Below are 55,927 nucleotides of genomic sequence, written 5' to 3'. Positions count from 1 at the left end.
AGATCAAGAGCCAGACGGTGTTCATGGGCGACTTCCCGCTCATGACCTCGAAGGGCACCTTCATCATCAACGGCACCGAGCGCGTGGTGGTCTCGCAGCTCGTCCGGTCGCCGGGTGTCTACTTCGACCGCTCTGTCGACAAGACCTCCGACAAGGACCTGTTCGGCTGCCGGGTGATCCCGTCGCGCGGCGCGTGGCTCGAGTTCGAGATCGACAAGCGCGACAGCGTCGGCGTGCGCATCGACCGCAAGCGCAAGCAGCCGGTCACCGTGCTGCTGAAGGCGCTCGGCTGGACCAGTGACCAGATCCTGGAGCGTTTCGGCCAGTACGAGTCGATGCGGGCCACCCTGGAGAAGGACCACACGTCCGGCCAGGACGACGCGCTGCTCGACATCTACCGGAAGCTGCGGCCGGGCGAGCCCCCGACCAAGGAGTCGGCGCAGGCGCTGCTGGAGAACCTGTACTTCAACCACAAGCGCTACGACCTCGCCAAGGTCGGCCGCTACAAGATCAACAAGAAGCTGGGCGTCGGCTCCGACATCACCCAGGGCACGCTGACCGACGAGGACATCGTCGCGACCATCGAGTACCTCGTCCGGCTGCACGCCGGTGAGGAGTCGATGGGCGAGAACGGCTCGGTCGTCGTCGAGACCGACGACATCGACCACTTCGGCAACCGCCGTCTGCGCACGGTGGGCGAGCTCATCCAGAACCAGGTCCGGCTGGGCCTGGCCCGCATGGAGCGCGTCGTCCGCGAGCGCATGACCACGCAGGACGTCGAGGCGATCACGCCGCAGACCCTGATCAACATCCGCCCGGTCGTGGCGTCGATCAAGGAGTTCTTCGGCACCTCCCAGCTGTCGCAGTTCATGGACCAGACCAACCCGCTGGCCGGCCTGACGCACAAGCGGCGTCTGTCGGCCCTGGGTCCCGGTGGTCTGTCCCGTGAGCGGGCGGGCTTCGAGGTCCGCGACGTGCACCCCTCGCACTACGGCCGCATGTGCCCGATTGAGACGCCGGAAGGCCCGAACATCGGTCTGATCGGCTCGCTGTCGTCCTTCGGGCGGGTCAACTCGTTCGGCTTCGTCGAGACGCCGTACCGCCGCGTGGAGGACGGCCGGGTCACCTACGACATCGACTACCTGACCGCCGACGAGGAGGACCGGCACGTCGTCGCCCAGGCCAACACGGTCCTGAACGCCGACGGCAGCTTCGCCGAGTCCCGGGTGCTCGCCCGGCGCAAGGGCGGCGAGTTCGAGGCCGTCCACCCGTCCGAGGTGGACTACATGGACGTCTCGCCGCGCCAGATGGTGTCGGTCGCGACCGCCATGATCCCGTTCCTCGAGCACGACGACGCCAACCGCGCGCTCATGGGCTCGAACATGCAGCGCCAGTCGGTGCCCCTGCTGAAGAGCGAGGCCCCGCTGGTCGGCACCGGCATGGAGTACCGCGCCGCCACTGACGCCGGCGACGTCATCAGCGCCGAGAAGGCCGGTGTCGTCGAGGAGGTCTCCGCCGACTACGTCACCGTGATGAACGACGACGGCACGCGTACGACGTACCGGGTCGCGAAGTTCAAGCGGTCGAACCAGGGCACCTGCTTCAACCAGAAGCCGATCGTGGCCGAGGGCGACCGGGTCGAGCAGGGCCAGGTCATCGCCGACGGTCCGTGCACCGACAACGGCGAGATGGCGCTCGGCAAGAACCTGCTCGTGGCGTTCATGCCGTGGGAGGGTCACAACTACGAGGACGCGATCATCCTGTCCCAGCGCCTGGTGCAGGACGACGTGCTCTCCTCGATCCACATCGAGGAGCACGAGGTCGACGCCCGCGACACCAAGCTGGGCCCCGAGGAGATCACGCGGGACATCCCGAACGCCTCCGAGGACGCGCTGGCCGACCTCGACGAGCGGGGCATCATCCGCATCGGCGCCGAGGTGGTGACCGGCGACATCCTCGTCGGCAAGGTCACCCCCAAGGGTGAGACGGAGCTGACCCCCGAGGAGCGCCTGCTGCGCGCGATCTTCGGTGAGAAGGCGCGTGAGGTCCGTGACACCTCCCTGAAGGTGCCGCACGGCGAGTCCGGCAAGGTCATCGGCGTCCGGGTGTTCAGCCGCGAGGAGGGCGACGAGCTTCCTCCGGGTGTGAACGAGCTGGTCCGCGTGTACGTGGCGCAGAAGCGCAAGATCACGGACGGCGACAAGCTCGCCGGCCGCCACGGCAACAAGGGCGTCATCTCCAAGATCCTTCCGGTGGAGGACATGCCGTTCCTGGAGGACGGCACCCCGGTCGACATCGTGCTCAACCCGCTGGGCGTGCCCGGCCGGATGAACGTCGGCCAGGTGCTGGAGACCCACCTCGGGTGGATCGCCGCCCGCGGATGGGACGTCAGCGGCATCGAGGAGGCCTGGGCCGAGCGCCTGCGTGAGAAGGACATGGACAGGGTCGAGCCCTGGACCAAGGTCGCCACGCCGGTGTTCGACGGTGCCCACGAGCAGGAGATCGTCGGCCTGCTCGACAGCACCCTGCTCAACCGGGACGGCTCCCGCATGGTGGGGGAGAACGGCAAGGCCCGGCTCTTCGACGGCCGTTCCGGCGAGCCGTTCCCGCACCCGATCTCGGTCGGCTACATCTACATCCTCAAGCTGCTGCACCTGGTCGACGACAAGATCCACGCTCGCTCGACCGGTCCGTACTCGATGATCACCCAGCAGCCGCTGGGTGGTAAGGCGCAGTTCGGCGGCCAGCGCTTCGGCGAGATGGAGGTGTGGGCCCTCGAGGCCTACGGTGCGGCGTACGCCCTGCAGGAGCTGCTGACCATCAAGTCCGACGACGTCCTGGGCCGGGTGAAGGTCTACGAGGCCATCGTCAAGGGCGAGAACATCCCCGAGGCGGGCATTCCCGAGTCCTTCAAGGTCCTCATCAAGGAGATGCAGTCGCTCTGCCTGAACGTCGAGGTCCTTTCGAGCGACGGCATGTCGATCGAGATGCGGGACACCGACGAGGATGTCTTCCGCGCGGCAGAAGAGCTTGGCATCGACCTGTCCCGGCGTCCCCACGAGGGCGCGATGACCGTCGACGAGGTCTGATTCAAAAGGGGATTATCTAGTGCTCGACGTCAACTTCTTCGACGAGCTGCGCATCGGCCTCGCGACCGCCGACGACATCAGGCAGTGGTCGCACGGCGAGGTGAAGAAGCCGGAGACCATCAACTACCGAACCCTCAAGCCGGAGAAGGACGGGCTCTTCTGCGAGAAGATCTTCGGTCCGACCCGGGACTGGGAGTGCTACTGCGGTAAGTACAAGCGCGTCCGCTTCAAGGGCATCATCTGTGAGCGCTGTGGCGTCGAGGTCACGCGCGCCAAGGTGCGCCGAGAGCGGATGGGCCACATCGAGCTGGCCGCCCCGGTCACTCACATCTGGTACTTCAAGGGCGTCCCGTCGCGCCTCGGTTACCTGCTCGACCTGGCCCCAAAGGACCTGGAGAAGGTCATCTACTTCGCGGCCTACATGATCACGCATGTCGACAACGAGATGCGTGACCGCGACCTGCCGTCGCTGGAGGCGAAGATCTCCGTCGAGCGGCAGCACGTCGAGCAGCGCCGTGACGCCGACATCGAGGCCCGCCAGAAGAAGCTCGAGGCCGACCTGGCCGAGCTGGAGGCCTCCGGAGCCAAGGGCGACGCCCGCCGCAAGGTGCGTGAGGGCGCCGACCGTGAGATGCGCCAGCTCCGCGACCGGGCCCAGCGCGAGCTGGACCGGCTGGAGGAGGTCTGGAGCCGCTTCAAGAACCTCAAGGTCCAGGACCTGGAGGGCGACGAGCTGCTCTACCGTGAGATGCGCGACCGGTTCGGCCGCTACTTCCGCGGCGGCATGGGTGCCCAGGCCATCCAGGAGCGGCTCGGCGGCTTCGACCTGGAGGCCGAGGCGGAGAACCTGCGGGAGACCATCCGCAGCGGCAAGGGCCAGAAGAAGGCCCGCGCCCTCAAGCGGCTCAAGGTCGTCGCGGCGTTCCTCAACACCCGCAACTCGCCGAGCGGCATGGTCCTCGACTGCATCCCGGTGATCCCGCCGGACCTGCGGCCGATGGTCCAGCTCGACGGTGGCCGCTTCGCCACCTCGGACCTGAACGACCTGTACCGCCGGGTGATCAACCGGAACAACCGGCTCAAGCGTCTGCTCGACCTCGGCGCGCCCGAGATCATCGTGAACAACGAGAAGCGGATGCTCCAGGAGGCCGTCGACGCCCTGTTCGACAACGGCCGCCGCGGCCGTCCGGTCACCGGCCCCGGCAACCGCCCGCTGAAGTCCCTCAGCGACATGCTGAAGGGCAAGCAGGGTCGTTTCCGGCAGAACCTGCTCGGCAAGCGCGTCGACTACTCCGGCCGTTCGGTCATCGTCGTCGGCCCGCAGCTCAGGCTGCACCAGTGCGGCCTGCCCAAGCAGATGGCGCTGGAGCTGTTCAAGCCGTTCGTGATGAAGCGCCTGGTCGATCTCAACCACGCGCAGAACATCAAGTCCGCCAAGCGGATGGTCGAGCGGTCCAAGCCGGTCGTGTGGGACGTGCTGGAAGAGGTCATCACCGAGCACCCGGTGCTGCTCAACCGCGCGCCCACGCTGCACCGCCTGGGCATCCAGGCCTTCGAGCCGCAGCTGGTCGAGGGCAAGGCCATCCAGATCCACCCGCTCGTCTGCACCGCGTTCAACGCGGACTTCGACGGCGACCAGATGGCGGTGCACCTGCCGCTGTCGGCCGAGGCCCAGGCCGAGGCGCGGATCCTGATGCTGTCCACCAACAACATCCTCAAGCCGGCGGACGGCAAGCCGGTGACGATGCCCACCCAGGACATGGTCATCGGTCTGTACTGGCTGACCACCGAGAAGGAGGGCGGCCAGGGCGAGGGCCGGGTGTTCACCACCGTGTCGGAGGCCCTCATGGCCCACGACCGGCACGAGCTGGACATCCAGGCCAAGATCCAGGTGCGGCTCAAGGACGTCCCGCCGCCGCGCGGCTGGGAGGCCCCGGAGGGCTGGGAGGCCGGTGACGCGATCCGGCTGGAGACCACGCTGGGCCGGTGCCTGTTCAACCAGACGCTGCCCGCCAACTACCCCTTCGTGAACTACCAGGTCGGCAAGAAGCAGCTCTCGGCGATCGTCAACGAGCTGGCCGAGCGGTACCCGAAGGTGGAGGTGGCCAACGCGCTCGACGCGCTGAAGGACGCCGGCTTCCACTGGGCGACCCGCGCGGGTGTCACGATCTCCATCGAGGACGTCGTGGCGCCGCCGAACAAGGCCGCCATCATGGAGTCGTACGAGCGGCGCGCGGACAAGGTCCAGCGCGAGTACGACCGTGGTCTGATCACCGACGAGGAGCGCCGTCAGGAGCTCATCGAGATCTGGACCCACGCGACGGCGGACGTCGAGACCGACATGGTCAACGCGTTCCCGGCGACCAACCCGGTCTGGATGATGGTCAACTCCGGCGCCCGAGGCAACCGCATGCAGGTGCGGCAGATCGCGGGCATCCGCGGCCTGGTGTCCAACACCAAGGGTGAGACGATCCCGCGGCCGATCAAGTCCTCCTTCCGCGAGGGCCTGTCGGTGCTGGAGTACTTCATCTCGACCCACGGCCAGCGGAAGGGTCTGGCGGACACCGCTCTGCGGACCGCCGACTCCGGCTACCTGACGCGTCGTCTCGTCGACGTCGCCCAGGACGTCATCGTCCGCGAGATCGACTGTGGCACCGACCGCGCCGTCCCGCTGCACGTGGGCGAGCGCGACTCGTCGGGCGCCCTGGTCAAGGCCGAGAACGCCGAGAGCAACGTGCACGGCCGCATCCTCGCCGAGGACGTCGAGGTGGACGGCAAGCTCGTCGCCGCGGCGGGCGTCGACATCAACGACGACACCGTCACCGCTCTGGTGAACGCCGGCATCGAGACGGTCCGGACCCGCAGCACGCTGGTCTGCGAGGCCAAGATCGGTGTCTGCGCGACCTGCTACGGCCGCTCGCTGGCCACCGGCAAGCTCGTGGACGTCGGCGAGGCCGTCGGCATCATCGCGGCCCAGTCGATCGGTGAGCCCGGCACCCAGCTGACCATGCGTACCTTCCACACCGGTGGAGTGGCGGGCGCGGACATCACCCATGGTCTGCCGCGTGTCCAGGAGCTGTTCGAGGCGCGCATCCCCAAGGGTGTCGCCCCGATCAGCGAGGTCGCGGGCCGGGCGCGGATCGACGAGACCGACAAGACCCGCAAGATCGTCATCACTCCGGACGACGGCTCCGAGGAGATCGCGTACCCGGTGTCGATGCGGTCGCGGCTGCTGGTCTCCGAGGGACAGCGCGTGGACGTCGGTCAGCTGCTGATCGCCGGTGCGCGCAACCCGAACGAGGTCCTGCGGATCCTCGGCCCGCGGGCCGTCCAGCTCCACCTCGTGGACGAGGTGCAGCAGGTCTACCGCTCGCAGGGTGTGTCGATCCACGACAAGCACATCGAGGTCATCGTCCGGCAGATGCTCAAGCGCGTGAACGTGCTCGAGTCGGGCGACACCGAGCTGCTGCCCGGCGAGCTGGTCGAGCGGCCGCGCTTCGAGGCGATGAACCGGCAGACCGTGGCGGAGGGCGGCCAGCCGGCCTCCGGCCGTCCGGTCCTGATGGGCATCACCAAGGCCTCGCTGGCCACCGAGTCGTGGCTGTCGGCGGCGTCCTTCCAGGAGACGACGCGAGTCCTCACCGACGCGGCGATCCACGCCAAGTCCGACTCGCTGCTCGGCCTCAAGGAGAACGTCATCATCGGTAAGCTCATCCCGGCCGGTACGGGCATGCCCCAGTACCGCAACATCCGGGTGGAGCCCACCGAGGAGGCCAAGGCCGCGATGTACACGGTCGGCGGCTACGACGGCTCCGCGGCGGACTACACCTTCGGCTCCGGCAGCGGCGAGGCCGTCCCGCTGGAGGAGTACGACTTCGGCCAGTACGGCCGCTGAGTCACCGGCAGCTGAGTCCCGAACACCGAACCGCCCGGAGAGCACCCGCTCCCCGGGCGGTTTGGGTTTGTGGCCGAAAGCCGCGTGGGGTGGGTGGAAATGGCGAGAGGAGGGGTGGCGGGCGAGTACACTCTTCCCGAGCCCTCTGGCTGTCTGCCTGCAGGCAGGCGGCGGGAACCATGACACGGACCCGACGATCCGGCGGCGGTCGTTTTGACGACTTGCGAACCGCTGGGTAGTCTTTTCCTTCGTGCCCATGGGTTCGTGGGCTCGCATGCGTGCGCTTGACAGCCGTTCTCCCTTGTGGGAGGCGGGCGGGGGCGCCGTGTGAATCCTCCAGATCGACCGGGTCTGTCCGGGTGTGGCGTGCGCAGAGCGCGACACGCCCGAGCGCGTGGGTCGGCGGGGATGGAAAATCCGCAGGTCATGACACCGGCAGCACCTGCAAACCCGTGAGGGGCGGCATCGCCAGGATCGGGACGACGTATCACCGGCTAGGCACGAAACGGAGACGCGGTGCCCACCATTCAGCAGTTGGTCCGCAAGGGCCGGCAGGACAAGGTCAGCAAGACCAAGACTCCTGCCCTCAAGGGGAGCCCGCAGCGGCGCGGCGTTTGCACCCGCGTTTACACGACGACCCCGAAGAAGCCCAACTCGGCGCTGCGCAAGGTGGCCCGTGTTCGGCTCACCAACGGCATCGAGGTCACGGCTTACATCCCCGGGGTGGGTCACAACCTCCAGGAGCACTCGATGGTGCTCGTGCGCGGTGGTCGTGTGAAGGACCTGCCGGGTGTTCGCTACAAGATCATCCGTGGTTCGCTGGACACCCAGGCCGTCCGCAACCGCAAGCAGGCCCGCAGCCGTTACGGCGCGAAGAAGGAGAAGAGCTGACATGCCGCGCAAGGGTTCCCCTGGCCGCCGCCAGCTGGTCGCTGACCCGGTGCACAACTCGCCGCTGGTCACCGCGCTCATCAACAAGGTTCTCCTGGACGGCAAGCGCTCCCTCGCGCAGTCGATCGTCTACGGCGCCCTCGAGGGCTGCAAGGACAAGACCGGCAACGACCCGGTCGTCACCCTGAAGCGGGCCCTCGACAACGTCCGCCCGACGCTCGAGGTGAAGAGCCGCCGTGTCGGTGGCGCCACCTACCAGGTGCCCGTCGAGGTGAAGGCCTCGCGCAGCACCACGCTGGCCCTGCGCTGGCTCGTCCAGTACTCCCGGGCGCGCCGCGAGAAGACCATGACCGAGCGGCTCATGAACGAGCTCCTCGACGCGAGCAACGGCCTCGGCGCCAGCGTCAAGCGGCGCGAGGACACGCACAAGATGGCCGAGTCCAACAAGGCCTTCGCCCACTACCGCTGGTAGTGAGCACCGACGACGAGTTAAGGACGCGAAGAAGTGGCCACCACGACCGCTCTTGACCTGGCCAGGGTCCGCAACATCGGGATCATGGCCCATATCGACGCGGGCAAGACCACGACGACTGAGCGCATCCTGTTCTACACCGGTATCAACTACAAGATCGGTGAAGTCCATGAGGGCGCTGCCACCATGGACTGGATGGAGCAGGAGCAGGAGCGCGGCATCACCATCACCTCCGCCGCGACCACCTGCAGCTGGCTTGATCACACGATCAACATCATCGACACGCCCGGCCACGTGGACTTCACCATCGAGGTCGAGCGGTCGCTGCGTGTTCTGGACGGCGCGGTCGCGGTGTTCGACGGCGTCGCCGGCGTGGAGCCGCAGTCCGAGACGGTGTGGCGTCAGGCCGACCGCTACGGTGTGCCCCGGATCTGCTTCGTCAACAAGATGGACCGGGTCGGTGCGGAGTTCCACCGCTGCGTCGACATGATGATCAGCCGGCTGGGCTCCAGCCCGGCGGTCATCCAGCTTCCCTGGGGCGTCGAGGCCGACTTCAAGGGCGTCATCGACCTGGTGAAGATGAAGGGTCTGCTCTGGAGCGCCGAGGCGGCCAAGGGCGAGATGTACGACACCGTCGACATCCCGGCCGACCACGCCGACGCGGCCCGCGAGTGGCGCGACAAGCTGGTCGAGACGGTCGCTGAGAACGACGACGAGCTCATGGAGCTCTTCCTGGAGGGCGTCGAGCCCACCGAGGAGCAGCTTGTCGCAGCTCTCCGCCGGGCGACGGTCGCCGGCGCGATCAACCCGGTCCTGTGTGGCACCGCGTTCAAGAACAAGGGCGTGCAGCCCCTGCTCGACGCGATCGTCGCCTACCTTCCCGCCCCCACCGACATCCCGGCCTTCAAGGGCCACGCGGTGGGCAAGGAGGAGGAGATCGTCGAGCGCCACGCGGACCCGAACGAGCCGTTCGCGGCGCTGGCGTTCAAGATCATGAGCGACCCGCACCTGGGCAAGCTCACCTACATCCGCGTCTACTCCGGAACGCTCGAGACCGGCACCACCGTGGTGAACTCGGTCAAGGGCAAGAAGGAGCGGATCGGCAAGATCTACCAGATGCACGCGAACAAGCGCGAGGAGCGCCCGTCCGCGACCGCTGGTCAGATCGTGGCCGTCATGGGCCTGAAGGACACCACCACCGGCGACACTCTGTCGGACCCGGTCAAGCAGGTCGTCCTCGAGTCGATGACGTTCCCCGCGCCGGTCATCAACGTCGCGATCGAGCCCAAGACCAAGGGCGACCAGGAGAAGCTGGGCACCGCGATCCAGCGGCTGGCCGAGGAGGACCCGTCCTTCCAGGTCCGCCGGGACGAGGAGACCGGTCAGACGGTCATCTGGGGCATGGGTGAGCTTCACCTGGAGATCCTCGTCGACCGGATGCGCCGCGAGTTCAAGGTCGAGGCGAACGTCGGCCGCCCGCAGGTCGCCTACCGCGAGACCATCCGCCGCAAGGTGGAGAAGGTCGAGTACACGCACAAGAAGCAGACCGGTGGTTCCGGCCAGTTCGCTCGCGTGATCATCAACCTGGAGCCGCTGGGCGAGGGCAACGACGGCTACGAGTTCGAGAACAAGGTCACCGGTGGCCGCATCCCGCGGGAGTACATCCCGTCGGTGGACGCGGGCGCGCAGGAGGCGGCCGAGTTCGGCGTGCTCGCCGGCTACCCGATGGTCGGCGTGAAGGTCACGCTCCAGGACGGCGCCTTCCACGAGGTCGACTCGTCGGAAATGGCGTTCAAGATCGCTGGCTCGATGGCCTTCAAGGAGGCCGCGCGCAAGGCGGACGCTGTACTCCTCGAGCCGATGATGGCCGTCGAGGTCACCACGCCCGAGGACTACATGGGTGACGTCATCGGCGACCTGAACGGTCGCCGCGGGCAGATCCAGGCGATGGACGAACGGTCCGGCGCCCGTGTCATCAAGGCGCTCGTGCCGCTGTCCGAGATGTTCGGCTACGTGGGCGACCTGCGCAGCCGCACCCAGGGGCGCGCGAGCTACAGCATGCAGTTCGACTCCTACTCGGAGGTGCCCCCGGGCATCGCCAAGGAGATCGTCGCGAAGGCTCGGGGCGAATAGTTCCGCTCGGTGCACGGCGGAGGGAGTGATCCCTCCGCCGGGCACAGCCTGAGTTGCAAGACGCAAGTCAAGTCAGAATCTCTAAGGAGACAGACCAGTGGCCAAGGCCAAGTTCGAGCGGAACAAGCCGCACGTGAACATCGGCACCATTGGGCACATCGACCACGGCAAGACCACTCTGACCGCGGCGATCACCAAGGTGCTTCACGACCGTTTCCCGCAGCTCAACGAGGCGACCCCGTTCGACAAGATCGACAAGGCGCCCGAGGAGAAGGCTCGCGGAATCACCATCTCCATCGCGCACGTCGAGTACCAGACCGAGAAGCGCCACTACGCCCACGTGGACTGCCCCGGTCACGCCGACTACGTGAAGAACATGATCACCGGTGCCGCTCAGATGGACGGCGCGATCCTGGTGGTCGCGGCGACCGACGGCCCGATGCCGCAGACGAAGGAGCACGTCCTCCTGGCCCGCCAGGTCGGCGTTCCCTACATCGTCGTGGCCCTCAACAAGGCCGACATGGTCGACGACGAGGAGATCCTGGAGCTCGTCGAGCTCGAGGTCCGCGAGCTGCTGTCCGCCCAGGAGTTCCCGGGCGACGACCTGCCGGTCGTGCGCGTCTCGGCGCTCAAGGCGCTCGAGGGCGACGAGAAGTGGGGCGACTCGATCATCGAGCTCATGAACGCCGTGGACGAGAACGTCCCCGAGCCGGTTCGTGACACCGACAAGCCGTTCCTCATGCCGATCGAGGACGTGTTCTCGATCACCGGTCGCGGCACGGTCGTCACCGGCCGTATCGAGCGCGGTATCGTCAAGGTCAACGAGACCGTCGACATCATCGGCATCAAGGAGAAGAGCACCACGACCACCGTCACCGGTGTCGAGATGTTCCGCAAGCTCCTTGACGAGGGCCAGGCCGGTGACAACGTCGGTCTGCTCCTCCGCGGCATCAAGCGCGAGGACGTCGAGCGCGGTCAGTGTGTCATCAAGCCGGGCACCACGACCCCGCACACCGAGTTCGAGGCGCAGGTCTACATCCTGTCCAAGGACGAGGGCGGCCGCCACACGCCGTTCTTCAACAACTACCGGCCGCAGTTCTACTTCCGTACCACGGACGTGACCGGTGTCGTGAACCTGCCGGAGGGCACCGAGATGGTCATGCCCGGTGACAACACCGAGATGACCGTCCAGCTCATCCAGCCGATCGCGATGGAGGACGGCCTCAAGTTCGCGATCCGCGAGGGTGGCCGCACCGTCGGCGCCGGCCGCGTGACGAAGATCATCAAGTAGTAGCACCGCTGGGCGGCGGTCGGGTCCCTGAGGGCCTGGCCGCCGCACCACGGAGGGGCCGGAGACGACCCCCCACGGACGACGAGACCGTGATCTCGCAGTGCTTTCGGCCGCACTTCGACCGAAGCCACTGCCAGATCACGGAACACCGGACGGGCTCCGGAACGTCGGTCGCGTGGAAAACGACCTGCGGCACCAGGCCGCGTGAAGCTTTATAGGACGACAGCGAAGGACACCGAGGCCATTATGGCGGGACAGAAGATCCGCATCCGGCTCAAGGCGTATGACCACGAGGTCATCGACAGCTCGGCCAAGAAGATCGTCGAGACGGTGACGCGGACCGGCGCCAAGGTCGCTGGCCCGGTGCCGCTGCCGACCGAGAAGAACGTGTACTGCGTCATCCGGTCGCCGCACAAGTACAAGGACAGCCGCGAGCACTTTGAGATGCGTACGCACAAGCGGCTGATTGACATCATCGACCCGACGCCGAAGACGGTCGACTCGCTCATGCGTCTCGACCTTCCCGCCGGTGTCGACATCTCGATCAAGCTCTAAGGAACGCACTGACATGGCTAAGCAGATCAAGGGCGTCCTGGGCAAGAAGCTCGGCATGACCCAGGTCTTCGACGAGACGAACCGGGTGATCCCGGTCACCGTCGTCGAGGCCGGTCCGTGCGTGGTGACCCGGGTCCGCACTCCGGAGAAGGACGGCTACTCCGCCGTCCAGCTCGGCTACGGGCAGATCGACCCTCGTAAGGTCAACAAGCCCCTGGGCGACTACCTCCGCAAGCACGACATCACGCCGCGCCGCTACTTCGCCGAGGTCCGCACCGACGACGCCTCCGAGTACACCCTCGGCCAGGAGATCCTGGCCGACGCCTTCGAGGCCGGGCAGTACATCGACGTCACCGGCAAGAGCAAGGGCAAGGGCTTCGCGGGTGTCATGAAGCGCCACAACTTCCGTGGTCTCGGCGCCTCGCACGGTACGCAGCGCAAGCACCGCTCCCCGGGCTCCATCGGCGGGTGCGCCACCCCGGGCCGCGTCTTCAAGGGCCTGCGCATGGCCGGCCGGATGGGCAACGTCCGCACGACGGTCCAGAGCCTCAAGGTGCACGCCGTGGACGCCGAGAAGGGCCTCATCCTGATCAAGGGTGCGATCCCCGGCGCCAACGGCAGCCTGGTCCTCATCCGCACCGCCGCCAAGAAGGGGGTTGCTGCCAAGTGAGCACGACCATTGACGTCCTCGACGCCAGCGGCGCCAAGGCGGGGACCGTCGACCTCCCCGAGGAGGTCTTCGGCGCCAAGGTCAACGTCCCGCTGATCCACCAGGTGGTCGTCGCCCAGCTGGCCGCGCGCCGGCAGGGCACCCACGCCACCAAGACCCGCGGCAACGTCTCCGGCGGCGGCAAGAAGCCGTACCGGCAGAAGGGCACCGGCCGCGCCCGCCAGGGCTCGACCCGCGCGCCGCAGTTCGCCGGTGGTGGCGTCGTCCACGGCCCGCAGCCGCGCTCGTACGAGCAGCGGACGCCCAAGAAGATGAAGGCGGCGGCCCTGAAGGGCGCGCTGTCCGACCGCGCCGGCGGCGGCCGCGTCCACGTGGTGAGCGGCCTCGTCACGGGTGACACGCCCGGGACCCGCGCCGCCCTGGAGGCGCTGCGGAAGATTACGCAGGCCCGCAGCGTTCTCGTCGTGGTCGACGAGAACGACGAGCTCACCTGGCTCAGCCTGCGCAACGCCCCCGAGGTCCACCTGCTGGACGCGGGGCAGATCAACACCTACGACGTGCTCTGCCACGACGACGTGGTCTTCACCCGTGAGGCCTACGACCAGGTCGTGGCGCGGCTGGGGAACAGCGGGAAGGAAGAGGCCTGATGCAGAAGATCGCCGACCCGCGTGACATCATCCTCAAGCCGATCGTCTCCGAGAAGAGCTACGGCCTGATCGATGAGCACAACAAGTACACGTTCCTGGTGCGCAAGGGTGCCAACAAGACGCAGGTGAAGATCGCCGTCGAGCAGATCTTCGGCGTCAAGGTGACCGGCGTGAACACGATCAACCGCCAGGGCAAGCGCAAGCGGACCAAGCACGGCTACGGCCAGCGCCCGACCACCAAGCGCGCGATCGTGAGCCTGGCCGAGGGCGAGCGGATCGACATCTTCGGTCAGATCGGCTAGCACCTGCCGCAGCGGGGAGAGGGGCCCCTCGCCACCGTGCGAGGGACCGGCCCCGGGAAGAGAGCACCGGGGGGACCGCCGTGAGGCGGACCCCGACCGGTACGAACCGACGAAGGATGAACGAAAAAGATGGGCATCCGTAAGTACAAGCCGACGACTCCGGGTCGGCGCGGCGCGAGCGTCTCGGACTTCGCCGAGATCACGCGCAGCACGCCGGAGAAGTCGCTGCTTGCCCCACTGCACAGCAAGGGCGGCCGCAACGTCCACGGCCGGGTGACCGCCCGGCACCAGGGAGGCGGGCACAAGCGCGCCTACCGGATCATCGACTTCCGCCGCCACGACAAGGACGGGATCCCGGCCAAGGTCGCGCACATCGAGTACGACCCGAACCGCACCTCCCGCATCGCGCTGCTGCACTACGCCGACGGCGAGAAGCGCTACATCCTCGCTCCGGCCGGCCTCAAGCAGGGCGACCAGATCGAGAACGGCCCAACGGCCGACATCAAGCCGGGCAACTGCCTGCCGCTGCGCAACATCCCGACCGGTACCTTCATCCACGCGGTGGAGCTTCGCCCCGGTGGCGGCGCCAAGCTCGGCCGCAGCGCCGGCGCGCAGATCCAGCTGCTCGCCAAGGAGGGCATGTACGCCACGCTGCGTATGCCGTCCGGTGAAATGCGCCAGGTCGACGTGCGCTGCCGGGCCTCGGTGGGCCAGGTGGGCAACGCCGAGCAGTCCAACATCAACATCGGCAAGGCCGGCCGCAACCGCTGGAAGGGCAAGCGCCCCACGGTCCGCGGTGTCGCCATGAACCCGGTCGACCACCCGCACGGTGGTGGTGAGGGCAAGACCTCCGGTGGTCGCCACCCGGTGAACCCGAAGGGCAAGCCCGAGGGCCGTACGCGGCAGCCGAACAAGCCGAGCGACCGGCTGATCATCCGTCGTCGGAGCAAGAGGAAGAAGCGGTAGGAGCAGCCGATATGCCACGTAGCCTTAAGAAGGGTCCCTTCGTGGACGACCACCTGCAGAAGAAGGTGGACGCCCAGAACGAGAAGGGCACCAAGAACGTCATCAAGACGTGGTCGCGGCGCTCCATGATCGTGCCCGACATGATCGGCCACACGATCGCCGTGCACGACGGCCGCAAGCACGTTCCGGTGTTCGTCACCGACTCGATGATCGGTCACAAGCTCGGTGAGTTCGCCCCCACGCGGACGTTCCGCAGCCACGTCAAGGAAGACCGCCGCAGCCGGCGGTAAGCGCCTTCAAGCCAGCAGTTAGAGGAGAAAGCGATGGAAGCCAGGGCACAGGCGCGGTTCGCGCGCCACACGCCCCGGAAGGCCCGCCGTGTGGTGGACCTCATTCGCGGGCTGCCCGCTTCGGAGGCGCAGGCCGTGCTGCAGTTCGCTCCCCAGTCGGCGAGCGAGACCGTCTACAAGGTGCTCTCGAGCGCGATCGCGAACGCTGAGCACAATTTCAAGCTCGACCGGGAGACGCTCTTCGTGAGCCGCGCGTGGGTCGACGAGGGGCCGACCCTCAAGCGATTCCGCCCGCGCGCCCAGGGTCGTGCCTATCGGATCAACAAGCGGACGAGCCACATCACCGTGATCGTGGAGTCCCGCGAGCCGAAGGGAAGGACCCGCTAGTGGGCCAGAAGGTTAACCCGCACGGGTTCCGCCTCGGCATCACGACCGACTTCAAGAGCCGGTGGTACGCCGACAAGCTGTACAAGTCGTACGTCGCCGAGGACGTGGCGATCCGTCGCATGCTGCAGAAGGGCATGGAGCGGGCCGGCATCTCCAAGGTCGAGATCGAGCGTACGACCGACCGCGTCCAGGTCGACATCCACACCGCCCGGCCGGGCATCGTCATCGGCCGCCGCGGCGCCGAGGCCGACCGCATCCGCGGCGACCTGGAGAAGCTGACCAAGAAGCAGGTCCAGCTGAACATCCTCGAGGTGAAGAACCCCGAGATCGACGCGCAGCTCGTCGCGCAGGGCGTGGCCGAGCAGCTGTCCAGCCGCGTCTCGTTCCGCCGGGCCATGCGCAAGGCCATGCAGTCCGCCATGAAGAGCGGCGCCAAGGGCATCCGGGTGCAGTGCGCCGGCCGTCTGGGCGGCGCCGAGATGTCCCGCTCGGAGTTCTACCGCGAGGGCCGCGTGCCCCTGCACACGCTCCGCGCGGACGTCGACTACGGCTTCTACGAGGCCCGCACCACCTTCGGCCGCATCGGCGTGAAGGTGTGGATCTACAAGGGCGAGGCTCCGACCAGCCGTTCCGAGCGGGAGGCGGCCGCGGCCGGCGCCCGTGCGGGCCAGCGTCGTGAGCGTGACGACCGTCGTGGTGGCGCGGGCGACCGTCCCCGTCGCGGCGGCGGCGACCGTCCCCGTCGTGGTGGTGCCGGTCGTCCCGACCGCGCACCCAGGACCGAGGCGGCCGCGCAGGCCGCCCCCGAGACCGGCCCGGCGGAGCAGCCGGGTGCTGAAGGGAGCTGACCATGCTGATCCCGCGCAGGGTCAAGCACCGCAAGCAGCACCGGCCCGACCGCAGCGGCGCCGCCAAGGGCGGCACCAGGGTCGTCTTCGGCGAGTTCGGCATCCAGGCGCTTGAGCACAGCTATGTGACCAACCGCCAGATCGAGGCCGCTCGTATCGCCATGACCCGGCACATCCGCCGTGGCGGCAAGGTGTGGATCAACATCTTCCCGGACCGCCCCCTCACGAAGAAGCCGGCCGAGACCCGCATGGGTTCCGGTAAGGGCTCTCCGGAGTGGTGGATCGCCAATGTCAAGCCCGGCCGTGTCATGTTCGAGCTTTCCGGCGTCGCCGAGCCCGTGGCCCGCGAGGCCATGCGGCGCGCGATGCACAAGCTCCCCATGAAGTGCCGTTTCGTCAAGCGTGAAGTGGGTGAGGCGTGATGGCTAAGGGTCTGACCGCCGCGGAGCTGCGTGTCGAGGACCAGGAGGTTCTGGTCCAGAAGCTGAAGGAAGCCAAGGAGGAGCTGTTCAACCTCCGCTTCCAGTCGGCGACGGGGCAGTTGGAGAGCCACGGGCGGCTGCGCGCCGTCCGCCGCGAGATCGCCCGTATCTACACCGTGATGCGCGAGCGCGAGCTCGGCATCGTCACGGTCGAGAAGGAGCCGAGCGATGTCTGAAGCAACCGAGACCCCGACCACCGACGCCACCGCCGGTACGGCGCGGAACTACCGCAAGACCCGTGAGGGCCTCGTCGTCAGCGACAAGATGGACAAGACCGTCGTCGTCGCCGTCGAGGACCGCGTCAAGCACCCGCTGTACGGCAAGGTCATCCGTCGGACGACCAAGTACAAGGCCCACGACGAGCAGAACGTCTGCGGCGTCGGCGACCGTGTCCTCCTGATGGAGACCCGGCCGCTGTCCGCCACCAAGCGGTGGCGGGTCGTGGAGATCCTCGAGAAGGCCAAGTAACACATCTAGACGCGCCTCGTGGGGGGTGGGAGACCACCCCCCATGACGGTGTCCAAGGGGCGGGGCCGTCCATCGGCCCGGTCCGCCCGCGGCGGCGGTCGCAGACTGTCGCCGGGGGAAAAAGACCACATCAGGTTCGGCCAGGCTCACCGCTGGGTGAGAACCGGCACGACACACAGGAGTAGACGTGATCCAGCAGGAGTCGCGGCTCAAGGTCGCCGACAACACGGGTGCCAAGGAGATTCTCTGCATCCGCGTTCTCGGTGGCTCGGGTCGGCGCTACGCGGGAATCGGCGACATCATCGTGGGCACGGTGAAGGACGCCATTCCCGGCGGAGGCGTTAAGAAAGGCGACGTTGTCAAGGCTGTCGTGGTGCGCACCGTGAAGGAGCGCCGCCGCCCCGACGGCTCCTACATCCGCTTCGACGAGAACGCCGCGGTCATCATCAAGGACAGCGGTGACCCGCGGGGCACCCGCATCTTCGGCCCGGTGGGCCGTGAACTGCGCGACAAGAGGTTCATGCGCATCATCTCGCTCGCGCCGGAGGTGCTGTGATGCCGAAGCTGCACGTGAAGAAGGGCGACCTCGTCCTTGTCATCGCCGGCAAGGACAAGGGCGCCAAGGGCCGGATCATCGCCGCCTACCCGGACAGGGAGCGCGTGGTGGTCGAGGGCGTCAACATGATCAAGAAGCACTCCAAGGTCACCAACCAGGGACCGCGCGGCGCCAAGGAAGGCGGCGTGCAGACCATGGAGGCTCCCATCCACGTGAGCAACGTCAAGAAGCTCAAGGATGACGAGAAGAAGCCCGAGAAGAAGGCCGCCGCGAAGGGCGACGCCGAGGCGACGGGTGAGGACAGCTGATGACCGCCACCACTGAAGAGCGCACCCTTCCGCGCCTCAAGCAGCGCTACCGCGAGGAGATCATCGCGAAGCTGCGCGAGGAGTTCGGCATCGAGAACATCATGCTGGTGCCCACGATCACCAAGATCAAGGTGAACATGGGTGTCGGCGAGGCCGCTCGCGACTCGAAGCTCATCGAGGGCGCCGTACGCGACCTGACCGCGATCACCGGCCAGAAGCCGGCCGTCGCCCGCGCCCGCAAGTCCATCGCGCAGTTCAAGCTGCGCGAGGGCATGCCGATCGGCGCGCACGTCACGCTGCGCGGCGACCGCATGTGGGAGTTCCTCGACCGCCTGCTGTCCCTGGCGCTGCCGCGTATCCGGGACTTCCGGGGCCTGTCGCCGAAGCAGTTCGACGGCAACGGCAACTACACCTTCGGCCTCACCGAGCAGGTCATGTTCCACGAGGTCGACCAGGACAAGGTGGACCGGCAGCGGGGCATGGACATCACGGTCGTGACCACCGCGAAGAACGACGAGCAGGGCCGGGCGCTGCTGAAGCTCCTCGGTTTCCCCTTCAAGGAGGCCTGATCATGGCGAAGACGTCGCTGAAGGTCAAGGCAGCGCGCAAGCAGAAGTTCGACGTCCGGGCGTACACTCGGTGTTCGCGCTGCGGCCGTCCCCGCGCTGTCTACCGCAAGTTCGGGCTCTGCCGTGTGTGCTTCCGCGAGATGGCGCACCGGGGCGAGCTGCCCGGCATCACCAAGTCGAGCTGGTAAGCCCTCCCGGGCCAGCCGTACAGAAGTCTTATCAACCGGGCGCTGACCACAGCGCCCACGACCGCACCGAAGGTCCCATCGGGAAACCGCGGTGAGGAAGGCCACCGGCCATGACGATGACCGACCCGATCGCAGACATGCTGACGCGTCTGCGGAACGCGAACTCGGCCTATCACGACACCGTGAGCATGCCTTACTCGAAGATCAAGGCACACATCGCGGAGATCCTCCAGCAGGAGGGCTACATCCAGGGCTGGAGCGTCGAGGACGCGAAGGTTGGCAAGAACCTCGTGATGGAGCTGAAGTTCGGCCCCACCCGCGAGCGCTCCATCGCGGGCCTGCGCCGGGTGTCGAAGCCCGGTCTGCGGGTCTACGCAAAGAAGGACAACCTGCCCCGCGTTCTGGGCGGCCTGGGCGTCGCGATCATCTCGACGTCCGGCGGTCTCATGACGGACCGGCAGGCGAGCAAGCGTGGAGTGGGCGGGGAAGTCCTCGCCTACGTCTGGTAACGAGGGGAGGAACCCAGCATGTCGCGAATCGGACGGCTGCCCATCCCCGTACCGGCGGGTGTCGACATCACGATCGACGGCCGGGCGGTCCAGGTCAAGGGACCCAAGGGCACGCTCACGCACACGGTCGCCGAGCCCATCGAGGTCTCGCGCGGTGAGGACGGCAACATCGCCGTCTCCCGCCCGAACGACGAGAACAAGGTCCGGGCGCTGCACGGCCTGTCCCGCACGCTCATCGCCAACATGGTGGCGGGCGTCACGCAGGGCTACACGAAGACGCTGGAGATCGTCGGCGTCGGTTATCGCGTCGCGGCCAAGGGCCCGACGCAGCTGGAGTTCTCGCTGGGCTTCAGTCACCCGGTGATCATCGACGCTCCCGAGGGCGTCACCTTCCGCGTCGAGCGGCCGACCCTGTTCCACGTGGACGGCATCGACAAGCAGAAGGTCGGCGAGGTCGCCGCGAACATCAGGAAGCTGCGCAAGCCCGACCCGTACAAGGGCAAGGGTGTGCGCTACCAGGGCGAGGTTGTCCGCCGCAAGGTCGGAAAGGCTGGTAAGTAGGCATGGCTGGAAAGACTGCGTTCGGCAAGCACACGGCCGCCCGCACGGTCTCCCGGGCCCGCCGTCACAACCGCGTCCGCAAGAACGTGTTCGGCACCACCGAGCGTCCGCGTCTGGTCGTCAACCGGTCCACGCGTCACCTGTTCGTGCAGATCGTCGACGACACCCAGGGCCACACGCTGGTGAGCGCCTCCACCATGGACGTCTCGCTGCGCGGGTCCGAGGGTGACAAGACCGAGAAGGCGAAGAAGGTCGGCGAGCTTCTCGCTCAGCGGGCCAAGAGCGCCGGGATCACCGCTGTCGTGTTCGACCGCGGTGGCAACCGCTACGCGGGGCGTATCGCCGCTCTCGCGGACAGCGCCCGTGAAGGCGGGCTGGAGTTCTGATGGCTCCGGTCCGGAGGCCGCGACCGGCGGCCCGTCCCAAGAGCAACGAGAAGAGGAACCACTGATGGCTGCAGCTCCGCGTCGCGGTGCCGGCGGCGGTGGCGAGCGGCGTGACCGTCGTGATGACCGCCGCGGTGGCGCCGCAGACAAGGGCGTCTCGTACATCGAGCGCGTCGTAAAGATCAACCGTGTGGCCAAGGTCGTCCAGGGCGGCCGGCGCTTCAGCTTCACCGCGCTGGTCATCGTCGGCGACGGCAACGGCCTCGTCGGGGTCGGCTACGGCAAGGCCAAGGAGGTGCCCGCGGCCATCGCCAAGGGCGTCGAGGAGGCCAAGAAGCACTTCTTCAAGGTCCCGCGGATCCAGGGCACGATCCCGCACCCGGTGCAGGGCGAGGACGCCGCCGGCGTCGTCCTCCTGCGTCCGGCCTCGCCCGGTACGGGCGTCATCGCGGGTGGTCCGGTGCGCGCGGTCCTGGAGTGCGCGGGGATCCACGACGTGCTGTCCAAGTCGCTCGGCTCGGACAACCCGATCAACATCGTGCACGCCACCGTGGCGGCTCTGAAGGGCCTCAGCAGGCCCGAGGAGATCGCCGCCCGCCGTGGCCTGCCGATCGAGGACGTCGCTCCCAAGGCGATGCTCAAGGCCCGCGCGGAGGGTCTCGCCGAGGCCGCGGCGGCCGCCAAGGCGGTGAGCTGACGATGGCACGGCTGAGGATCACTCAGACCCGGTCCAAGATCGGTGGCCAGCAGAACCAGCGTGACTCGCTGCGTTCGCTGGGCCTGAAGCGAATCGGCGACGTCGTCGTCAAGGAGGACCGCCCGGAGATCCGGGGCATGGTCGCCAAGGTGTCGCACCTCGTCGAGGTTGAGGAGGTCGACTAGTCATGACCGAGAACGCTCCGCTCAAGATCCACGACCTCCGTCCTGCCCCCGGCGCCAACAAGGCCAAGACCCGCAAGGGCCGCGGCGAGGCGTCCAAGGGCAAGACGGCCGGCCGCGGCACCAAGGGCACCAGGGCCCGCACCTCCGTGATGCCGGGCTTCGAGGGTGGCCAGGTGCCGCTCCAGCGGCGGCTGCCGAAGCTGAAGGGCTTCTCCAACGCCCTGTTCAAGACGACCTACCAGGTCGTCAACCTGGACAGGCTCGGGGAGCTGTTCCCCCAGGGCGGCGACGTCACGCTCGACGCCCTGGTGGCCAAGGGCGCGGTTCGCAAGAACCAGCCCGTCAAGGTGCTGGGCACCGGCGACATCTCCGTGGCGGTGAACGTGCAGGCGCACGCCTTCTCCGCCAGCGCGAAGGAGAAGATCGCCGCGGCCGGTGGCTCGGTTTCCGAGCTGTAGGCATGAGGCTGCACGAGGCGCGGAGGTTCGTTATGAGCCTCCGCGCCCGTAGTGCGTTAGAGTTCGCCTGGCACACGGCTCCGACCGTGGCCGAACAAGCTCTTTGGCAAGTAGTTTCGTCGATGGACGCCTCGTGGCCCATCGCCGACCGTTACCGCGTCACAGGCGCGCAGGAGGGACCGTGCTGACCGCGATTACCCGGGCTTTCCGGACGCCGGACCTGCGCAACAAGTTGCTCTTCACCTTGGGCATCATCGCGCTGTTCCGGCTGGGCTCGGTGCTTCCCACTCCGGGCGTCAACGCCCAGAACGTCGCCCTGTGTCTCGACCAGGCCCAGGCAGGGGACGCCGGCAACATCTACGGGATGGTGCAGCTGTTCAGCGGCGGAGCCCTGCTGAAACTTTCAGTCTTCGCACTGGGCATCATGCCCTACATCACCGCCAGCATCATCCTGCAACTGCTGACCGTGGTCATCCCGCGGCTCGAGGCCCTGAAGAAGGAGGGCCAGGCGGGCACCGCGAAGATCACACAGTACACGCGGTACCTGACCATCGGGCTCGCGGTGCTGCAGTCGACCGCGTTCATCGCGCTGGCCCGCAGCGGGCAGCTCTTCCCGAGCTGCAAGGAGCAGGTCCTGCTCAGCCAGGAGATCTTCCCGCTCGTGACCATGGTCATCACGATGACCGCCGGCACCGCGGTGATCATGTGGCTGGGCGAGCTCGTGACCGACCGGGGCGTCGGCAACGGCATGTCGATCCTGATCTTCACGCAGGTCATCGCCGTCTTCCCGTCCGAGCTGATCAACATCTACCGGCTCAGCCCGTTCAAGTTCGTCGTGGTGATGGTCGTCGGTGTCGTGATGATCGGCGTCGTCGTCTTCATCGAGCAGGCGCAGCGCCGCATCCCGGTGCAGTACGCCAAGCGGATGGTCGGCCGCAGGATGTACGGCGGAACCTCGACCTACATCCCGCTCAAGGTGAACCAGGCCGGCATCATCCCGGTCATCTTCGCCTCGTCGCTGCTGTACCTGCCGCAGCTTCTGGTGACGCTGTTCGGCAACAGCAGCCAGCCGAACGCCGTGATCGAGTGGCTGGCCCAGAACATGGTGCGGGGCGACCACCCGATCTACATGGCCGTGTTCTTCCTGCTGATCATCTTCTTCACGTACTTCTACGTGTCCATCACTTTCAACCCCCCGGAAGTGGCTGACAACATGAAGAAGTACGGTGGGTTCATCCCGGGCATCCGTCCGGGCCGGCCGACCGCCGAGTACCTCAACTACGTGCTCACGCGGCTCACGGCCGCAGGCGCTCCGTATCTGGGTGTCATCTCGCTCATCCCGATCATCGCGCTGGCGGTGGCCGGAGCGAGCCAGAACTTCCCGTTCGGAGGGACCAGCATTCTGATCATGGTTGGTGTGGGTCTGGACACGGTCAAGCAGATCGAGAGCCAGCTCCAGCAGCGCAACTACGAGGGCTTCCTGAGATAGTGCGCGTCGTCCTGGTGGGGCCCCCCGGAGCGGGTAAGGGGACGCAGGCCCAGTTCATCGCATCGCACCTGTCGATCCCGAAAATCTCGACAGGCGACATCTTCCGTGCCAACGTCTCCGGCGGCACGGAGCTCGGCAGGCTCGCCAAGGAGTACATGGACCGCGGCGACCTCGTCCCCGACGAGGTGACGGTCGCCATGGTCCGTGACCGGCTCTCGGAGGACGACGCCAAGGAGGGCTTCCTTCTCGACGGCTTCCCCCGCAACGTGCCCCAGGCCGAGGTCCTCAAGAAGATGCTGGCCGAGTTCGGCACCTCGCTGGACGTCGTCCTCAACCTGGTCGTCGAGGACGACGAGGTCGTACGGCGCCTCGCGGGCCGCCGCACCTGCCGCTCCTGCGGGAAGGTGTGGCACCTGGTGTTCGACCCGCCCGCCACGGAGGGCGTCTGCGACGCCTGCGGCGGCGAGCTCTTCCAGCGGGACGACGACCGCGAGGAGACCATCAGGCGGCGCCTGGAGGTCTACCAGGAGCAGACGGCGCCACTCATCTCCTTCTACGCGGATGAGGGCATCCTGCAGGGCGTCGACGCGACCGGCCCGGTCGAGGAGATCACGCACCGGGCGATGTCGGCGCTGCGGCGGTTCGCCGACTGAGTCGTTACCACGGCCGGGAACGCCACTCCAGATCATGGGGTGGCGTTCAGGCTTATATGGGACAATTTCGAGAGGGGGTGCGTTACGTGTTCAAGAAGAACAGACACGGCATTCAGCTCAAGAGCGCCGCGCAGGTGGAGAAGATGCGCGCGGCCGGCCTGGTGGTCGCCCGTACGCTCGAGCTGCTTCGGACGACCGTGCAGCCCGGCATGACGCCGCTGGATCTCGACGTCGTCGCCGAGGAGGCCATCCGGAACGAGGGCGCGATCCCCTCGTTCAAGGGCTACCAGGGCTTCCCCGCCACGATCTGCGCCTCCGTCAACGACGAGGTCGTCCACGGCATCCCCACCGACCGCCGCAAGCTTCGCGAGGGCGACATCATCTCCATCGACTGCGGCGCCATCCTCGACGGGTGGCACGGCGACTCCGCGATCACCGTGGGGATCGGAGAGGTCGACCCGGCGCTGACCGAGCTCATGCGGGTGACCGAGGAGGCCATGTGGGCCGGCATCGCCGCCCTGCGGGTCGGCGGGCACCTGTCCGACATCGGCTTCCAGGTCGAGCGCTACGTGCGCTCTCAGGGCCGCTACGGCATCCCCCAGGAGTACGGCGGGCACGGGATCGGCACGGAGATGCACATGGACCCCTGGGTGGCCAACCACGGCCGTCCCGGGCGCGGTCCCAAGTTCGAGGCGGGCATGTGCTTCGCGATCGAGCCGATGGTGAACCTCGGCACCGACAGGACCCGCGTGCTCGACGACGACTGGACGGTCGTCACCATCGACGGCCGGCCCTCCGCCCACTTCGAGCACAGTGTCGCGGTGACAGAGGACGGCCCGCTCGTGCTCACCGCGCTGGACGGCGGCGCCTCCCGGTTCCCCCAAGCCGGGGCAGGGGTGACCCCAGAGACCGGAGACACCACTCCCTGATCGGCCCGCCCGGACGGTGCGTGAACCATAATGGGGCGTAACGTTCCGATGACCGGGAGATGGTGATGGCGGCTACGCCCGACATGCGGGCCTCGGACGGCGACCGGGACCGGGTCGCCGCGGCTCTGCGGGAGCATGTGGCCGAGGGCAGGCTCAGCGTCGAGGAGTTCAACGAGCGCTTGGAGCAGCTCTACCGGAGCCGCACGTACGGCGAGCTGGCCACCCTGACCGCCGACCTGCCCGAGATCGACCTGAACCGCCTGCCCGCCGCGGCCGAGAGCGCGCAGCCGCTGCCCGCCCGGCGTGACGACAAGGCGCGGACCGCGCTGAAGGCCGCGTGGGCCGGCTGGGCGGGGATCACCGCCGTGAACTGGGTGGTCTGGCTGACCATCGGGGTCACCTCGGGGCACTTCGTCTATCCCTGGCCGCTCTGGGTCATGGGCCCCTGGGGCACCGTCCTCCTCGCCGGCACTCTCATCGGCGCCGTCGCCAAGCCCCAGCGCCGTCGCTGACCCGCGCCGGGCATTGGCCGTACGCCCTCTCCGGGGGTACCCTGTCATCTGGTTGTGTCGCGACCCCTGCCGTCGTTTCGCATTTCGGCCCGGGTTGTCGTACACTCCTTTGTCGGTTCACTATGACCTTTCGCGCTCAGGCGGCCTTGCTGGTCGCCGCTCTCTGGAAGCGCCCGAAGGTCGCGGCTGCTTAGTGTTCCGAAGCCTCTGACGATCCGATCAGCGAAACGCGAGGGCCATGGCCAAGAAAGACGGCGCCATCGAGATTGAGGGCACTGTTATTGAGTCGCTCCCGAACGCCATGTTCCGGGTGCAGCTCGACAACGGTCACAAGGTCCTGGCCCACATCAGCGGGCGGATGCGGATGCACTACATCCGGATCCTTCCCGATGACCGGGTGGTCGTGGAACTGAGCCCTTACGACCTCAGCCGTGGGCGGATCGTCTACCGGTACAAGTAGGCCCCTCCGTCGAAGGACGGGCCCGTATGCGGAACGAATAAGGACTATGAAGGTCAAGCCGAGCGTCAAGAAGATCTGCGACAAGTGCAAGGTGATTCGCCGGCACGGTCGCGTCATGGTGATCTGCGACAACCTGCGCCACAAGCAGCGCCAGGGCTGAGTCTCTCAGACACGTCGCCACCAGGCCCGCAGGTGAGTCCGTCCAGGTGACGGGCTCGACCCGCGTGAGGGCCACACTGTAGTCGCGTCTCGCACCCGCGCAGGCGGCGAAAGCCGTACCACGCGGGAGACCCCCGGTCGGAGGCCGGGGCCCTCGCCCGGGCATGGGAGGGGAAGCGAGGCGTAAGACCTCCGCCACATCGAAGGAGAATGCCCGACCATGGCTCGCCTGGTTGGCGTCGACCTCCCCCGCGACAAGCGGCTGGAGATCGCTCTCACCTACATTTTCGGAATCGGCCGCACCCGCGCCAAGGAGATCCTTGACGCGACCGGCATCAGCCCCGATCTGCGCGTCCACCAGCTCACGGACGCCGAGATCATCCCGATGCGTGACTACATCGAGGCGAACTACAAGATCGAGGGTGACCTCCGGCGCGAGGTCCAGGCCGACATCCGGCGCAAGATCGAGATCGGCTGTTACCAGGGCATCCGGCACCGCAAGGGCCTGCCCGTCCACGGTCAGCGGACGCAGACGAACGCGCGCACCCGCAAGGGCAAGAAGAAGACCGTCGCCGGCAAGAAGAAGCCCGGCAAGAAGTAGTCCTTAGGCCCCGGCCCGAGGATCTCGCCGGTCACACCGGTTAGGAAGGTCCAGGGGATGGGGCAAGCAGCCACATTCCAGGAGACAGCGCTTAAATGCCGCCGAAGAGCCGCCAGGGCGCACCGAAGAAGGTGCGCCGCAAGGAAAAGAAGAACGTCGCTCATGGGCACGCCCACATCAAGAGCACGTTCAACAACACGATCGTATCGATCACCGACCCGAACGGGAACGTGATCTCCTGGGCCAGCGCCGGCCACGTCGGGTTCAAGGGCTCCCGCAAGTCCACCCCGTTCGCCGCGCAGATGGCGGCCGAGAACGCCGCCCGCCGCGCCATGGAGCACGGCATGCGGAAGGTCGACGTCTTCGTCAAGGGCCCCGGTTCCGGCCGTGAGACCGCGATCCGGTCGCTGCAGGCGACCGGCCTCGAGGTCGGGTCCATCCAGGACGTGACCCCGGTCCCGCACAACGGCTGCCGTCCGCCCAAGCGCCGCCGCGTCTGAGCTCAGGAGAGTAGAGAGAAATGGCTCGTTACACGGGTCCGGACTGCAAGCTCTGCCGTCGTGAGAAGACGAAGCTCTTCCTCAAGGGCAAGAAGTGCGAGTCCGCCAAGTGCCCCATCGAGATCCGGCCGTACCCGCCGGGTGAGCACGGCCGCGGCCGTCCGAAGGAGTCGGAGTACCAGCTCCAGCTCCGTGAGAAGCAGAAGACCCGCCGGATCTACGGCGTCCTCGAGAAGCAGTTCCACAACTACTACGAGGAAGCCAACCGCAAGGCCGGCAAGACGGGTGAGAACCTCCTCCAGATCCTGGAGAGCCGTCTCGACAACGTGGTCTACCGCGCCGGCTTCGCCGAGTCGCGGGACGCGGCCCGCCAGCAGGTGCGCCACGGCCACTTCCTGGTGAACGGCAAGAAGGTCGACATCCCGTCGTACCGCGTGCGCGAGCACGACATCGTCGAGGTCCGCGAGAAGTCGCGCAACCTGCTCCCGTACGAGGTCGCCCGCGCGACCGCCGGTGACAAGACCGTCCCGGCGTGGCTGGGCGCCTCCGCCGAGAACCTGCGCGTCCTCGTGCACCAGCTCCCGGTTCGCCAGCAGATCGACACGCTGGTCCAGGAGCAGCTCATCGTCGAGCTCTACTCGAAGTAGCAGAGCCCGGCGACCTCATGACGCCGTACGGCCCGGCGCATTCCCGGCCGTACGGCATCATTGGTTGTAGGCGAGCGGCGTCAAATAGCGGGCGTCGCCGTAACCGAGGGACCCCTCGTTCGGAGCGACACGGGGGATCCCGGTCAGGAGTAACCACATGCTCATCGCACAGCGCCCGAGCCTCCAGGAGGAGTCGCTCGAGGAGCACCGGTCCAGGTTCATCATCGAGCCGCTGGAGCCGGGCTTCGGCTACACCATCGGCAACTCGCTGCGGCGCACGCTGCTGTCCTCCATTCCGGGGGCGGCGGTCACCAGCATCCGCATCGAGGGCGTGCTGCACGAGTTCTCGACCGTGCCCGGGGTCAAGGAAGACGTCACCGACATCATCCTGAACCTCAAGTCGCTGGTCGTCTCGTCCGAGCACGACGAGCCCGTGGTGATGTACCTGCGCAAGCAGGGTCCGGGTGAGGTGACCGCGGCCGACATCGCGCCGCCGGCCGGTGTCGAGGTGCACAACCCCGACCTGCACATCGCCACGCTGAACGGCAAGGCGAAGCTGGAGATGGAGCTGACCGTCGAGCGCGGCCGCGGCTACGTCTCCGCCGCGCAGAACAAGCAGCCGGGCCAGGAGATCGGGCGCATTCCGATCGACTCGATCTACTCCCCGGTCCTCAAGGTCACCTACAAGGTCGAGGCCACCCGTGTCGAGCAGCGCACGGACTTCGACCGCCTGATCCTCGACGTCGAGACCAAGCCGTCCATGAAGCCCCGCGACGCGGTGGCCTCGGCCGGCAAGACCCTGGTCGAGCTCTTCGGCCTGGCTCGCGAGCTCAACGTCGAGGCCGAGGGCATCGACATCGGCCCGTCGCCGACGGACGCCGCTCTGGCGGCCGACCTGGCGCTGCCGATCGAGGAGCTCAACCTCACGGTTCGCTCCTACAACTGCCTCAAGCGCGAGGGCATCCACACCGTGGGTGAGCTCGTCGCCCGCAGCGAGCAGGACCTGCTGGACATCCGCAACTTCGGCGCCAAGTCGATCGAAGAGGTCAAGCAGAAGCTGCACGAGATGGGCCTCGCTCTCAAGGACTCCCCGCCCGGGTTCGACCCCTCCGCCGTGGCCGGCGGCGGGTACGACGACGAGGACGGCGGGTTCATCGAGACCGAGCAGTACTGATCGCCCGTTCTCCAGCAGCGGCACCACCGTTTCGTGCCGCCCCGCGAGGCGGCACGAAACGGCGATGACAGTCACGACCGGTACGCCGGTCGGCCCGACCCCGGTACCTGACACGGCCGGGGCGGGTTATCCATGAGGAGCATCACATGCCCAAGCCCACCAAGGGCCCCCGCTTCGGCGGCAGCCCGGCCCACGAGCGGCTGATCCTGGCGAACCTCGCCACCGCGCTGTTCGAGAACGGCCGGGTGCGCACCACCGAGGCCAAGGCGAAGCGCCTCCGCCCGCTCGCGGAGAAGCTGATCACCAAGGCGAAGAAGGGCGACATCCACAACCGTCGCCAGGTGCTGACGGTCGTCCGTGACAAGGGCGTCCTCCACCACCTCTTCACCGAGATCGCGCCGACGTTCGCCGAGCGTCCCGGTGGCTACACCCGGATCACCAAGCTCGGCCCGCGCAAGGGCGACGCCGCCCCCATGGCGATCATCGAGCTGGTGACCGAGCAGCTCAACCCGGTGCGGACCACCCGTACGGCTCCGGCCGCGCAGGCCGCGCCCGCCGCCGCTCCGGTGGAGGCGGACGTCGAGGAGACGCCCGCGGCTCAGGACGAGACGGCCGAGGCTCCCGAGGCCGCCGAGGAGTCGGCACAGGGTGAGAAGAAGGACGAGGCCTGATCCGACAGGCTCCGTGAGCGGGCTCAGTTTCCCTTCCGGGGGCGCTGGGCCCGTTCTTCGTTTTCCGGACCGGCACGAGGGATGTCGTGGAGCGAGAACTACGGCTGAGGCTGGACCTCGGTTACGACGGCACCGACTTCTCGGGATGGGCCCGCCAGCCGGGGCGGCGGACCGTGCAGGGGGAGATCGAGGACGCCCTCGGCCGGATCCTGCGCCTGGATCCCGCGCCGTCGCTGACCGTCGCGGGCCGCACCGACGCGGGCGTCCACGCGCGGGGACAGGTGGCGCACGTCGACGTGCCGCTCGCCGCGACCGTCGCGGTCTCGTCCGGGCGCGGGCCCGCTCCCGAGGACCCGGAGGGGGTCTGGCGCGAGCGCGGCGCTGAGCTGCTCGCTACGCTGACGCGGCGGCTGGCCGGTGTCCTGCCTCCGGATGTGCGGGTGCACGCCGTCAGCGTGGCGCCCGAGGGCTTCGACGCCCGTTTCTCCGCGCTGTCGCGCCGGTACGGCTACCGCGTCGGCGACGCGCCGGGCGGGGTCGATCCGCTGCGGCGGCGCGAGGTGCTCTGGTACGCCCGGCCGCTCGACGTCGGCCTGCTGAACGCCGCCGCCGCCCGCCTGCTGGGGGAGCACGACTTCGCCGCGTTCTGCCGGAGGCGGGAGGGCGCGACCACGATCCGCGAGTTGCAGCGGCTCGACTGGGTCAGGGGCGAGGACGGCATCCTGCTCGCCACCGTGGTCGCCGACGCCTTCTGCCATTCGATGGTCCGGGCGCTGGTCGGCTCGCTGCTGACCGTCGGGGAGGGCAGGCGGCCCGTCGAGTGGCCCGGCGAGGTGCTGGCGACAGCCGTACGGGACTCGGGGGTGCACGTCGCGCCCGCGCACGGGCTGACGCTGGAGGAGGTGCGCTACCCGGAGCCCGGGGAGCTGGCCCGGCGCGCCGCCGCCACGCGCCGGGTGCGTACGCCGACCGCCTGACGCCCCGCCGGGCTCAGCGGGTGGCGCGCTTCTGGATGACCTTGGTCATGTGGTCGCGGAAGGCGCCGCTGATCTGGCCGAGGCCCGTGTCCTTGGCGTCCGGCGTGTGCCCGTCGGCGTAGGTGGCGTAGCTGAAGACGATGTAGCGCCCCCAGACCATCCCCGCCGCGTAGCCGCCGGAGATCGTCACCTTGTCGGCCCCGCTCGCCTGCGTGCCGTTGAGGCCGCGGAACCAGACGTTGGCGCCGAGGTTCTTCTCCCGGTCCACCGCGAGCGCCGCCACCTTGCTGGGCAGCACCGCGATGCCCGCGGTGACCGCGTAGTCGCGCTTGCCGTCCACGTACGTGGCTCTGAGCACCCGCCGGCACTGCTGGTCGGTGAGGGCCGTGGCGAACGCGCCCGCGGCCGCCTTGCCGCAGTCGTCGGTCACGTCGACCTTGACGCGGCGGTAGGTGCGTCCGTCCAGCGTCACCTTCTCGTCGGGGAAGGCCTCACCGGGCTTGAGGGTCCGGGGATCGGTCTGCTCGGTGTCCAGGATGGTGGAGGCGACCGCGGCGCTCGGCTGCGGCGCCGCGGGGGACGGAGCGGCGCCGACCGGCGATGTGCGGGGCTGCGGGCCGCTTTCCGGCTCGCCCGCGTACGCGAAGTAGGCCGCGGTGCCGATCGCGCCCACGACGACCACAGCGCCGGCGGCCATCAGGATCCGCTTGACCTTCCCGCCCTGGGGGGGAGGGGTGGCGGACCCGAGCGTCGCGGGCAGGTTGCTGCCGGGCGCTGCCGGGGGCGGCCCGAACCCGGGCGGAGGGGCGGGCCTGCCCGCACTGGCCGGGGTCACCGGCGTGAACGCGAACGGGGTCTCGCCGTTCGGCTGAGTGGAGGAGCCGGTTGTAGGGGATGTCGTTGGCATCTGTCCTGAATCGGTGTCGGGGGAGGCCGCCCGCTGAGCGTCGTCGGTCTCGGACGGGCTCACGGGCGGCGCGTCGTACGGTGCCGTGCCGGGGTCCGGCGCGGCGGGCGGAGCGTCCCCGGGGGACGTTCCGGACGGTGCGTAGCCAGGAGGCAGATTGAGGATCTGGCCCGGAAGCAGGCCCGGGATCTGGCCCGGGAGGTGGTTCGGCGCCTGACCGGGCGGCTGCGACGTTGTGGTGTAGGGGCCCTCGGGGGACGGCGGGGGAACCGGCCACGTCCCCTCCTGCGGGGAGGGCGGCGGGCCGCCGTACGGGCCTGGGCCGCCCTGGTCGTGGTGCGCGCCGTGCTGACCACCCGCGTGCGCGGCCTGCTGACCGGGTTCGTACGGCCCGCCCGGCATCGGGAACCCCTCGATCGGGGTCACCGCCTGGCCGATCTCCGCTCCGAAGCCCGCGGGCGGCCCCGCCGGAAGGGCGTACGGGCCGGATGCGGCACCCGCGCCGTCGTCGGCGGCGGTGGTGGGCGGCAGGGCGTCGTAGGGCTCGGTGGCTCCGGGCGGCAGGGCGTCGTAGGGCGAGGAGGCGTTCCCGCCGGCCTCGTTCCTGCCCGACTCGTCTCCGCCGGCCTCGTCCCTGCCCGCGTCGTCCCTGTCTTGGGAGGACGGCCGGTCACCGGCGCCCTGAAGGTGCGGCGTGGGACCCGAGCCGGGATCGCCGGTCAGGGCGCCGGCGGCCGAGGCCGCGTCGCCCGCCGTGCCATCCGCCGGGCCGTCCGTGCGGCCGGGGGCGTCGCTTGCTCCGGCGTCGTGGTGCTGGTCGCTCGGCACACTCAGCTCACCGGACGCGTCCCCCGCCCAGCCGTCCGTGCGATCGGCGAGGCCGCTCGGTGAGGCGGCGTAGTGCTGATCGTTCGCCCCGCCCGTGCCGGAGTGCCGACCGGCCCGCCCGCTCAGCTCGCCGGATGGGGCAGCCTGGTCACCGGGAATGCCGGGTCGCCCGGGGACGGGGGAGGCGCCGGTCGGTCCGTTTCCGCCGCTCCGATCACCGCTCTGATCGTTGTCGTTGCCGACGGCACCGGATGGGCCGCTCTCGTGGGTGCCCCGGTAGACGCTTGAGGGCGGCCACGAACTCCCGGCGCGGCCCTCTCCCTGGGTATCGGGCTCACCCGGCAGCCTCGGCGGCCACACGGGCACGTCACCGGGTTCCCCGGGGCGGATCGACGCGGCGGAGGAGGCGTGGGCCTCGCCGTACGCGTCGCCCGGCTCGCCCGAAGCCGGTGCCCGGAGCGCGTCGCCGGGCTGTGCGGACACCGGGGTGTCCGGCGCGGCGGTCGAGTCCGGGGACGATGAGGGGACAGGCGCGGCGCCGCCGCCGACGTCCCGCGCCGGTTCCGCCTGTTGTGCCTGACGAGGCTCCGCCGATTGCGAGGGCACGCTCTGGGCTCCCGGCTGACCGGGGTCTCCAGGCACCCACCTCGCGTCTTCCGCCGACTGCCCCTCCACAGGGTCCGGCGTCCATGCGGCGAACGACGGCACCCCGGGTGAGGGCTCGTCGGACCGTGAGCCCTCGGGCGGGTACGCCTGCGTCCCGTCGGGGCCCACCTGCCGCCACCAGGGAGCTTGGGGCTCCTGCGGCGGCTGAGACGACGACGGGGGCTCGGCGCCCTCCGGAGACTGCCATTCGGACGCGCCGGGGTTCTGCTGGGGCGGGACCGGGCCGGGGTGGGCCGCTCCCTGCCAGCCAGGTGAGCCCCCGCCCTGGGCTGGAGGTTGCCATGCCGGTGGTCCGCCCTGCACAGGAGGCTGCCAGGGCGTCGGTCCCCCCTGGGCTGGAGGTTGCCAGGCCGGTGGGCCTCCCTGCGCGGGAGGCTGCCAGGACGGCGGGTCCCCACCCTGCTGCCACGGAGGCAGGTCCGGCCCTGACGCGGGCTGCCGTGGAACCCAGCCGAAGCCCGGCTCGGAGTGCGGCGCGGGGTGCGGCGCGGCCGGGCCGCCCGCGTACGGTCCTGCCCCCGGATCCGGCTGCGGGCCAGGGTGCGGGCCCGTGTACGGTCCGCCGGGAACGGGCCGGCCCAGGTTCTCCTCTGCGTCGCGCGGACGGCGCGGCGCGGGAAGAGCCCCGGCGTCCGGCTGCGGACCGGGCGGGACATGTTGGATGCCGGGCATGCCGTGCTGCGGGGCGGGAGGGCCGGGCTGCGCCCCCGGCGGAAGCGGGTGGGCGCCGTATGGGCCGTACTGCGTGCCCGGCTGAGGGCCGGCCTGGGAGCCGGGGTGACCGCCGGGCGGAAGCGGATGCGTGCCCGGCGGGACAGGCTCCGGGCCGGACGGGTTCAGCGGGCCGGGTGGGACGGGATGACCGCCGTGCGCGCCGGGGTGCGGGCCGGGTGGGACGGGATGACCGCCGTGCGCGCCGGGGTGCGGGCCGGGTGGGACGGGATGACCGCCGTGCGGGCCGGGCTGTGCGCCCGGGGGGACGAGGTGACCGCCGTGCGGGCCGGGCTGTGCGCCCGGGGGGACGAGGTGACCGCCGTGCGGGCCGGGCTGTGCGCCCGGGGGGACGAGGTGAGCGCCGTGGGCGGGGACGCCACCGCCCTCGGCCGGTGGGGTGTCAGAGGCCGGGATGGCCCTGAACCTGTTCGTGTTCTCCGGGTCGTCATCGTCGTCGTAGCCGCCCTGCGCCCGCAGGCCGCCCTGGAAGCCGTACCGGGTCGGATAGGGGACGGCCGGCGACGTCCACGGGTCTCCCTCGCCCGCCGCGCGGGCGGCGTCGGGAGCCCAGGCGGAGTCCTCGTCCGGCTCCGCCCGGCCGTGGCCGGACGGCGGCGTCTGCCCGAAGCTCGGCGGTGGCGTCGCGGGTGCCGTCGCCGAGCCGTCGGCGTCCGCCTCGCTGCGAGCCCACGCCGTGTCACGTTCGTGCTCGGAACCGGAATCCTTGCCACGCATAGCCGGAAGCGTAACGGCGCGGACGCGATCGGCGTGCCTTCATGGGGGTTTCGGTCTGCCTTCCCGGACTGGCCCGCGCCGCCCTCACCTCAGTGAACGTGTCGTCTCAACTGGGACCGCCGTTGAGCGCACGCGTGTCGAGGGCAGGGTAAACAGACGCGTCGGCTATGTCCGTCGCCGCCTGGTACAGCTTTTTGAGCTCGCTCTTGGTGGGTTTGTGGCCGTCCTTGAACTGGAACCACAACAGCACCGCGTAGTGCCCGTAAGTCCAGCCTCCCGCCGACGCCTCACCGCTGCCGAGGTGCTTGGTGGCCTCGTCCTTGCCGGGGAGCGGCTTGAGGAAGTCCTTGCGCTCGTCGCCGGCTCCGGCGGAGGCGACCTTCTTCGCCATCGCCGAGGTCCTGAGGTTGGCGACCCCCACGGTGCCGATGATCGTGCCCTTGGCGTCCGCGAAGCTCGCGCGCAGCAACTGCGTGCAGCCGGCCGTCTTGAGCGCCTTCGTGATCTTCTCGCCGGTGACGCCGTCCGCGCACTTCTTCTCCTTGCGCGTCGCCGTGCGGACGTACGCCCGCTTGTTGTTGACCGGCTTGGCCTTGCCGAAGACCTCTCGCAGCGACAGCGGGCTCTTGTCGGTCGCCCGCGAGGCCGCGTATCCGTACTTGGTCATCGGGCGGTCGGACACGAGCGGTGTGGGACGGGCCGTGGGGCCGGGGTCCGGCGGGGGCGGCTCCTCGTTGTGGGCGGCGTACCAAAGACCGGTGAGAAGCGCGCCGATCAGGGCCAGCAGGGCGAGGCCGAGCACCCAGGGACGGCGCCACAGGGGGCCGCGGTCGTCGGGATCCCACTGGGGCTCGGGCGGGGGCGCCACCCGCGGAACGGCGGCCTCGCGCCGTATCTCCCGGTTCTCCTGGTCCTGGTCCGGGCCGATCTCGCCCAGCCGGGGCACGCTCACGGGGTCGTACGGCCCGCCCGGCCCGCCCGGGCCGGCCTCCCGGCGCGGGGCGTACGGCGACTGGTCGCGGCCGGAGTACGGCGAAGGCTCCCGACCCGCGTACGGCGGCTGCTCGCGGTTTCCGTAGAGCGGCTGCTCCCGCCCCTGCTCCCGCCCCTGATCACGGTCCCCGTACGGAGGCTGCTCGCCGCCGTAGGGCGCCTCGCGGCGGGAGGACGAGCGGGGCGAGTCGTCCCCTGCTCCGTACGGCGGCAGGTCCCGCCTGCGGGGATCGGGGGGGAAGTGCGGCTGGCGAGGTGGTTGCTGGTCGCCGGGATAACCCATGGCGCTGAGATTAGTCGGCGATATGGACAGATGAGGAAGGGTCAGGAATAACCGAAGTCCTCGGTCCACCACGGACCTCCGGGGCCCGCGCTCACGCCGACCCCGGTCGCGACCAGGCGGCAGTTGAGCAGCGTGGCGCGGTCTGTCGGGCCGGCCATCCAGCCGCGTACGACCTGCTCGGCGGTGTCGTAGCCACGCGCGATCGTCTCGGCCCCGCCGTCGCGGTAGCCCGCGGCCCCCATGCGGTCCCAGGGGGTGGCTCCTCCCGGCGAGGTGTGCCGGAACCGGTTGCCCGCCGCCATCTCCTCCGAGTGCGCGCGGGCGGAGGTGACCAGACGGGGGTCCACGCGCAGCGGCCCGCATCCGTGCCTGCGGCGCTCGATGTTCACCAGGCGCACGAGCTCGGCCTCCATCGAGGCGAAGCGCATCGGGTCCTCACCGTAGGAGCCGCTTTCCCCGCCGGTCTCCGGTGTGAGCGTGGTGGTGTACGACGAGCCGCCGCCGGAGCCGTCGATCATGGTCGACGGCCGCTCCCGCCGGGATCTGGGCACCGGGGTCGCACTGGCGGTGACCTGGGGCGCCTCCGTGCGCGCCACGGGTTCGAGGGGCGGCCGGTCCCGCCGCGCCGTGGCGAGGGCGTCCGCGCTGGGAGACGGCGGCCCGGGCTGCGACTCGCGCAGGTAGACGTTCCCGACGCGGTCCGGGGCGGCGGTCACCCGGCCGATGACGACGCCGGTGAGAAGGACGGCGACGGCGCACGCCAGCAAACCCATCTGAGTCACCCGGAAGGGGCCCCGAAGGGTATTCCTTTTGTGAGGGGTCTGCCACATGCCGCCGTCAAATATAGGGACCTGCGGCAGGGGGGAAGAAGAGGCGCATGGGGATGGATTTGATGAACGTTCAATTGTGTCGTTCCAGACACCCCTTCCGTCCGTCGTTTTGACCACGCGGAACGAGGGCGGTAGTCTGCGAGTTCGTTGTGTGTGGACCGGTCTGCCCGCAGACCGGTGCACGGCGCGTCCGGCGTCTTCTCCCGTACATGTGGAGACGGAGGTTGTCGCCGTGCCTGCGCAACCTACCGAGAGTTCACATTCCGACAGAAGGCACTGCCGTGCGCACGTTCTCACCGAAGCCCAACGACGTCGAACGTCAGTGGTACGTCATCGACGCGACCGACGTCGTGCTCGGTCGGCTGGCCAGCCAGGTGGCGACCCTGCTCCGCGGGAAGCACAAGCCGATCTTCGCCCCGCATGTCGACACGGGTGACTTCGTCATCGTCATCAACGCCGGCAAGGTCGCTCTCAGCGGCAACAAGCTGGAGCAGAAGAAGGCGTACCGCCACTCGGGTTACCCCGGCGGTCTGCGCGCCGTCAGCTACGGCGAGCTCATGGAGAAGCGCCCCGACCGGGCCGTCGAGAAGGCCGTCCGGGGCATGCTTCCCAAGAACTCCCTGGGCCGGAAGATGGCCAAGAAGCTGAAGGTCTACGCCGGTGCCGAGCACCCGCACCAGGCCCAGCAGCCGGTGGCCTTCCAGATCACCCAGATCGCCCAGTAATCGCGAGCCAGGAAAGTTAAGAGGAGAACCGTGGCCGAGCCCACCGGTATCGAGACGCTCGTCGAGGGCGAGCCGGAAGACTACTCCCCGGAGGAGTTCCCCTCCGAGTACACCAGCGAGTCGGCCCCCGCCGGCGAGGGCGCCGCGCGCAAGCCCGTCACCACGGGCAACTCGTACGGCACCGGCCGCCGCAAGGAGGCCATCGCCCGGGTCCGCATCGTGCCGGGCACCGGCAAGTGGACCATCAACGGCCGCTCGCTGGAGAGCTACTTCCCGAACAAGGTGCACCAGCAGCTCATCAACGAGCCGTTCGTCGTCCTCGGGGCCGAGGACGCCTTCGACGTCATCGCCCGCATCGACGGCGGTGGCGTGACCGGCCAGGCCGGCGCCCTGCGCATGGGCCTGTCCCGCGCGCTCGCCATCCTGGACGCCGAGGTCAACCGCCCGCCGCTGAAGAAGGCCGGCTTCCTCACCCGTGACGCCCGCGCCACGGAGCGGAAGAAGTACGGCCTCAAGAAGGCCCGCAAGGCTCCGCAGTACAGCAAGCGCTAACGTGGCGCGGGAGCCCGTAGGCGCCTCCTCCGGGGGGCGCCTCTTCGGCACCGACGGGGTACGTGGGGTCGCCGGTCGCGACCTCACCGCGGAACTGGCCATGGATCTCTCCGTGGCCGCCGCGCACGTGCTCGGAGACGCCGGGGCGTTCCACGCCAGTGTCGGGCGGCGCGGCCGCCCGATCGCCGTCGTAGGCCGGGATCCGCGAGCTTCAGGAGAGTTCCTGGAGGCCGCCGTGGTCGCCGGCCTCGCGTCGTCCGGCGTGGACGTCCTTCGACTCGGTGTGCTGCCCACCCCGGCGGTCGCGTACCTGACCAACGCCCTGGGCGCCGACCTCGGTGTCATGCTCTCGGCGTCGCACAACCCCGCGCCCGACAACGGCATCAAGTTCTTCACGCGGGGCGGCTACAAGCTGCCCGACGCGGTGGAGAACGAGATCGAGCAGCGGCTCGGGGAGAAGTGGGACCGCCCGGTCGGCCCGGCCGTGGGCCGGGTCCGGGAGGCGTACGGCGAGGCGGACAGGTATGTCTCGCACCTGCTGACCACCCTGCCCCACCGTCTCGACGGGCTGCGGGTCGTCGTCGACTGCGCGCACGGCGCGGCGCACATGGTCGCTCCGGAGGCGCTGCTGCGCGCGGGCGCGGCCGTGGAGACCATCGGCGCCGCACCCGACGGGCTGAACATCAACGACGGTGTGGGCTCGACCCACCTGGCCCCCCTGCGGGAGGCCGTCGTCGAACGCGGCGCCGACCTCGGCATCGCCTACGACGGCGACGCCGACCGCTGCCTCGCGGTGACCGCCGCGGGCGAGGAGATCGACGGCGACCAGATCATGGCGATCCTGGCCCTGGCGATGCATGCCGACGGCCGCCTCGCCAAGGACACGGTCGTCGCCACGGTGATGTCCAACCTCGGGTTCAAGATCGCTCTGCGGGAGGCCGGCCTGTCCGTGGTGGAGACCACGGTCGGCGACCGGTACGTCCTGGAGGCGATGCAGGACGGCGGCTACAACCTCGGCGGCGAGCAGTCCGGTCATGTGATCATGCTGGATCACGCCACGACCGGCGACGGCCTGCTCACCTCGCTGCACCTGATGGCGGAGGTGGCACGGCAGGGCCGTTCTCTCGCCGATCTGGCGTCGGTGATGACGAAGCTGCCGCAGGTGCTCGTCAACGTGCGGGACGTGGCCAGGTCCAAGGCCTCGGCGCCCGAGCTGCGGGCGGCCGTCGCGGAGGCGGAGTCCGAGCTCGGGGAGACCGGGCGGGTGCTGATCCGGCCGAGCGGCACCGAGCCCATGATCCGGGTCATGGTCGAGGCCGAGTCACAGGAGCAGGCCAGGACCGTGGCGGACCACCTCGCGGGCGTCGTCCGAGAGGTCTGCGCCTGACCCCCATCGGTACGGACGGCGCGCGCCGACGCGCCTGACACCACGACACTCCGAGGACCCCGCCGGGCACCCGCCCGGCGGGGTCCTCGCGTTGTGCGAAGACCTCCGGCATCGCGCGAGACGGCTCAGGCAAGGACTCCCGCGGGGCCGGGCGCGGGAAGCACTCCTGCGGGGCCGGGTGTGCCGCGCCGCAGGCGGGCGGCGTCCTGGCTGGGGGGCGCGCCGAACTGGCGGCGGTATTCACGGCTGAACTGCGACGGGTTGTCGTAGCCGACGCGGTGGCCGACTCCGGTGACGTCGCCCGGGTGGGTGGCGAGCAGCAGCCGGGCCTGCTGCAGCCGGATCTGCTTCTGGAACTGGATGGGGCTCATCGCGGTCACCGCGTGGAAGTTGCGGTAGAAGGCGGAGACGCTCATGCCGGACAGCCGCGCGAGGTCCTCGACCCGGAACGGCTGGGCGTAGTGCTCGCGGATCCAGCGCACGGCCCGGGAGATGTGGCTGAGGCCGCTGTCGGCGAGGCCGAGCTGGCGGACCGTGGCGCCCTGCTCCCCGGTGATCACTCGCCACAGGATCTCGCTCTTGACCAGCGGGGCCAGCACGGCCCGGTCACGGGGCTCGTCGAGCAGGCGCAGCAGCCGGACCACCGCGTCGAGCAGCGGAGCCGGGGCGTCGCTGACGGCGATCCCCGGTGCCGCGCCTCCGCTGCCGGGGGGAGTGTCTCCGGGCCCGGCTCGCAGCAGCAACTCGGCGACGGCGGACGGTTCCAGGATGAGGCCAAAGCCCAGCGCGGGCTGCTCCGGGCACGCCTGGGTGAACTGCCCGGTGACCGGCAGGTCGACCGACGCGACCAGATACTGCCCAGCGCCGTACTCGAAGACCCGGTCGCCCAGCGCGAGGCGTTTGGCGCCCTGGGCGATCACCGCCAGCACCGAACCGGACATGGAGGGTGCCGGCGGATCCGACCGGTCGACTTTGGAGACGAGGACGCCGTCGATGGCGGTGGTCCCGTCGGGCCGGGCATGCCGGGCCAGCAGCGTACGGAGCTCTTCGAGGCGCATACGGCCATTGCAGCACGATTCCGCGCTTAGCTCCCGCATTCGAGAGGATCGTGCAAGCACAGGGGAGCATCGTTCTAACGTTTTCGCAGGTCAAGCCGGTTCAATGGAATCACCTCACTCCACCACAGAGGAAGAAGGCTTCCATGACCGCCGAGTACGGCTTCGCCGCCACCCTGACCGCCCGGCCCGGAATGGGTGACCGTCTGGTCGATCTGCTGCTGACCGGCCTGGACGAAGGCAGCCCCGGCGCGAGCGAGCACTGCGTCGTCTACCTGGTCTCCCGTTCCGCGTCCGACCCCGACGTCGTCCACGTCATCGAGGGCTGGACCAGCGAGGAGGACCACCACCGGATCTTCGCCGGCGAGGCCGCGCAGTCCATCGTGGCGCGCATCGGCGGGCTGCTGGCCAAGGAGTCCGAGTACGCCGACTACGTGCCGGTGCGGGGCAAGGCCGCCTTCTGACCCGCTTGGCGACCCTCTCATCCGGTATCACCCCGAGAAAGGCAGTGACCATGACCCCCGCCCGACCCGCCCTGGACCCCGAACTGCGTGAGCTGCTGGCCGACATGCCCCTCATGTCCGAGCTCGACATGGAAGCGCTCACCCAGCTGCGCCGGCTCCCCTCGCCCCCTCTCGACGCCCTTCTCGCGCACCGGCAGGTCGACCGGCGCGAGGTCACCGTGCCCGCCCCGGACGGCGCCGCGATCGCCCTGTCGGTCTTCAGCCCCGCCGGCGCCGCCCGCGCCGCTTCCGCGCCCTGCGTCTACTGGATACACGGCGGCGGGATGGTCATGGGCGACCGCTTCGGACAGCTCGACATCCCGCTGGAGTGGCTCGACCGGTTCGGCGCGGTCGTCGTCTCCGTGGAGTATCGCCTCGCGCCGGAGGCCACCGGCACCGCCCCGGTCGACGACTGCTACCAGGGGCTGCTCTGGATCGCCGAGCACTCCGCCGAACTGGGCGTGGATCCCGCCCGGATCGTCGTCGCGGGCGCCAGCGCGGGCGGCGGCCTCGCCGCCGGGCTCACCCTGCTGGCCCGCGACCGCGGCACGCCGCCGATCGCCGCGCAGATGCTGATCTGCCCCATGCTCGACCACCGCAACGCCAGCACGTCCAGCCGCCAGTATTCCGGCGGGCCCGGCGTCTGGACCCGCGAGATGAACGAGTTCGGCTGGCGCTGCGTCCTCGGCGGCCTCACCGGAGACGCGGTGCCTCCGTACGTCTCGCCCGCGCTGGCGGACGACCTCTCGGGCCTGCCGGCCACGTACATCGACACCGGCTCCGCCGAGGTCTTCCGCGACGAGGACACCGACTACGCCACCCGCATCTGGGCGGTCGGCGGCCAGGCCGAGCTGCACGTCTGGGCGGGCGGATTCCACGGGTTCGACGCCCTCTATCCGCAGGCGCGGATCTCCGCCACGGCCCGACGGACGCGTACGGAATGGCTCGACCGCGTCCTGAGCCCGACCTCCGCCGCATAGCACCCCGAATCCACCGAACACAGGAGAAGAACGATGAAGGTCGCCATCGTCACGGGCGCCAGCTCCGGTATCGGACAGAGCGCCGCCATCGAGATCGCCAGGCGCGGAACCGGAGTCATCCTGACGTACGGCAGCAATCGGCGAGGAGGACTGGAGACGGTCGCCGCCATCGAGAAGGAGGGCGGCAGGGCCGTCGCACTGCCGCTGGACGTCGGCGAGACCGGCGGCTTCGCGGCCCTCCGCGACACCGTGGCGGACGTGCTGCGCGATGTCTGGCGGCGCGACACCTTCGACTACCTCGTGAACAACGCCGGCGCCGCCGAGACGTCGTTGATCGAGGACATGACCGAGGAGACCTTCGACAGGCTCATGCGGGTCCTGCTCAAAGGGCCGTACTTCCTCACGCAGCGGCTGCTTCCCCTGATGGCGGACGGCGGGGCCATCGTCAACACGAGCAGCAGCTCGGTGGCGACGGCCGGCCTGGAGCCCGGCTACTCGGCCTACGCCTCGATGAAGGGCGGCCTGGTCGTGCTGACCCGCTACATGGCCAAGGAGTTCAGCACGCGGGGCATCCGCGTCAACTCCGTGTCACCCGGCCCGACCCGCACCCGGCTCGGCGGCGACGCCTTCACCCGGTTCCCCGAGGTCGTCCCGGCCCTCGCCGCGAAGACCGCGCTCGGCCGGGTCGGCGAACCCGGTGACATCGGCGCGGTGATCGCCACACTGGTCTCGGACGAGAGCCGCTGGATCACAGCCCAGGACATCGAGGTATCGGGTGGCTACAACCTCTGACCACCAGCCGGCGCTAGTCGTCGCCGGTGAGGGAGAGGGAGCGCAGGCGCTGGCCGGTCCACAGGACCGCCCCGACGGTGACGATGGCCATGGCCGGTACGGCGAAGCCCAGCGTCACCTCGGTGGAGAAGAAGGCCGAGGAGGAGACGTAGTCGGCGAGAGACTGGGCCCACTGCTGGATGGAGAACTTGCGCGCTCCGGGCACGTAGCCGCCGACGACGCCCTCCCAGACGAGGGCGTAGATCACGCCGATCGCGACCGCGTGCCGGGTGAGCACGCCCAGCAGCAGGAACACCGCCGCGTACGCGACGCCGCCGAACAGCGCCCCGAAGGTGAACCCGATCGCGACATCCGACTCCATGCCGGTCAGGAGATAGGCGGCGGCGAACGTCGAGACCGCCGCGAAGACGGCGATGAGGGAGGCCGCGACCACGAACTTCGTCACCGCGATCACCGGGCGGGAGATCGGCTTGGACAGCAGGTGGATGATCGTGCCGTCCTCGATCTCCGGGGCGATGACGCCCGTCCCGCCGATCAGCCCGAGCAACGGCAGCATCGTGCCGATCGCGAAGGTCTTCATCAGCGTCACGGCCGTCTGCTCGGACTGGCCGTTCAGGAGTCTGAGCAGCAGGGCGATCGCGACGAGCGCCACCGGGAGCAGCACCAGCAGCCAGATCCGCTTGCGTCCGAGCATGGCCCGGTACGTGATGTCCGCGACCACGGTGTTCATCGGGAGCTCCCGGAGATGAGGTAGGAGAAGACGCTTTCCAGGTCCTCGTCGGTGGGGGAGACCTGCCACAGGTGGACGTCGAGGTCGCGGGCCGTCCGGGGCAGCAGCGCGGTGAAGCGCGCGAAGTCGGTGACCTGCACCTCGATGCCCTGCTCCGTCAGCGAGACGGCGCTGGAGGAGAGATCGGCGATGAGGGCGGCGGCGAGCCGCCTGTCGTCGCTCGACCTGACCCGGAACATGTGTGGCCGGTCGGCCATGCGCCGCCGGATCTCCCGGTAGTCCCCCGACGCGGCGTGCCGTCCGGCGACCAGGACCTCGATGTGGTGAGCCACCCGCTCGACCTCTTCGAGGATGTGCGAGCTGAACAGGATCGTCCGGCCCTCCTCGCCCATCCGGCGGACGAGGTCCATCAGGTGGAGGCGCTGCCGCGGGTCCATGCCGTTGAACGGCTCGTCCAGCAGCAGCACCTGCGGGTCGTGGACGAGGGCCGCGGCGACCTTCACGCGCTGCCGCATGCCCTTGGAGTACGTCTCGATGCGGCGGCCGGACGCCTCCGTCATCTCCACCAGGTCGAGGGCCCGGCGGGCCGCGTCGTCGGGGGACGGCAACCCGTGCAGCCGGGCCGCCGACAGCACGAACTGCCGGCCGGTGAGGAAGCCGTACACGGCCTCCTTCTCGGGCACCAGGCCGATCTGCCGGTAGATGTCGTGGTTGTGCCAGATCTGCCGGCCGTCCAGGGTCGCCGTGCCGTTCGACGGCGCGAGGAACCCGGCCATCATGTGCAGCAGCGTCGACTTGCCGGCGCCGTTCGGGCCGAGCAGGCCGGTGACGCCGGGGCCGATCGTCATCGTGACGTCGTTGACCGCCACGACGTTGCCGTACCAGCGGGAGACCTGGGCGAGTTCCAGCACGCCCTGGCGGGTGGTCACGGGGGGACTCGTGGTGGTCACGACGCCGCCTTCCGGTAGCGCAGGAGGACGCCCGTCACGGCCAGGGCGATCACGGCCAGCAGGATCAGGCACGAGGCGACGCCCGGGGGATAACCCTCGCCGGTCGCCGGTTCGGTGCCGAACAGCGACGACTGGACGGCGTCGACGAGGAAGAACGGGTTGAGGAGCAGGGCCCAGGGAGCCACGTCGTCCCGGCCGGTCGAGGAGAGCACGGCGAAGAAGAGCGTGGAGACGGCGGCGGTGAACATGTAGAACGCGATCACCACGGCGACCCCGAGGCCGCGGCGCGGGGTGAACGACGCCAGGGCGACGCCCAGGGCGGCCAGCAGCACCGCGCGCAGGACCGTGCCGCCCAGCGCGCCGAGGTAGTCGCCCGTGTGCAGCGGCATCGGCATGTCGATCAACATCTCGCCGACGAACTCGATCGTGATCGGGATCGCCATCAGGCAGAACAGCGCGACCGTCAGCGCGGCCAGCTTCGCCACGACGTAGTCGGTCACCGTCAGCGGGCGGGAGAGATACAGCGGCAGCACGCGGAACCGCAGGTCCGGCGCGACCAGGTACGGCGCCTGCGCGGCCAGGAAGACGGCGATCACCGCCTGCATGAAGACGGCGTACTGCGAATAGGGCATGACGAACTGCTTGGCGATCGCCATCACGCCGATCGACACGACCGTCGGCATCAGCATGATCGCGGCCAGCAGCAGCGGCATGATCTTGGCGCGGATCGTGCGGCCCAGCCCGAACACGCCGCGCAGGCTCTGCACGCCGAGGGCGAGCGTCGCCCGGCCGCGCCCGAGCCGTACGCCGTCGTAATGGCGGTATCCGATGTCGTGGATGACCGCGGTCGGCTCGATCGTCATGCCACCGGCTCCTTGAAGACGTCCTCGATGCGGCCTCGGCGCTGCTCCAGCCGCAGGAGGCTGAGGCCGAGGTCGCTGACGGCGTCGCGCACCGCGTCGTAGGTGCGGCCGGGGTCGTCGGGGGACACCTGCACCGTCAGCAGCCTGCCCTGCACCGCCACCGTCTCGCCGCCGCCCGTGAGGCGGTCGGCCAGTTGCCGCTGCCCCTCCTCGACCTCCACCGCGATGGTCTGCTCGGCCCGGGTGAACTCGCGGATCGCCGAGGAGCGCAGCAGCCGCCCGCCGTCGATGACGATCACGTGGTCGCACACCCGCTCAAGCTCGCCGAGCAGGTGGGAGGTGACCAGGACGCTGATGCCGAACTCGGTGCCGACCCGCCGGATCAGCGCCAGCATGTCGTCGCGGCCCTGCGGGTCGAGCCCGTTGGTGGGCTCGTCGAGGAAGACCAGCCGAGGATCGTGGACGAGGGCCTGGGCGAGCTTGACGCGCTGCCGCATGCCGGTCGAGTAGCCCCCCATCGGGCGGTAGCGCTCCTCGTCCAGCCCGACGTGGCGCAGCGTGTCCGCGGCGCGCTCACGGGCCGCGGTGCGCGGCAGGCCGGACATCTGGGCCATGTGGACCACGAACTCGGTCGCCGAGATGTCCGGGGGCAGGCAGTCGTGCTCGGGCATGTAGCCCACGGTCCGCCGGATCTCCAGGCCCTGCGTGGCCGTGTCCAGGCCCAGCACCGAGGCGCTCCCCGAGGTGGGCGGGACGAGGCCGAGCAGGATCTTGATCAGGGTGGACTTGCCCGCGCCGTTGGCGCCGACCAGGCCGGTCACGCCGGTCCCGGCCGCGACGGTGAGGTGGTCGAGCGCCGTGACGCGGGGGAACCGCTTGGTCAGCCCCTCGGTCGCGAAGCATGGAGTCGCGCTCGCTGTCATGACTGGCACCCTACTCGGCGACGCCCCCGCCGGGCCTCCGTCTGATGGAGGAACCGATCTACGCCTCAGGTATGCCTGTCACGCGCGACTTCCGCCGTACCGGCTCCACAGGAGGCGCTGGAGGAACAACGTCAGCGTCCCGGCGACGACCATCCCGGCGATGTTGACGACGAGCTGCAGCGCGGAGCCGCCGACCTCGTCCCAGCGCCACAGTGCCAGGGCCACCGCCATGTAGCCCGCCGCCGGGACGGTGGTGACCGAGATGAAGACGCCGACCAGCGCCGAGGACTTGCCCGCCGTGATCGACAGCACGCCGGCCGCTCCGGCGAGCAGCGCCACGATGACCGACCACGTGTCGGGCTTGACGATGAAGTGCACCTCGTCGTTGTGCCGGAGCATGTCGGGCGTGATCATGCCGAGCCCGCGTGAGACCAGCGCGCAGGCCAGCGTGACGGCGATCGCGACCGCGAATCCCGCCGCGAGCGTGCGGGCCGCCGTGCCGATGAGCGCCCAGTGGCGGCCGAGCAGGCCGAAGGAGACCGCCGCGACCGCGCCGAACTCCGGGCCGAGCACCATGGCGCCGACGATGAGGATCTGCGAGGGGATCAGCACGCCGATGGCCGCGAGTTGTGTGGCGATGGTGAGGAACGCCAGGAACGCCCAGGTGATGCGGCTGTCGAGGGCGACCCGCGCCTCGAACTGCTCCCACACCACCGCGTCGTCGCCCTCGCCGGGCGCCCGTTCCTCCGCCTCGTCGGCTCCCCGGGAGATCGACAGCTCGATCTCCTCGACCGAGATCGAGCCGTCCTCCTCCAGGCCGAGCGCCTTGAGGTCCTCGATGACGGAGTTGGCGGCCTCCCTGGCGACGTCGGCGAGCACCACGTCGCCCTCCGGCCGCCGGGCCGCCTTGGTCAGGACCACGATGTTGGTGACGCCCGGCGCGCGGTCGAGCGCCTCGACGACCCGGTCCGTACGCTCATAAGGGGCGATCACCCGCAGATGCAGCACCGGACGATTATCAGGTACGGCGGAGCCGTACGTGGGTGACCGAGTGGTCGGAACCCTTGTGGAGGATCAGCCCGGCCCGCTCGCGCGTCGGCGCGATGTTCTCCACCAGGTTGCGCTCGTTGACGTCGCGCCAGACGCCCTGCGCGAACGCGGTCGCCTCCTCGTGCGAGAGCGCCGCGATGTGCCGGAAGTAGGACTTCGGATCGGCGAAGGCCGTACGGCGCAGCTTGTGGAAGCGCTCGACGTACCAGGTGCGGATGTCCTCGATCCGGGCGTCCACGTAGATGGAGAAGTCGAAGTAGTCGTAGACGGCGAGGGCGTCCGGCGGCGCGGGCTGCAGGACGTTGAGCCCCTCCACGATCAGGATGTCCGGCCGGTCGACGACGTGTGTCGCGCCGGGCACGATGTCGTACTCCAGATGGCTGTAGACGGGCGCCTCGACCGCGGGACGGCCCGCCTTCACGTCGGCCACGAAGCTCACCAGTGCCCGCCGGTCGTAGCTCTCCGGGAAGCCCTTGCGGTGCGTGATCCCGCGCTCCTCCAGCACCTTGTTGGGGTGGAGGAAGCTGTCGGTGGTGATCAGGTCGACGCGGGGGTGCTCGGGCCAGCGGGCGAGCAGCGTGTGCAGCAGCCGCGCCGTGGTCGACTTGCCGACCGCGACGCTGCCCGCGATGCCCAGCACGTACGGCGGGGGCGTCCCGTGTTCGCCGAGGAACGCGCCGACGGCGGCGCCGCGCTGCCGCGAGCCGGTGAAGTGCAGGTTCAGCAGCCGGGTGAGTGGCAGGTAGACGTCGGTGACCTCGGAGAGGTCGATCGGGTCGTGGACGCCGCGCAGCTCCCGCAACTCCGCCTCGGTGAGCGTGAGCGGCGTGTTCCTGCGCAGGTCACGCCACTGCTCCCGGCTCAGCTCGACGTACGCGTCCCCATCTGCCACGCGGCAAGCGTAGCCACGGCCGATCGCCGCGTCCGCGCGGGGTCGTGCACAGCCTGTGGACAAAAATCGATGGATTACTTTCTCGTGAGACGGGGAAAGAGTGAGGGCCCCTTACGCTGGCGGTGTGATCGTGGGCATCGGGGTGGACGTGGTCGAGGTCGCGCGGCTGCGCGCGGCGCTGGAGCGCACGCCCGGGCTGCGGCGCCGCCTGTTCACCGAGGCCGAGGCCGAGTTGCCGCCGGAGTCGCTGGCGGCGCGGTTCGCCGCCAAGGAGGCGGTCGCCAAGGCCCTCGGGGCCCCACCTGGCCTGAGCCACCTCGACGCGGAGGTGGTGCGCGGCGGAAACGGCCGTCCCGAGGTGCGAATCACCGGCAGGGCCGCGGAGGTGGCGCGAGGCCTCGGCGTACGCCGGTGGCACGTCTCCCTGTCGCACGACGGCGGCATCGCCGTCGCCTACGTGATCGCCGAGTCCTGAGGCCGCGAGCCCTGACGTGCCCGCGCCTTTAAGACCGGCGAATCCCGACGTCGCGGGGTCCCAGCGCCGAATGCCGGCGTCGCCCGGTCCCAGGGCCGCCGGGCCCGCGGGGGGCGCTGAGACGGCGTGTTCCGGCGACCGGTGGGTGCGGTGATCGCGATCGACGTGGCGGGAGGCTACGGTCGGACGCATGCGGACCGCCTACACCTCCGACCAGATCCGGACCGCCGAGACGGCGCTGATGGCGAGGCTCCCCGAGGGGACCCTGATGAGCCGGGCCGCCGCCGGGCTCGCCATGGTCTGCGCGAACCTGCTCAAAGGCGTGCGCGGCCGGGTGTACGGCTCCCACGTGGCGCTGCTGGTCGGCGGTGGGGACAACGGCGGCGACACCCTGTACGCGGGGGCCCTCCTGGCCCGCAGGGGAGCCCGGGTGGAGGCCGTTCTGGCCGGTTCACGCGCCCACGAGGGCGGCCTGGCCGCGCTGCTCGCGGCCGGTGGCCGGACGGGCCCCTTCGACGCGGCGAGGGCCGGTGACCTGCTCGCGCGGGCCGACGTCGTGCTCGACGGCCTCGTCGGCATCGGGGGCGGCGGCGCGCTGCGGGAGCCGTACGGCACGCTCGCGGAGCTGACCGCAGAGGCCGCCGGTCTCGTCGTGGCGGTCGACGTCCCGAGCGGGGTGGACGCGAGCAGCGGGCGGGTCGAGGGACCGGCGGTCCGCGCGCACCTGACGGTGACGTTCGGGGCCTACAAGGCCGGTCTGCTCGTCGATCCGGGAGCCTCCCACGCGGGTTCGGTCGAACTGGTGGACATCGGCCTTGGGCCGCACCTGCCGGACCCCGAGGTGGCCGCGCCGACCGGCGACGACGTGGCCGGTCTGCTGCCCCGGCCGGGCGCGGAGAGCGACAAGTACCGCCGGGGGGTCGTCGGGATCGCCGCGGGCAGCGACAGGTACACGGGAGCCGCCGTCCTCTCCGTCGGCGGCGCGGTGCGCGCAGGCGCGGGCATGGTCCGCTTCGCGAGCGCGGCCGAGCCGGTGCGGCTGGTCAGGGCCCGCTGGCCCGAGGCGGTCACGACCGTGCTCGACCCGTCGTCGTCCCCGGAAAGCCTGCTGGAGGAGGTCGGGCGGGTGCAGGCGTGGGTGCTCGGGCCCGGGCTCGGCACCGGCCCGGAGGCGCATGCGGTGGCCCGCGCCGTGCTTTCGTCCGACGTGCCGGTGCTGGTGGACGCCGACGGGCTCACGCTGGTCGCCAAGGACCGGACGCTGCTGCGCAGGGCCGCTCCCACGGTGCTCACGCCGCACGCGGGCGAGCTCTCGCGGCTGCTCGGCGTGCCGAGGGAGCAGATCGAGGCCGCGCGGCTCGACCATGTGCGGCGGGCCGCGGCGGAACTGGGGGCGACGGTGCTGCTGAAGGGCTCGACCACCCTCGTCGCGGAGGAGCACCGGCCGGTGCGGGTCAACACCACTGGGACGCCCTGGCTCGCCACGGGCGGCACCGGTGACGTCCTGTCCGGGATCACGGGCGCCCTGCTCGCCGCCGGCCTGTCCGGCTACGACGCGGCCTCGTGTGCCGCGTACGTCCACGGCCTGGCCGCGCGGATCGCCGCCAGGGGCGGCGACGGCGGAGGCGCCAGGGCAGAAGCCGGGGGCCGCGCCGAGGCCCGCTACGAGGCCGGTGACGGCGGGCGCGGGGAGGCCGGGTACGGGGCCGGTGACGGGGGGTGCGGGGAGGCCCCGATCGCGGCCCTCGACGTCGCCGAGGCGATCCCCGCGGCCCTGCGCATGCTCTGACGTGCGACGTCTATGGGCGCATCCACCCGGGTCCACCTGACACACTGGGAAAATGAGCTTCTCGACGGCGGGTGCGGCCACCCCGGCTGAGGCACGGGTGGATCTGTCCGCGATCAGGCACAACGTGCGGCTGCTGGCCGAGCGTGCGGGCGGCGCCGAGACGATGGCCGTGGTCAAGGCCGACGCGTACGGGCACGGCCTGGTGCCGGTGGCGAACGCGTGCCTGGAGGCGGGCGCGGCCCGGCTCGGCACCGCCTTCGTACGCGAGGCGCTGGCCCTGCGCGAGGCGGGGATCACCGCGCCGGTCATGTCGTGGCTCATCACGCCGGGCGAGCCGCTGGACGCCGCGCTGCTCGCGGACGTCGACCTGTCCGCCGGCGCCCCCTGGGTCGTGGACGAGATCGCCGCGGCCGCCGGCAGGACCGGGCGCACCGCCCGGGTCCACCTGAAGATCGACACCGGCATCTCCCGGGGCGGCGCCACCGTCGCCGACTGGCCGTCGCTGGTCGAGCACGCCCTCGCCGCACGGGCGACCGGCGCCGTCGACATCGTGGGCATCTGGTCGCACCTCGCGTGCGCCGACATCCCCGGCCATCCTTCCATCGAGGCCCAGCTCGCCACGTTCGACGAGGCGCTCGCCGTCGCGGACAAGGCCGGGGTGCCGAGCGACGCCGTCCGGCACATCGCGAACTCCGCCGCGGCCGTCACGCTGCCGCAGGCGAGGTACGACATGATCCGTCCCGGCATCGCGATCTACGGGCTGAGCCCGGTCCCCGAGCTCGGCGACTTCGGGCTCCGGCCCGCGATGACCCTGACCGCCAGACTCGCGAGCGTGAAGCGGGTCGCCCCCGGGACGGGCGTGTCGTACGGGCACCTGTACGTCACCGACCGGCAAACCACGCTTGGTCTCGTTCCTCTCGGGTATGCGGACGGCATCCTGCGAAACGGGACCAATCGGGCGGAGGTGCTGGCGGCGGGCCGGCGGCGGCGGATCGCCGGCCGGGTGTGCATGGACCAGTTCGTCATCGACCTCGGCGACGACGCGGCGGAATCGGGGGACGAAGTGATCCTTTTCGGCCCCGGGGACGACGGCGAGCCGACTTGTCAGGAGTGGGCGGATTCCCTGGGCACGATTACTCATGAGATCGTGACGAGGATCGGATCCCGCGTGCCTCGCGTCCACACGGACGGACGCTGAGCATGCGGCTGCGAGGAGGGCAGGCATGAGCACACGTCGCAAGGTCGGGATCGCCGGCGCGGTCTTCGGCGCGGCGTCGGCGGGGGTGGCGGCGGCCACGCTCGCCAAGAGGTACGCCGTGGGCCGCATCCGCCTGCGGCCCGACCTGGAGGCGGGCGAGCCCTTCGGCGAGCTGCGCGGACGGCCGGTGACGCTCACCACCTCCGACGGCGTCCAGATCCACGCCGAGATCGACGGCGTGGAGGACGCGCCGCTGACCGTGGTGCTGTGCCACGGCTACTGTCTGTCCTCCGACTCCTGGCACTACCAGCGGCGCGTTCTGCGCGACTCCTACCGCCTGGTGATGTGGGACCAGCGCTGCCACGGGCTGTCGGCCCGCGCGCCGGCGAGCGACTGCACGATCGAGCGGCTCGGCGAGGACCTCGCGCTGGTGCTCGACGAGCTCGTCCCCGGGCCGTGCGTCGTGGTCGGCCACTCGATGGGCGGCATGACGATCATGGCTCTGGCGGAGCGGCGGCCCGAGCTGTTCGGCGACAAGATCCGCGGTGTGTCGCTGATCGCGACCTCGGCCGGCAAGCTCGCCGAGATCACCCTGGGTCTGCCCGCTCTGGTCTCCAAGGTGGTGAACCTCGCGGTGCCGTCCGCCGTCTCGGTCATGCGCCGGAGCGGCGCGCTCGTGGACCGCGGCCGGCAGGCCGGCACCGACCTGTCGTTCCTCGCGCTGCGCCATCTCGCCTTCGGCGATTCCAAGAGCGTCAGCCCGACCGTCGTGGACTTCGTCGAGTCGATGATCCGGGCCACTCCCTCCGAGGTGATCGCGGACTTCTACCCGGCGCTCATGTCGCACGACAAGCTGACCGCGCTCGACGTGCTGAACAAGGTGCCGACCGCCATCATCGTCGGTGAGGGCGACTGGCTGACGCCGCTCGACCACAGCAGGGCGATCGCGGCCGCCGTGCCGACCGCCCAGCTCACCACCGTGCCGGAGACGTCGCATCTCGTGCAGCTCGAACGGCCCGACGCGGTGAACGAGGCCCTGCGCGAGCTGCTGAAGCGAGCCGAGAGGGGCAGCGCGTGACCACCGGTGCGTCCCGGGCCGCCGAGTCCGGGGCGGCTGAGTCCCGAGCCACCGGGTCTGGGGCCACTGAGTCCGGGGCGGCTGAGTCCCGAGCCACCGGGTCTGGGGCCACTGAGTCCGGGGCGGCTGAGTCCCGAGGCGACGAACTCCGCACCGCTGAGTTCCGGGCCGCGACCGCCGAGGAGACGCGGACCCTGGGCGCGCGGCTGTCCGCGCTGCTCGGGCCGGGAGACCTGGTCGTGCTGAGCGGGCCGCTCGGCGCGGGGAAGACCACCCTTGTGCAGGGCCTCGCGGAGGGCCTCAAGGTGCGCGGGCCGATCACCTCCCCGACCTTCGTGATCGCCAGAGTCCACCCGTCCCTGTCGGGCGGGCCCGCGCTGGTGCACGTGGACGCCTACCGGCTCGGCGGCTTCGTGGAGGTGGACGATCTCGATCTCGACGCCTCGCTGGAGGAGTCGGTCACCGTGGTCGAGTGGGGTGAGGGCCTGGTCGAGGGGCTGTCGGAGGACCGCCTGGAGGTCCACATCGAGCGCGGCGCCGAGGACGAGGAACGGCTCGTACGGCTGTCGGGCGTGGGCCCGCGGTGGTCCGCCGTCTCCCTCGCCTGAGCCCGGGCCTGAGTCGCCTCCACAGACCGGGGCCATTCTCGCCACAAACGACCGCAACCCAGACTCTGACGTGCGACAAGGACGCGCGGGGACAAGCCGGGCGTCGTCCGTGCGCGATTCAGACCGGTCCGCCGCGCAGTCCTTGACGCCTGTCCGCGTTCCTGTGGATCATCGGGACGAAGGAAGATCCTCGGTCATGAATCGGTCTGGATTTTCTGGGTAAGGGACCGGGGTGGAAGAGGTGTGCGATTGAGCAGGGTCACACAGGTCGCCGTCGCGGGAGCCTTTCTGTTCGGAGCCATGGGCTGCACCGCGCAGGCCTCGGTGCAGGCCGAACCGACCATCACGCTGACCCCGCCTGTGCCGACGCCGCTCGTCTCGATCTCGCGCCAGGACATCCGGGTGACGGTCGAGCCGAAGCGGATCACCGGAGGGGCGACCAGGAGCGTGCGCGTCAGCGCCCGCTGCCCGCTGTCGGAGGGCGGTCCCGAATACCGCGCGACCGCGCGTTCCGACGCGTTCACGGGGCTCGTCACGCTGGTGCCGCCGCCGGCGAAGTCGGGCACCCCGGCCTCCGCCACCGCCATGCCGCTGGTGACGGGCAGTGCCACCGTACGGGCCGGCGCGAAGGCGGGCGGCTACCGCGTGCAGGTGCGGTGCGAGGCCACCAACGACGTCGGCGAGGCGTCGTTGAGGATCGTCGCTCCGCGGGAGGAGCCGGACGACACCGAGGACCACACGAGGATTCCCACCCGTGCCCCGCACGCGGGTGGCGGCGGCACGGCCGCCGGGGGCCCTGAAGACGCGTCCGGGCCGCCGGTGGGCGTCACCGTCGTCGTGCTGCTGGCCGCGCTCGGCGTCGGCGTCGGGGTGGCCCGCAGGCGCTCCGGAGCCTGACGTTGGCGCTGTCCACCCGGGGGGTGATCGTCGCCGGGGTGGTCACCGGGCTCGTCTTCGCCGTGATCACCGGGGGCAGGGACGCGGGCGACCAGGCGGAGGTCAGAACGTCCGTCGTCCCCAAGCGGATCGACATCCCGGCGCTCCGCCTCAAGGCGCCGCTGATGAAGCTCGGCCTCTCCGACGAGGGCGACGTGGAGTTGCCGCCCTTCGACAAGCCGACCACGGCGGGCTGGTACACCGGCAGCGCCGTGCCGGGCGATCCCGGCGCCTCCGTGATCATCGGCCATGTGGACACCAAGACCGCTCCCGCCGTCTTCTACCGCCTGCGCGACCTGCGCAAGGGAGCGGTCGTGAAGGTGGTGCGCAGCGACGGCAAGACCGCCTCCTACACGGTGGACTCCGTGGAGCGCGTGCCCAAGAACGAATTCCCGGCCGAGCGCGTCTACACCGAGGACGGCCTGCGCCTGATCACCTGTGGCGGCGACTTCGACTGGAAACAGCACGAATACCGCGACAACGTCATCGTCTACGCCTCCCTGGCCCGCACCGCCTGACGGTGTCCGGCGGCCTGAGCGGAGCGACTACGCTTGACCTTCGTGCTTGTCTTGGCCTTCGACACCGCCACTCCCGCCGTCACCGCCGCGCTGCACGACGGCGAGCGTGTGGTGGCGGAGTCGACGACGATCGACGCGCGGCGGCACGGGGAGCTGCTCGCGCCCGCCGTCGAGCAGGTCCTGCGTGAGTCGGGGGCGACGCTCAGGGACGTCACCGCCATCGTCGCGGGGACCGGGCCCGGGCCGTACACCGGTCTGCGGGTCGGCCTGATGACGGCGACGGCGCTGGCGCTGACCGCGGGCGTGCCGGCGTTCGGGGTGTGCACGCTCGACGCCCTCGCGTACGCCGCGGAGGAGAGCGGGCCGTTCCTGGTCGCGACCGACGCGCGCCGCAAGGAGGTCTTCTGGGCCCGGTACGGCGACCCGCGCACGCGGCTCGACGGGCCGCGCGTGGACCGGCCGCACGACCTGCCCGGCGAACTGCCCGTGATCGGCGCGGGCGGCGCCATGTACGCCGACGTCATCGGCGCCGACCGGATACGCGGCCCGCTGCACCCCTCGGCCGGGGCGCTCGCGGCCCTCGCGGCCGGGCGCCTCGCCACGCTGAGCGAGGAGGAGGCGGCCGAGATCGCCCGCGTGCCCGAGGGGCGGGTCGACTCCGTGGAGAAGGCGCGGGAGCTTTCCGTGCTCGGCCCGCCGCGGCCGATCTACCTGCGGCGTCCCGACGCGCAGGTGCCCGGGACGCCGAAGAGGGTGACGGCGTGACCCGCGCCGGGGAGACGCCGTGAGGCAGGCGGAGGTCGTCCTGCGTCAGATGACCGCGGAGGACCTGCCCGCGGTCATGGAGATCGAGCGCGCCACGTTCCCGGCGGACGCCTGGAGCGAGGCCATGCTGCGGGGCGAGCTGCGCGACCAGCCGCGCACCCGGCACTATCTGGTCGCGGAGATGGGCGAGCGGGTCGTGGGGTACGCCGGGCTCGCGGTGGCCGCCGACCAGGCGGATGTGCAGACGATCGCCGTCCTCGCCGCGCACCGCCGCGCCGGCGTCGGCGCCGCGCTGATGGACGCGTTGCTCGCCGAGGCGGTGCGGCGCGGCGCGACCTCGGTGTTCCTGGAGGTGCGCGCGGACAACCCCCCGGCACAGGCGATGTACGAGCGGTTCGGCTTCCGCCGCCTCGGCCTGCGAAGGCGCTACTACGAGGACGGAACGGACGCCATCACCATGACGAAGGACCTCGGGAGCGAGCGTCCCGACGCTGAGCGGGAACAGTAGCGAGCGATCCGAAGGGGCGCGCCGGTGTCTGGACTGAGGAGTGAGCGGGGAGCGAGGGACGAGCGACTCCGAGCGACGAGGGAAGACATCGGGAGTGAGCGTCCCGATGGTGAGCGGGA

General features: G+C 70.0%; 64 protein-coding genes (1 of these 64 running past the window's edge). 54 read left to right on the top strand and 10 right to left on the bottom strand.

What is annotated here, in order from left to right:
- The 39 genes from rpoB to truA form a co-directional block, all read left to right on the top strand.
- A protein-coding gene (rpoB, locus tag F5972_RS03245) for a DNA-directed RNA polymerase subunit beta (protein WP_150930861.1) crosses the window boundary here: on the top strand, positions 1-3,089 show its 3' portion. 385 nt of this gene lie to the left of the window's left edge; the window shows 3,089 of its 3,474 coding nt (coding positions 386-3,474); its start codon lies off the left edge, out of view; the stop codon is at positions 3,087-3,089.
- Between the two features lie 19 nt (positions 3,090-3,108).
- Positions 3,109-6,984, top strand: coding sequence for a DNA-directed RNA polymerase subunit beta' (locus F5972_RS03240; protein ID WP_150930859.1), 3,876 nt, complete (start codon positions 3,109-3,111; stop codon positions 6,982-6,984).
- Between the two features lie 516 nt (positions 6,985-7,500).
- Entirely contained in the window at positions 7,501-7,875 is a 375-nt protein-coding gene (gene rpsL, locus F5972_RS03235; protein WP_030508316.1) for a 30S ribosomal protein S12, read from the top strand.
- Between the two features lies 1 nt (position 7,876).
- Positions 7,877-8,347 carry a 30S ribosomal protein S7 gene (gene rpsG, locus F5972_RS03230; protein ID WP_030508317.1) on the top strand — a complete coding sequence of 157 codons (471 nt, stop codon included), beginning with the start codon at positions 7,877-7,879 and terminating at the stop codon, positions 8,345-8,347.
- Between the two features lie 84 nt (positions 8,348-8,431).
- Positions 8,432-10,480 (top strand): elongation factor G, encoded by a 2,049-nt coding sequence (gene fusA, locus F5972_RS03225; RefSeq protein ID WP_404803031.1) that lies wholly within the window; start codon positions 8,432-8,434, stop codon positions 10,478-10,480.
- 97 nt (positions 10,481-10,577) lie between these two features.
- Positions 10,578-11,771 (top strand): elongation factor Tu, encoded by a 1,194-nt coding sequence (tuf, locus tag F5972_RS03220; RefSeq protein ID WP_150930856.1) that lies wholly within the window; start codon positions 10,578-10,580, stop codon positions 11,769-11,771.
- Positions 11,772-12,017: 246 nt separating this feature from the next.
- The gene (gene rpsJ, locus F5972_RS03215; protein WP_012887830.1) at positions 12,018-12,326 is read left to right on the top strand and encodes a 30S ribosomal protein S10; all 309 of its coding nucleotides are present in this window, start codon (positions 12,018-12,020) and stop codon (positions 12,324-12,326) included.
- Positions 12,327-12,339: 13 nt separating this feature from the next.
- Positions 12,340-12,996: a 50S ribosomal protein L3 gene (gene rplC, locus F5972_RS03210; RefSeq protein ID WP_150930854.1), complete on the top strand. Its 657-nt coding sequence runs from the start codon at positions 12,340-12,342 to the stop codon at positions 12,994-12,996.
- On the top strand, positions 12,993-13,643 hold the full coding sequence (gene rplD / locus F5972_RS03205; RefSeq protein WP_150930851.1) for a 50S ribosomal protein L4: 651 nt from the start codon (positions 12,993-12,995) through the stop codon (positions 13,641-13,643). Before rplC ends, rplD begins: the two co-directional genes overlap by 4 nt.
- Complete coding sequence (gene rplW / locus F5972_RS03200; RefSeq protein WP_139573662.1) at positions 13,643-13,945, top strand: 50S ribosomal protein L23; 303 nt, start codon at positions 13,643-13,645, stop codon at positions 13,943-13,945. Before rplD ends, rplW begins: the two co-directional genes overlap by 1 nt.
- Positions 13,946-14,074: 129 nt before the next feature.
- The gene (gene rplB / locus F5972_RS03195) at positions 14,075-14,911 is read left to right on the top strand and encodes a 50S ribosomal protein L2 (RefSeq protein ID WP_150930849.1); all 837 of its coding nucleotides are present in this window, start codon (positions 14,075-14,077) and stop codon (positions 14,909-14,911) included.
- A gap of 11 nt (positions 14,912-14,922) precedes the next feature.
- Positions 14,923-15,201, top strand: coding sequence for a 30S ribosomal protein S19 (gene rpsS / locus F5972_RS03190; RefSeq protein WP_055506384.1), 279 nt, complete (start codon positions 14,923-14,925; stop codon positions 15,199-15,201).
- Positions 15,202-15,234: 33 nt separating this feature from the next.
- On the top strand, positions 15,235-15,588 hold the full coding sequence (gene rplV, locus F5972_RS03185) for a 50S ribosomal protein L22 (RefSeq protein ID WP_111699907.1): 354 nt from the start codon (positions 15,235-15,237) through the stop codon (positions 15,586-15,588).
- The gene (gene rpsC, locus F5972_RS03180) at positions 15,588-16,436 is read left to right on the top strand and encodes a 30S ribosomal protein S3 (protein WP_111699906.1); all 849 of its coding nucleotides are present in this window, start codon (positions 15,588-15,590) and stop codon (positions 16,434-16,436) included. The genes rplV and rpsC overlap by 1 nt, the downstream gene beginning before the upstream one ends.
- Before the next feature lie 2 nt (positions 16,437-16,438).
- A complete protein-coding gene (gene rplP / locus F5972_RS03175; RefSeq protein WP_030508327.1) occupies positions 16,439-16,858 on the top strand; it encodes a 50S ribosomal protein L16 in 420 nt (139 codons plus the stop codon).
- Entirely contained in the window at positions 16,858-17,094 is a 237-nt protein-coding gene (rpmC, locus tag F5972_RS03170) for a 50S ribosomal protein L29 (RefSeq protein WP_030508328.1), read from the top strand. Before rplP ends, rpmC begins: the two co-directional genes overlap by 1 nt.
- The gene (gene rpsQ / locus F5972_RS03165; protein ID WP_150930847.1) at positions 17,087-17,386 is read left to right on the top strand and encodes a 30S ribosomal protein S17; all 300 of its coding nucleotides are present in this window, start codon (positions 17,087-17,089) and stop codon (positions 17,384-17,386) included. Before rpmC ends, rpsQ begins: the two co-directional genes overlap by 8 nt.
- Before the next feature lie 187 nt (positions 17,387-17,573).
- On the top strand, positions 17,574-17,942 hold the full coding sequence (gene rplN, locus F5972_RS03160) for a 50S ribosomal protein L14 (RefSeq protein WP_150930845.1): 369 nt from the start codon (positions 17,574-17,576) through the stop codon (positions 17,940-17,942).
- Between the two features lie 8 nt (positions 17,943-17,950).
- Positions 17,951-18,250, top strand: coding sequence for a 50S ribosomal protein L24 (rplX, locus tag F5972_RS03155; RefSeq protein WP_150931294.1), 300 nt, complete (start codon positions 17,951-17,953; stop codon positions 18,248-18,250).
- Positions 18,250-18,819 carry a 50S ribosomal protein L5 gene (gene rplE / locus F5972_RS03150; protein ID WP_150930844.1) on the top strand — a complete coding sequence of 190 codons (570 nt, stop codon included), beginning with the start codon at positions 18,250-18,252 and terminating at the stop codon, positions 18,817-18,819. The genes rplX and rplE overlap by 1 nt, the downstream gene beginning before the upstream one ends.
- 2 nt (positions 18,820-18,821) lie before the next feature.
- Complete coding sequence (locus F5972_RS03145) at positions 18,822-19,007, top strand: type Z 30S ribosomal protein S14 (protein WP_066368977.1); 186 nt, start codon at positions 18,822-18,824, stop codon at positions 19,005-19,007.
- A 110-nt stretch (positions 19,008-19,117) separates the two neighbouring features.
- On the top strand, positions 19,118-19,516 hold the full coding sequence (rpsH, locus tag F5972_RS03140; protein ID WP_111699902.1) for a 30S ribosomal protein S8: 399 nt from the start codon (positions 19,118-19,120) through the stop codon (positions 19,514-19,516).
- A gap of 18 nt (positions 19,517-19,534) precedes the next feature.
- Positions 19,535-20,077 (top strand): 50S ribosomal protein L6, encoded by a 543-nt coding sequence (gene rplF / locus F5972_RS03135; protein WP_150930842.1) that lies wholly within the window; start codon positions 19,535-19,537, stop codon positions 20,075-20,077.
- A gap of 2 nt (positions 20,078-20,079) precedes the next feature.
- On the top strand, positions 20,080-20,463 hold the full coding sequence (gene rplR, locus F5972_RS03130; RefSeq protein WP_111699900.1) for a 50S ribosomal protein L18: 384 nt from the start codon (positions 20,080-20,082) through the stop codon (positions 20,461-20,463).
- Between the two features lie 64 nt (positions 20,464-20,527).
- Positions 20,528-21,160 (top strand): 30S ribosomal protein S5, encoded by a 633-nt coding sequence (gene rpsE, locus F5972_RS03125; protein ID WP_030508336.1) that lies wholly within the window; start codon positions 20,528-20,530, stop codon positions 21,158-21,160.
- Positions 21,161-21,162: 2 nt separating this feature from the next.
- Entirely contained in the window at positions 21,163-21,345 is a 183-nt protein-coding gene (rpmD, locus tag F5972_RS03120; protein ID WP_111699899.1) for a 50S ribosomal protein L30, read from the top strand.
- A 2-nt stretch (positions 21,346-21,347) separates the two neighbouring features.
- The gene (gene rplO, locus F5972_RS03115; RefSeq protein ID WP_150930840.1) at positions 21,348-21,803 is read left to right on the top strand and encodes a 50S ribosomal protein L15; all 456 of its coding nucleotides are present in this window, start codon (positions 21,348-21,350) and stop codon (positions 21,801-21,803) included.
- 181 nt (positions 21,804-21,984) lie between these two features.
- A complete protein-coding gene (secY, locus tag F5972_RS03110; protein WP_150930837.1) occupies positions 21,985-23,292 on the top strand; it encodes a preprotein translocase subunit SecY in 1,308 nt (435 codons plus the stop codon).
- Entirely contained in the window at positions 23,292-23,945 is a 654-nt protein-coding gene (locus F5972_RS03105) for an adenylate kinase (RefSeq protein WP_150930836.1), read from the top strand. The genes secY and F5972_RS03105 overlap by 1 nt, the downstream gene beginning before the upstream one ends.
- Before the next feature lie 86 nt (positions 23,946-24,031).
- On the top strand, positions 24,032-24,874 hold the full coding sequence (map, locus tag F5972_RS03100) for a type I methionyl aminopeptidase (RefSeq protein ID WP_150930834.1): 843 nt from the start codon (positions 24,032-24,034) through the stop codon (positions 24,872-24,874).
- A gap of 65 nt (positions 24,875-24,939) precedes the next feature.
- Positions 24,940-25,386 (top strand): DUF1707 SHOCT-like domain-containing protein, encoded by a 447-nt coding sequence (locus F5972_RS03095; protein ID WP_150930832.1) that lies wholly within the window; start codon positions 24,940-24,942, stop codon positions 25,384-25,386.
- A gap of 238 nt (positions 25,387-25,624) precedes the next feature.
- On the top strand, positions 25,625-25,846 hold the full coding sequence (gene infA, locus F5972_RS03090; protein ID WP_030508344.1) for a translation initiation factor IF-1: 222 nt from the start codon (positions 25,625-25,627) through the stop codon (positions 25,844-25,846).
- A 46-nt stretch (positions 25,847-25,892) separates the two neighbouring features.
- Positions 25,893-26,006, top strand: a complete 114-nt coding sequence (rpmJ, locus tag F5972_RS03085) for a 50S ribosomal protein L36 (RefSeq protein ID WP_003956441.1) — start codon at positions 25,893-25,895, stop codon at positions 26,004-26,006.
- Positions 26,007-26,225: 219 nt separating this feature from the next.
- Positions 26,226-26,606, top strand: coding sequence for a 30S ribosomal protein S13 (rpsM, locus tag F5972_RS03080; RefSeq protein ID WP_111699893.1), 381 nt, complete (start codon positions 26,226-26,228; stop codon positions 26,604-26,606).
- 95 nt (positions 26,607-26,701) lie between these two features.
- Entirely contained in the window at positions 26,702-27,106 is a 405-nt protein-coding gene (rpsK, locus tag F5972_RS03075; protein ID WP_020542285.1) for a 30S ribosomal protein S11, read from the top strand.
- Positions 27,107-27,126: 20 nt separating this feature from the next.
- The gene (gene rpsD / locus F5972_RS03070) at positions 27,127-27,753 is read left to right on the top strand and encodes a 30S ribosomal protein S4 (protein WP_150930830.1); all 627 of its coding nucleotides are present in this window, start codon (positions 27,127-27,129) and stop codon (positions 27,751-27,753) included.
- Positions 27,754-27,910: 157 nt separating this feature from the next.
- On the top strand, positions 27,911-28,927 hold the full coding sequence (locus F5972_RS03065) for a DNA-directed RNA polymerase subunit alpha (protein WP_030508347.1): 1,017 nt from the start codon (positions 27,911-27,913) through the stop codon (positions 28,925-28,927).
- A gap of 146 nt (positions 28,928-29,073) precedes the next feature.
- The gene (gene rplQ / locus F5972_RS03060; protein ID WP_150930828.1) at positions 29,074-29,598 is read left to right on the top strand and encodes a 50S ribosomal protein L17; all 525 of its coding nucleotides are present in this window, start codon (positions 29,074-29,076) and stop codon (positions 29,596-29,598) included.
- Positions 29,599-29,684: 86 nt separating this feature from the next.
- Positions 29,685-30,575, top strand: a complete 891-nt coding sequence (gene truA / locus F5972_RS03055; RefSeq protein WP_150930826.1) for a tRNA pseudouridine(38-40) synthase TruA — start codon at positions 29,685-29,687, stop codon at positions 30,573-30,575.
- A 13-nt stretch (positions 30,576-30,588) separates the two neighbouring features.
- Here the strand turns inward: truA and F5972_RS03050 are convergent, their stop codons facing one another.
- From F5972_RS03050 to F5972_RS03040, 3 genes are all read right to left on the bottom strand, one after another.
- Positions 30,589-34,425: a hypothetical protein gene (locus F5972_RS03050; RefSeq protein ID WP_150930825.1), complete on the bottom strand. Its 3,837-nt coding sequence runs from the start codon at positions 34,423-34,425 to the stop codon at positions 30,589-30,591.
- A 106-nt stretch (positions 34,426-34,531) separates the two neighbouring features.
- Positions 34,532-35,701, bottom strand: coding sequence for a hypothetical protein (locus F5972_RS03045; protein WP_150930823.1), 1,170 nt, complete (start codon positions 35,699-35,701; stop codon positions 34,532-34,534).
- Between the two features lie 41 nt (positions 35,702-35,742).
- Entirely contained in the window at positions 35,743-36,474 is a 732-nt protein-coding gene (locus F5972_RS03040) for a CAP domain-containing protein (RefSeq protein WP_191909913.1), read from the bottom strand.
- 338 nt (positions 36,475-36,812) lie between these two features.
- On the opposite strand from F5972_RS03040, the gene rplM reads away from it, so the two are divergent.
- From rplM to glmM, 3 genes are read left to right on the top strand one after another with little or no spacing between them, the layout of a single operon-like run.
- On the top strand, positions 36,813-37,256 hold the full coding sequence (gene rplM, locus F5972_RS03035) for a 50S ribosomal protein L13 (protein ID WP_150930820.1): 444 nt from the start codon (positions 36,813-36,815) through the stop codon (positions 37,254-37,256).
- 30 nt (positions 37,257-37,286) lie between these two features.
- Positions 37,287-37,808 (top strand): 30S ribosomal protein S9, encoded by a 522-nt coding sequence (rpsI, locus tag F5972_RS03030; protein WP_150930818.1) that lies wholly within the window; start codon positions 37,287-37,289, stop codon positions 37,806-37,808.
- A 1-nt stretch (position 37,809) separates the two neighbouring features.
- The gene (gene glmM / locus F5972_RS03025) at positions 37,810-39,195 is read left to right on the top strand and encodes a phosphoglucosamine mutase (RefSeq protein WP_150930816.1); all 1,386 of its coding nucleotides are present in this window, start codon (positions 37,810-37,812) and stop codon (positions 39,193-39,195) included.
- Positions 39,196-39,320: 125 nt separating this feature from the next.
- On the opposite strand, the gene F5972_RS03020 is transcribed toward glmM, so the two are convergent.
- Positions 39,321-40,253: an AraC family transcriptional regulator gene (locus F5972_RS03020; RefSeq protein ID WP_150930814.1), complete on the bottom strand. Its 933-nt coding sequence runs from the start codon at positions 40,251-40,253 to the stop codon at positions 39,321-39,323.
- A gap of 143 nt (positions 40,254-40,396) precedes the next feature.
- Between F5972_RS03020 and F5972_RS03015 the strand changes: the two genes are divergently transcribed.
- From F5972_RS03015 to F5972_RS03005, 3 genes are read left to right on the top strand one after another with little or no spacing between them, the layout of a single operon-like run.
- Positions 40,397-40,714, top strand: coding sequence for a putative quinol monooxygenase (locus tag F5972_RS03015; RefSeq protein ID WP_150930812.1), 318 nt, complete (start codon positions 40,397-40,399; stop codon positions 40,712-40,714).
- A 50-nt stretch (positions 40,715-40,764) separates the two neighbouring features.
- The gene (locus F5972_RS03010) at positions 40,765-41,733 is read left to right on the top strand and encodes an alpha/beta hydrolase (RefSeq protein WP_150930810.1); all 969 of its coding nucleotides are present in this window, start codon (positions 40,765-40,767) and stop codon (positions 41,731-41,733) included.
- A gap of 33 nt (positions 41,734-41,766) precedes the next feature.
- Positions 41,767-42,525, top strand: a complete 759-nt coding sequence (locus tag F5972_RS03005) for an SDR family NAD(P)-dependent oxidoreductase (RefSeq protein WP_150930807.1) — start codon at positions 41,767-41,769, stop codon at positions 42,523-42,525.
- Between the two features lie 13 nt (positions 42,526-42,538).
- On the opposite strand, the gene F5972_RS03000 is transcribed toward F5972_RS03005, so the two are convergent.
- The 6 genes from F5972_RS03000 to coaA all read right to left on the bottom strand — a co-directional run bounded on the left by F5972_RS03000 (position 42,539) and on the right by coaA (position 47,933).
- Positions 42,539-43,255 carry an ABC transporter permease subunit gene (locus F5972_RS03000; protein WP_150930806.1) on the bottom strand — a complete coding sequence of 239 codons (717 nt, stop codon included), beginning with the start codon at positions 43,253-43,255 and terminating at the stop codon, positions 42,539-42,541.
- On the bottom strand, positions 43,252-44,205 hold the full coding sequence (locus tag F5972_RS02995) for an ABC transporter ATP-binding protein (RefSeq protein ID WP_225311115.1): 954 nt from the start codon (positions 44,203-44,205) through the stop codon (positions 43,252-43,254). Before F5972_RS02995 ends, F5972_RS03000 begins: the two co-directional genes overlap by 4 nt.
- Positions 44,202-45,068: an ABC transporter permease subunit gene (locus F5972_RS02990; protein ID WP_150930804.1), complete on the bottom strand. Its 867-nt coding sequence runs from the start codon at positions 45,066-45,068 to the stop codon at positions 44,202-44,204. The genes F5972_RS02995 and F5972_RS02990 overlap by 4 nt, the downstream gene beginning before the upstream one ends.
- Positions 45,065-45,991: an ABC transporter ATP-binding protein gene (locus tag F5972_RS02985; RefSeq protein WP_150930802.1), complete on the bottom strand. Its 927-nt coding sequence runs from the start codon at positions 45,989-45,991 to the stop codon at positions 45,065-45,067. The genes F5972_RS02990 and F5972_RS02985 overlap by 4 nt, the downstream gene beginning before the upstream one ends.
- A gap of 78 nt (positions 45,992-46,069) precedes the next feature.
- On the bottom strand, positions 46,070-46,999 hold the full coding sequence (locus tag F5972_RS02980) for a DUF389 domain-containing protein (RefSeq protein WP_150930800.1): 930 nt from the start codon (positions 46,997-46,999) through the stop codon (positions 46,070-46,072).
- Between the two features lie 10 nt (positions 47,000-47,009).
- Positions 47,010-47,933, bottom strand: a complete 924-nt coding sequence (gene coaA, locus F5972_RS02975; RefSeq protein WP_150930798.1) for a type I pantothenate kinase — start codon at positions 47,931-47,933, stop codon at positions 47,010-47,012.
- Positions 47,934-48,057: 124 nt separating this feature from the next.
- Here coaA and F5972_RS02970 point away from each other — a divergent pair, with 124 nt between their 5' ends.
- From F5972_RS02970 to rimI, 9 genes are all read left to right on the top strand, one after another.
- Positions 48,058-48,408, top strand: coding sequence for a holo-ACP synthase (locus F5972_RS02970; protein ID WP_150930796.1), 351 nt, complete (start codon positions 48,058-48,060; stop codon positions 48,406-48,408).
- A 190-nt stretch (positions 48,409-48,598) separates the two neighbouring features.
- The gene (locus F5972_RS02965) at positions 48,599-50,197 is read left to right on the top strand and encodes an NAD(P)H-hydrate dehydratase (RefSeq protein ID WP_150930794.1); all 1,599 of its coding nucleotides are present in this window, start codon (positions 48,599-48,601) and stop codon (positions 50,195-50,197) included.
- A 52-nt stretch (positions 50,198-50,249) separates the two neighbouring features.
- A complete protein-coding gene (gene alr, locus F5972_RS02960) occupies positions 50,250-51,395 on the top strand; it encodes an alanine racemase (protein ID WP_150930793.1) in 1,146 nt (381 codons plus the stop codon).
- 25 nt (positions 51,396-51,420) lie between these two features.
- Positions 51,421-52,473, top strand: a complete 1,053-nt coding sequence (locus F5972_RS02955; protein WP_150930791.1) for an alpha/beta fold hydrolase — start codon at positions 51,421-51,423, stop codon at positions 52,471-52,473.
- 194 nt (positions 52,474-52,667) lie between these two features.
- Positions 52,668-53,081 carry a tRNA (adenosine(37)-N6)-threonylcarbamoyltransferase complex ATPase subunit type 1 TsaE gene (gene tsaE / locus F5972_RS02950; RefSeq protein ID WP_225311151.1) on the top strand — a complete coding sequence of 138 codons (414 nt, stop codon included), beginning with the start codon at positions 52,668-52,670 and terminating at the stop codon, positions 53,079-53,081.
- Positions 53,082-53,330: 249 nt separating this feature from the next.
- A complete protein-coding gene (locus F5972_RS02945; protein WP_150930787.1) occupies positions 53,331-53,978 on the top strand; it encodes a hypothetical protein in 648 nt (215 codons plus the stop codon).
- A gap of 2 nt (positions 53,979-53,980) precedes the next feature.
- Positions 53,981-54,535 carry a class F sortase gene (locus F5972_RS02940; RefSeq protein WP_150930785.1) on the top strand — a complete coding sequence of 185 codons (555 nt, stop codon included), beginning with the start codon at positions 53,981-53,983 and terminating at the stop codon, positions 54,533-54,535.
- 42 nt (positions 54,536-54,577) lie between these two features.
- Complete coding sequence (tsaB, locus tag F5972_RS02935; protein WP_150930783.1) at positions 54,578-55,300, top strand: tRNA (adenosine(37)-N6)-threonylcarbamoyltransferase complex dimerization subunit type 1 TsaB; 723 nt, start codon at positions 54,578-54,580, stop codon at positions 55,298-55,300.
- A 19-nt stretch (positions 55,301-55,319) separates the two neighbouring features.
- Positions 55,320-55,808: a ribosomal protein S18-alanine N-acetyltransferase gene (gene rimI / locus F5972_RS02930; protein WP_263641790.1), complete on the top strand. Its 489-nt coding sequence runs from the start codon at positions 55,320-55,322 to the stop codon at positions 55,806-55,808.
- Positions 55,809-55,927 lie beyond the last annotated feature (119 nt).

This window comes from Microbispora cellulosiformans (assembly GCF_008728085.1).
In the GTDB taxonomy this organism is placed as follows: domain Bacteria; phylum Actinomycetota; class Actinomycetes; order Streptosporangiales; family Streptosporangiaceae; genus Microbispora; species Microbispora amethystogenes.
This window is presented reverse-complemented; position numbering and strand designations above follow the sequence as displayed.

Coding starts and splice junctions, on each gene's coding strand:
- rpsH (WP_111699902.1), top strand. CDS start 19,118: ATGACGATGACCGACCCGATCGCAGACATGCTGACGCGTCTGCGGAAC.
- rplP (WP_030508327.1), top strand. CDS start 16,439: ATGCTGATCCCGCGCAGGGTCAAGCACCGCAAGCAGCACCGGCCCGAC.
- rpsS (WP_055506384.1), top strand. CDS start 14,923: ATGCCACGTAGCCTTAAGAAGGGTCCCTTCGTGGACGACCACCTGCAG.
- F5972_RS03020 (WP_150930814.1), bottom strand. CDS start 40,253: ATGCGCCTCGAAGAGCTCCGTACGCTGCTGGCCCGGCATGCCCGGCCC.
- F5972_RS03010 (WP_150930810.1), top strand. CDS start 40,765: ATGACCCCCGCCCGACCCGCCCTGGACCCCGAACTGCGTGAGCTGCTG.
- infA (WP_030508344.1), top strand. CDS start 25,625: ATGGCCAAGAAAGACGGCGCCATCGAGATTGAGGGCACTGTTATTGAG.
- F5972_RS03015 (WP_150930812.1), top strand. CDS start 40,397: ATGACCGCCGAGTACGGCTTCGCCGCCACCCTGACCGCCCGGCCCGGA.
- rpsE (WP_030508336.1), top strand. CDS start 20,528: ATGGCTGCAGCTCCGCGTCGCGGTGCCGGCGGCGGTGGCGAGCGGCGT.
- rplE (WP_150930844.1), top strand. CDS start 18,250: ATGACCGCCACCACTGAAGAGCGCACCCTTCCGCGCCTCAAGCAGCGC.
- F5972_RS03000 (WP_150930806.1), bottom strand. CDS start 43,255: ATGAACACCGTGGTCGCGGACATCACGTACCGGGCCATGCTCGGACGC.
- rplV (WP_111699907.1), top strand. CDS start 15,235: ATGGAAGCCAGGGCACAGGCGCGGTTCGCGCGCCACACGCCCCGGAAG.
- fusA (WP_404803031.1), top strand. CDS start 8,432: ATGGCCCATATCGACGCGGGCAAGACCACGACGACTGAGCGCATCCTG.
- rpmJ (WP_003956441.1), top strand. CDS start 25,893: ATGAAGGTCAAGCCGAGCGTCAAGAAGATCTGCGACAAGTGCAAGGTG.
- F5972_RS03040 (WP_191909913.1), bottom strand. CDS start 36,474: ATGGGTTTGCTGGCGTGCGCCGTCGCCGTCCTTCTCACCGGCGTCGTC.
- F5972_RS03065 (WP_030508347.1), top strand. CDS start 27,911: ATGCTCATCGCACAGCGCCCGAGCCTCCAGGAGGAGTCGCTCGAGGAG.
- rplR (WP_111699900.1), top strand. CDS start 20,080: ATGGCTGGAAAGACTGCGTTCGGCAAGCACACGGCCGCCCGCACGGTC.
- F5972_RS03005 (WP_150930807.1), top strand. CDS start 41,767: ATGAAGGTCGCCATCGTCACGGGCGCCAGCTCCGGTATCGGACAGAGC.
- rplC (WP_150930854.1), top strand. CDS start 12,340: ATGGCTAAGCAGATCAAGGGCGTCCTGGGCAAGAAGCTCGGCATGACC.
- F5972_RS03145 (WP_066368977.1), top strand. CDS start 18,822: ATGGCGAAGACGTCGCTGAAGGTCAAGGCAGCGCGCAAGCAGAAGTTC.
- F5972_RS03050 (WP_150930825.1), bottom strand. CDS start 34,425: ATGCGTGGCAAGGATTCCGGTTCCGAGCACGAACGTGACACGGCGTGG.
- rplO (WP_150930840.1), top strand. CDS start 21,348: ATGACCGAGAACGCTCCGCTCAAGATCCACGACCTCCGTCCTGCCCCC.
- F5972_RS02965 (WP_150930794.1), top strand. CDS start 48,599: ATGCGGACCGCCTACACCTCCGACCAGATCCGGACCGCCGAGACGGCG.
- F5972_RS03095 (WP_150930832.1), top strand. CDS start 24,940: ATGGCGGCTACGCCCGACATGCGGGCCTCGGACGGCGACCGGGACCGG.
- F5972_RS02955 (WP_150930791.1), top strand. CDS start 51,421: ATGAGCACACGTCGCAAGGTCGGGATCGCCGGCGCGGTCTTCGGCGCG.
- F5972_RS02990 (WP_150930804.1), bottom strand. CDS start 45,068: ATGACGATCGAGCCGACCGCGGTCATCCACGACATCGGATACCGCCAT.
- rplF (WP_150930842.1), top strand. CDS start 19,535: ATGTCGCGAATCGGACGGCTGCCCATCCCCGTACCGGCGGGTGTCGAC.
- rpsJ (WP_012887830.1), top strand. CDS start 12,018: ATGGCGGGACAGAAGATCCGCATCCGGCTCAAGGCGTATGACCACGAG.
- F5972_RS03045 (WP_150930823.1), bottom strand. CDS start 35,701: ATGGGTTATCCCGGCGACCAGCAACCACCTCGCCAGCCGCACTTCCCC.
- rplQ (WP_150930828.1), top strand. CDS start 29,074: ATGCCCAAGCCCACCAAGGGCCCCCGCTTCGGCGGCAGCCCGGCCCAC.
- rpsM (WP_111699893.1), top strand. CDS start 26,226: ATGGCTCGCCTGGTTGGCGTCGACCTCCCCCGCGACAAGCGGCTGGAG.
- rpsQ (WP_150930847.1), top strand. CDS start 17,087: ATGTCTGAAGCAACCGAGACCCCGACCACCGACGCCACCGCCGGTACG.
- rplW (WP_139573662.1), top strand. CDS start 13,643: ATGCAGAAGATCGCCGACCCGCGTGACATCATCCTCAAGCCGATCGTC.
- alr (WP_150930793.1), top strand. CDS start 50,250: ATGAGCTTCTCGACGGCGGGTGCGGCCACCCCGGCTGAGGCACGGGTG.
- rpsG (WP_030508317.1), top strand. CDS start 7,877: ATGCCGCGCAAGGGTTCCCCTGGCCGCCGCCAGCTGGTCGCTGACCCG.
- rpsK (WP_020542285.1), top strand. CDS start 26,702: ATGCCGCCGAAGAGCCGCCAGGGCGCACCGAAGAAGGTGCGCCGCAAG.
- rplB (WP_150930849.1), top strand. CDS start 14,075: ATGGGCATCCGTAAGTACAAGCCGACGACTCCGGGTCGGCGCGGCGCG.
- rpmD (WP_111699899.1), top strand. CDS start 21,163: ATGGCACGGCTGAGGATCACTCAGACCCGGTCCAAGATCGGTGGCCAG.
- rpmC (WP_030508328.1), top strand. CDS start 16,858: ATGGCTAAGGGTCTGACCGCCGCGGAGCTGCGTGTCGAGGACCAGGAG.
- rpsD (WP_150930830.1), top strand. CDS start 27,127: ATGGCTCGTTACACGGGTCCGGACTGCAAGCTCTGCCGTCGTGAGAAG.
- F5972_RS02985 (WP_150930802.1), bottom strand. CDS start 45,991: ATGACAGCGAGCGCGACTCCATGCTTCGCGACCGAGGGGCTGACCAAG.